50 protein-coding genes are annotated in these 56,378 nt (G+C 71.2%); 29 read left to right on the forward strand and 21 right to left on the reverse strand.

The genetic code is table 11. The features are described 5' to 3' along the window. Window positions 1-170 precede the first annotated feature (170 nt). A complete protein-coding gene (locus ACZ7L5_RS27105) occupies window positions 171-1,082 on the reverse strand; it encodes an endonuclease/exonuclease/phosphatase family protein (protein WP_471519509.1) in 912 nt (303 codons plus the stop codon). 205 nt (window positions 1,083-1,287) lie between these two features. On the opposite strand from ACZ7L5_RS27105, the gene ACZ7L5_RS27110 reads away from it, so the two are divergent. Continuing rightward, entirely contained in the window at window positions 1,288-2,583 is a 1,296-nt protein-coding gene (locus ACZ7L5_RS27110) for a DUF6986 family protein (RefSeq protein ID WP_471519510.1), read from the forward strand. A gap of 103 nt (window positions 2,584-2,686) precedes the next feature. After that, the gene (locus tag ACZ7L5_RS27115) at window positions 2,687-4,741 is read left to right on the forward strand and encodes a serine/threonine-protein kinase (RefSeq protein WP_471519512.1); all 2,055 of its coding nucleotides are present in this window, start codon (window positions 2,687-2,689) and stop codon (window positions 4,739-4,741) included. 2 nt (window positions 4,742-4,743) lie between these two features. Here ACZ7L5_RS27115 and ACZ7L5_RS27120 read toward each other — a convergent pair whose 3' ends face one another. Then, complete coding sequence (locus tag ACZ7L5_RS27120) at window positions 4,744-5,514, reverse strand: hypothetical protein (protein ID WP_471519514.1); 771 nt, start codon at window positions 5,512-5,514, stop codon at window positions 4,744-4,746. 19 nt (window positions 5,515-5,533) lie between these two features. Next, window positions 5,534-6,583 (reverse strand): LacI family DNA-binding transcriptional regulator, encoded by a 1,050-nt coding sequence (locus ACZ7L5_RS27125; RefSeq protein ID WP_328883412.1) that lies wholly within the window; start codon window positions 6,581-6,583, stop codon window positions 5,534-5,536. Window positions 6,584-6,853: 270 nt separating this feature from the next. Between ACZ7L5_RS27125 and ACZ7L5_RS27130 the strand changes: the two genes are divergently transcribed. Continuing rightward, window positions 6,854-7,804: an ROK family protein gene (locus ACZ7L5_RS27130; protein ID WP_362379279.1), complete on the forward strand. Its 951-nt coding sequence runs from the start codon at window positions 6,854-6,856 to the stop codon at window positions 7,802-7,804. A gap of 52 nt (window positions 7,805-7,856) precedes the next feature. Here ACZ7L5_RS27130 and ACZ7L5_RS27135 read toward each other — a convergent pair whose 3' ends face one another. Continuing rightward, the gene (locus tag ACZ7L5_RS27135; protein ID WP_471519516.1) at window positions 7,857-9,884 is read right to left on the reverse strand and encodes an NPCBM/NEW2 domain-containing protein; all 2,028 of its coding nucleotides are present in this window, start codon (window positions 9,882-9,884) and stop codon (window positions 7,857-7,859) included. Window positions 9,885-10,065: 181 nt separating this feature from the next. Between ACZ7L5_RS27135 and ACZ7L5_RS27140 the strand changes: the two genes are divergently transcribed. The 3 genes from ACZ7L5_RS27140 to ACZ7L5_RS27150 all read left to right on the forward strand — a co-directional run bounded on the left by ACZ7L5_RS27140 (window position 10,066) and on the right by ACZ7L5_RS27150 (window position 12,573). Next, window positions 10,066-11,052, forward strand: a complete 987-nt coding sequence (locus tag ACZ7L5_RS27140) for a TIGR01777 family oxidoreductase (protein ID WP_471519518.1) — start codon at window positions 10,066-10,068, stop codon at window positions 11,050-11,052. A 50-nt stretch (window positions 11,053-11,102) separates the two neighbouring features. Further along, window positions 11,103-11,384: a hypothetical protein gene (locus ACZ7L5_RS27145; protein WP_471519520.1), complete on the forward strand. Its 282-nt coding sequence runs from the start codon at window positions 11,103-11,105 to the stop codon at window positions 11,382-11,384. Window positions 11,385-11,529: 145 nt separating this feature from the next. Continuing rightward, window positions 11,530-12,573, forward strand: a complete 1,044-nt coding sequence (locus ACZ7L5_RS27150; protein ID WP_471519522.1) for an NUDIX hydrolase — start codon at window positions 11,530-11,532, stop codon at window positions 12,571-12,573. On the opposite strand, the gene ACZ7L5_RS27155 is transcribed toward ACZ7L5_RS27150, so the two are convergent. Both ACZ7L5_RS27155 and ACZ7L5_RS27160 read right to left on the reverse strand, forming a co-directional pair. Further along, window positions 12,540-13,598 (reverse strand): protein kinase family protein, encoded by a 1,059-nt coding sequence (locus tag ACZ7L5_RS27155; RefSeq protein ID WP_471519523.1) that lies wholly within the window; start codon window positions 13,596-13,598, stop codon window positions 12,540-12,542. The two genes, ACZ7L5_RS27150 and ACZ7L5_RS27155, sit on opposite strands and share 34 nt — an antisense overlap. Before the next feature lie 24 nt (window positions 13,599-13,622). Further along, window positions 13,623-14,978 (reverse strand): M20/M25/M40 family metallo-hydrolase, encoded by a 1,356-nt coding sequence (locus ACZ7L5_RS27160; protein WP_471519525.1) that lies wholly within the window; start codon window positions 14,976-14,978, stop codon window positions 13,623-13,625. Between the two features lie 133 nt (window positions 14,979-15,111). On the opposite strand from ACZ7L5_RS27160, the gene ACZ7L5_RS27165 reads away from it, so the two are divergent. Continuing rightward, window positions 15,112-16,380, forward strand: a complete 1,269-nt coding sequence (locus tag ACZ7L5_RS27165; RefSeq protein ID WP_471519527.1) for a geranylgeranyl reductase family protein — start codon at window positions 15,112-15,114, stop codon at window positions 16,378-16,380. A gap of 35 nt (window positions 16,381-16,415) precedes the next feature. Here ACZ7L5_RS27165 and ACZ7L5_RS27170 read toward each other — a convergent pair whose 3' ends face one another. Continuing rightward, complete coding sequence (locus tag ACZ7L5_RS27170; protein WP_406207384.1) at window positions 16,416-16,865, reverse strand: nitroreductase/quinone reductase family protein; 450 nt, start codon at window positions 16,863-16,865, stop codon at window positions 16,416-16,418. A gap of 164 nt (window positions 16,866-17,029) precedes the next feature. Between ACZ7L5_RS27170 and ACZ7L5_RS27175 the strand changes: the two genes are divergently transcribed. The 3 genes from ACZ7L5_RS27175 to ACZ7L5_RS27185 all read left to right on the forward strand — a co-directional run bounded on the left by ACZ7L5_RS27175 (window position 17,030) and on the right by ACZ7L5_RS27185 (window position 19,741). Beyond that, window positions 17,030-17,719: a TetR/AcrR family transcriptional regulator gene (locus ACZ7L5_RS27175; protein ID WP_471519529.1), complete on the forward strand. Its 690-nt coding sequence runs from the start codon at window positions 17,030-17,032 to the stop codon at window positions 17,717-17,719. Window positions 17,720-17,819: 100 nt separating this feature from the next. Beyond that, window positions 17,820-19,079 carry a sensor histidine kinase gene (locus ACZ7L5_RS27180; RefSeq protein ID WP_471519531.1) on the forward strand — a complete coding sequence of 420 codons (1,260 nt, stop codon included), beginning with the start codon at window positions 17,820-17,822 and terminating at the stop codon, window positions 19,077-19,079. After that, a complete protein-coding gene (locus tag ACZ7L5_RS27185) occupies window positions 19,076-19,741 on the forward strand; it encodes a response regulator transcription factor (protein WP_328883422.1) in 666 nt (221 codons plus the stop codon). Before ACZ7L5_RS27180 ends, ACZ7L5_RS27185 begins: the two co-directional genes overlap by 4 nt. Here the strand turns inward: ACZ7L5_RS27185 and ACZ7L5_RS27190 are convergent. Next, window positions 19,702-20,007 carry a DUF6332 family protein gene (locus tag ACZ7L5_RS27190; protein ID WP_471519533.1) on the reverse strand — a complete coding sequence of 102 codons (306 nt, stop codon included), beginning with the start codon at window positions 20,005-20,007 and terminating at the stop codon, window positions 19,702-19,704. The genes ACZ7L5_RS27185 and ACZ7L5_RS27190 overlap by 40 nt on opposite strands. A gap of 131 nt (window positions 20,008-20,138) precedes the next feature. Here ACZ7L5_RS27190 and ACZ7L5_RS27195 point away from each other — a divergent pair, with 131 nt between their 5' ends. Then, window positions 20,139-20,678: a GNAT family N-acetyltransferase gene (locus ACZ7L5_RS27195; RefSeq protein WP_471519535.1), complete on the forward strand. Its 540-nt coding sequence runs from the start codon at window positions 20,139-20,141 to the stop codon at window positions 20,676-20,678. A gap of 14 nt (window positions 20,679-20,692) precedes the next feature. On the opposite strand, the gene ACZ7L5_RS27200 is transcribed toward ACZ7L5_RS27195, so the two are convergent. Beyond that, complete coding sequence (locus ACZ7L5_RS27200) at window positions 20,693-22,171, reverse strand: MFS transporter (protein WP_471519537.1); 1,479 nt, start codon at window positions 22,169-22,171, stop codon at window positions 20,693-20,695. 85 nt (window positions 22,172-22,256) lie between these two features. On the opposite strand from ACZ7L5_RS27200, the gene ACZ7L5_RS27205 reads away from it, so the two are divergent. Then, window positions 22,257-22,634, forward strand: a complete 378-nt coding sequence (locus tag ACZ7L5_RS27205; protein WP_471519539.1) for a MarR family winged helix-turn-helix transcriptional regulator — start codon at window positions 22,257-22,259, stop codon at window positions 22,632-22,634. A 39-nt stretch (window positions 22,635-22,673) separates the two neighbouring features. Here ACZ7L5_RS27205 and ACZ7L5_RS27210 read toward each other — a convergent pair whose 3' ends face one another. Continuing rightward, entirely contained in the window at window positions 22,674-23,414 is a 741-nt protein-coding gene (locus ACZ7L5_RS27210; RefSeq protein ID WP_471519541.1) for a maleylpyruvate isomerase family mycothiol-dependent enzyme, read from the reverse strand. A 174-nt stretch (window positions 23,415-23,588) separates the two neighbouring features. On the opposite strand from ACZ7L5_RS27210, the gene ACZ7L5_RS27215 reads away from it, so the two are divergent. Beyond that, on the forward strand, window positions 23,589-24,146 hold the full coding sequence (locus tag ACZ7L5_RS27215) for a DM13 domain-containing protein (protein ID WP_471519542.1): 558 nt from the start codon (window positions 23,589-23,591) through the stop codon (window positions 24,144-24,146). 7 nt (window positions 24,147-24,153) lie between these two features. On the opposite strand, the gene ACZ7L5_RS27220 is transcribed toward ACZ7L5_RS27215, so the two are convergent. Continuing rightward, complete coding sequence (locus tag ACZ7L5_RS27220) at window positions 24,154-24,543, reverse strand: VOC family protein (protein WP_471519543.1); 390 nt, start codon at window positions 24,541-24,543, stop codon at window positions 24,154-24,156. A gap of 73 nt (window positions 24,544-24,616) precedes the next feature. Further along, window positions 24,617-25,786, reverse strand: coding sequence for an MFS transporter (locus ACZ7L5_RS27225; RefSeq protein ID WP_471519544.1), 1,170 nt, complete (start codon window positions 25,784-25,786; stop codon window positions 24,617-24,619). Between the two features lie 204 nt (window positions 25,787-25,990). Here ACZ7L5_RS27225 and ACZ7L5_RS27230 point away from each other — a divergent pair, with 204 nt between their 5' ends. Beyond that, on the forward strand, window positions 25,991-27,469 hold the full coding sequence (locus ACZ7L5_RS27230; RefSeq protein WP_471519545.1) for a glutamate-cysteine ligase family protein: 1,479 nt from the start codon (window positions 25,991-25,993) through the stop codon (window positions 27,467-27,469). A gap of 25 nt (window positions 27,470-27,494) precedes the next feature. Here the strand turns inward: ACZ7L5_RS27230 and ACZ7L5_RS27235 are convergent, their stop codons facing one another. From ACZ7L5_RS27235 to ACZ7L5_RS27245, 3 genes are all read right to left on the reverse strand, one after another. Continuing rightward, window positions 27,495-28,613: a Gfo/Idh/MocA family protein gene (locus tag ACZ7L5_RS27235; RefSeq protein WP_471519546.1), complete on the reverse strand. Its 1,119-nt coding sequence runs from the start codon at window positions 28,611-28,613 to the stop codon at window positions 27,495-27,497. Beyond that, window positions 28,583-29,272, reverse strand: coding sequence for a ThuA domain-containing protein (locus ACZ7L5_RS27240; protein ID WP_471519547.1), 690 nt, complete (start codon window positions 29,270-29,272; stop codon window positions 28,583-28,585). The genes ACZ7L5_RS27235 and ACZ7L5_RS27240 overlap by 31 nt, the downstream gene beginning before the upstream one ends. A gap of 114 nt (window positions 29,273-29,386) precedes the next feature. Continuing rightward, window positions 29,387-30,277: a class I SAM-dependent methyltransferase gene (locus tag ACZ7L5_RS27245; RefSeq protein ID WP_471519548.1), complete on the reverse strand. Its 891-nt coding sequence runs from the start codon at window positions 30,275-30,277 to the stop codon at window positions 29,387-29,389. 75 nt (window positions 30,278-30,352) lie between these two features. Here ACZ7L5_RS27245 and ACZ7L5_RS27250 point away from each other — a divergent pair, with 75 nt between their 5' ends. After that, a complete protein-coding gene (locus ACZ7L5_RS27250) occupies window positions 30,353-30,799 on the forward strand; it encodes a helix-turn-helix domain-containing protein (protein WP_471519549.1) in 447 nt (148 codons plus the stop codon). A 21-nt stretch (window positions 30,800-30,820) separates the two neighbouring features. On the opposite strand, the gene ACZ7L5_RS27255 is transcribed toward ACZ7L5_RS27250, so the two are convergent. Together ACZ7L5_RS27255 and ACZ7L5_RS27260 are read right to left on the reverse strand one after the other, a co-directional pair. Then, window positions 30,821-31,423 carry a response regulator transcription factor gene (locus ACZ7L5_RS27255; RefSeq protein ID WP_471519550.1) on the reverse strand — a complete coding sequence of 201 codons (603 nt, stop codon included), beginning with the start codon at window positions 31,421-31,423 and terminating at the stop codon, window positions 30,821-30,823. Beyond that, window positions 31,420-32,640, reverse strand: coding sequence for a sensor histidine kinase (locus tag ACZ7L5_RS27260; protein WP_471519551.1), 1,221 nt, complete (start codon window positions 32,638-32,640; stop codon window positions 31,420-31,422). The genes ACZ7L5_RS27255 and ACZ7L5_RS27260 overlap by 4 nt, the downstream gene beginning before the upstream one ends. Window positions 32,641-32,813: 173 nt before the next feature. Between ACZ7L5_RS27260 and ACZ7L5_RS27265 the strand changes: the two genes are divergently transcribed. The 4 genes from ACZ7L5_RS27265 (at window position 32,814) to lpdA (ending at window position 39,345) form a co-directional block, all read left to right on the forward strand. Then, window positions 32,814-33,404, forward strand: coding sequence for a hypothetical protein (locus tag ACZ7L5_RS27265; RefSeq protein ID WP_471519552.1), 591 nt, complete (start codon window positions 32,814-32,816; stop codon window positions 33,402-33,404). Window positions 33,405-33,538: 134 nt separating this feature from the next. Then, complete coding sequence (locus ACZ7L5_RS27270; protein WP_471519553.1) at window positions 33,539-36,718, forward strand: amidohydrolase family protein; 3,180 nt, start codon at window positions 33,539-33,541, stop codon at window positions 36,716-36,718. A 173-nt stretch (window positions 36,719-36,891) separates the two neighbouring features. Next, a complete protein-coding gene (locus tag ACZ7L5_RS27275) occupies window positions 36,892-37,758 on the forward strand; it encodes an SCO2400 family protein (RefSeq protein WP_471519554.1) in 867 nt (288 codons plus the stop codon). Between the two features lie 174 nt (window positions 37,759-37,932). Further along, on the forward strand, window positions 37,933-39,345 hold the full coding sequence (gene lpdA / locus ACZ7L5_RS27280; RefSeq protein ID WP_471519555.1) for a dihydrolipoyl dehydrogenase: 1,413 nt from the start codon (window positions 37,933-37,935) through the stop codon (window positions 39,343-39,345). A gap of 4 nt (window positions 39,346-39,349) precedes the next feature. On the opposite strand, the gene ACZ7L5_RS27285 is transcribed toward lpdA, so the two are convergent. Both ACZ7L5_RS27285 and ACZ7L5_RS27290 read right to left on the reverse strand, forming a co-directional pair. Next, entirely contained in the window at window positions 39,350-40,051 is a 702-nt protein-coding gene (locus tag ACZ7L5_RS27285) for a lysostaphin resistance A-like protein (RefSeq protein WP_471519556.1), read from the reverse strand. A gap of 30 nt (window positions 40,052-40,081) precedes the next feature. Beyond that, the gene (locus ACZ7L5_RS27290) at window positions 40,082-42,025 is read right to left on the reverse strand and encodes a glycoside hydrolase family 5 protein (RefSeq protein ID WP_471519557.1); all 1,944 of its coding nucleotides are present in this window, start codon (window positions 42,023-42,025) and stop codon (window positions 40,082-40,084) included. Window positions 42,026-42,206: 181 nt separating this feature from the next. Between ACZ7L5_RS27290 and ACZ7L5_RS27295 the strand changes: the two genes are divergently transcribed. The 3 genes from ACZ7L5_RS27295 to ACZ7L5_RS27305 all read left to right on the forward strand — a co-directional run bounded on the left by ACZ7L5_RS27295 (window position 42,207) and on the right by ACZ7L5_RS27305 (window position 45,797). Further along, on the forward strand, window positions 42,207-42,983 hold the full coding sequence (locus tag ACZ7L5_RS27295) for a class I SAM-dependent methyltransferase (RefSeq protein ID WP_471519558.1): 777 nt from the start codon (window positions 42,207-42,209) through the stop codon (window positions 42,981-42,983). 134 nt (window positions 42,984-43,117) lie between these two features. Continuing rightward, window positions 43,118-45,181 (forward strand): galactose-binding domain-containing protein, encoded by a 2,064-nt coding sequence (locus ACZ7L5_RS27300; protein WP_471519559.1) that lies wholly within the window; start codon window positions 43,118-43,120, stop codon window positions 45,179-45,181. Between the two features lie 19 nt (window positions 45,182-45,200). After that, window positions 45,201-45,797, forward strand: coding sequence for a TetR/AcrR family transcriptional regulator (locus tag ACZ7L5_RS27305; protein ID WP_471519560.1), 597 nt, complete (start codon window positions 45,201-45,203; stop codon window positions 45,795-45,797). 9 nt (window positions 45,798-45,806) lie between these two features. On the opposite strand, the gene ACZ7L5_RS27310 is transcribed toward ACZ7L5_RS27305, so the two are convergent. Then, a complete protein-coding gene (locus tag ACZ7L5_RS27310) occupies window positions 45,807-46,901 on the reverse strand; it encodes an acyltransferase family protein (protein WP_471519561.1) in 1,095 nt (364 codons plus the stop codon). A gap of 223 nt (window positions 46,902-47,124) precedes the next feature. Between ACZ7L5_RS27310 and ACZ7L5_RS27315 the strand changes: the two genes are divergently transcribed. The 4 genes from ACZ7L5_RS27315 to ACZ7L5_RS27330 all read left to right on the forward strand — a co-directional run bounded on the left by ACZ7L5_RS27315 (window position 47,125) and on the right by ACZ7L5_RS27330 (window position 51,437). After that, entirely contained in the window at window positions 47,125-48,021 is an 897-nt protein-coding gene (locus ACZ7L5_RS27315) for a hypothetical protein (protein WP_471519563.1), read from the forward strand. Between the two features lie 139 nt (window positions 48,022-48,160). Further along, entirely contained in the window at window positions 48,161-48,901 is a 741-nt protein-coding gene (locus ACZ7L5_RS27320; RefSeq protein ID WP_471519565.1) for a class F sortase, read from the forward strand. A gap of 99 nt (window positions 48,902-49,000) precedes the next feature. Continuing rightward, entirely contained in the window at window positions 49,001-50,926 is a 1,926-nt protein-coding gene (gene htpG / locus ACZ7L5_RS27325; protein ID WP_471519566.1) for a molecular chaperone HtpG, read from the forward strand. A gap of 100 nt (window positions 50,927-51,026) precedes the next feature. Further along, on the forward strand, window positions 51,027-51,437 hold the full coding sequence (locus ACZ7L5_RS27330) for a VOC family protein (protein WP_471519568.1): 411 nt from the start codon (window positions 51,027-51,029) through the stop codon (window positions 51,435-51,437). A 39-nt stretch (window positions 51,438-51,476) separates the two neighbouring features. Here the strand turns inward: ACZ7L5_RS27330 and ACZ7L5_RS27335 are convergent, their stop codons facing one another. After that, on the reverse strand, window positions 51,477-51,797 hold the full coding sequence (locus ACZ7L5_RS27335) for a hypothetical protein (RefSeq protein ID WP_328883450.1): 321 nt from the start codon (window positions 51,795-51,797) through the stop codon (window positions 51,477-51,479). Window positions 51,798-52,269: 472 nt separating this feature from the next. On the opposite strand from ACZ7L5_RS27335, the gene ACZ7L5_RS27340 reads away from it, so the two are divergent. From ACZ7L5_RS27340 to ACZ7L5_RS27350, 3 genes are read left to right on the forward strand one after another with little or no spacing between them, the layout of a single operon-like run. Continuing rightward, window positions 52,270-53,760 (forward strand): Y4yA family PLP-dependent enzyme, encoded by a 1,491-nt coding sequence (locus tag ACZ7L5_RS27340; protein WP_471519570.1) that lies wholly within the window; start codon window positions 52,270-52,272, stop codon window positions 53,758-53,760. Next, a complete protein-coding gene (locus ACZ7L5_RS27345) occupies window positions 53,757-55,109 on the forward strand; it encodes a pyridoxal-phosphate dependent enzyme (protein ID WP_471519571.1) in 1,353 nt (450 codons plus the stop codon). Before ACZ7L5_RS27340 ends, ACZ7L5_RS27345 begins: the two co-directional genes overlap by 4 nt. Beyond that, complete coding sequence (locus ACZ7L5_RS27350) at window positions 55,106-56,323, forward strand: aminotransferase class V-fold PLP-dependent enzyme (RefSeq protein WP_471519572.1); 1,218 nt, start codon at window positions 55,106-55,108, stop codon at window positions 56,321-56,323. Before ACZ7L5_RS27345 ends, ACZ7L5_RS27350 begins: the two co-directional genes overlap by 4 nt. Window positions 56,324-56,378 lie beyond the last annotated feature (55 nt).

Consider the following 56,378-nt stretch of genomic DNA (forward strand, 5'->3'; position numbering starts at 1 on the left):
CCCCGATCTTCGACCTGGTCGACTACGGCGTCGTCGGCGACCTCTTCGACGTCGTCCCGACCCTGACCGAGGAGATCAAGACCCGCAAGGGCTGATCCCGCACGGGCACACCGAGGCCCCCGTGACCGTCCGGCGGTCACGGGGGCCTCGGCTCGTTCGGCCCGGGGCCTTCAGGCCAGGGTCAGGGACGCCTGCACGGGCAGATGGTCGCTGGGGAACTGGCCGTCGCCGGAGAAGGTGTTGATCGTCGCCCGGTGCGCCATGACGCCGGGCGTGGTCAGGACCCAGTCGATCCGGTCGCCGTTCGGCGTCAGCGGCTTGTAGCCGTGGAAGGTCGCGTACAGCGCGCTGCGCTCGCTCGCGGTGTCCCAGGTGTCGACGAGACCGGCACCGAGCAGTGTGTCGTACACCGTGTTCTTGTGGGCGGCGACATTGAAGTCCCCGGTCACCACGACCGGCAGGGCGCGGTCGAAGCCGGCGATCCGCTCGGCGATGAGTGCGGCGCTGCGCTCGCGGGCGTACTGGCTCACGTGGTCGAAGTGGGTGTTGAGGACGTAGAACTCCCGTGCGCCGTCGGCCAGATCTCGGAAGCGGACCCAGGTGACCATGCGGGCGAAGGCCGCGCCCCAGGTGTTGGAGCCGATCATGTCGGGGGTGTCGGAGAGCCAGAAGTGGTCGTACTCGGTCGGGCGCAGCCGGTGGGAGTCGTAGAAGACCGCCATCGATTCGTCGCGGCTGCCGTGCAGTCGGCCGGTGCCGACCCAGTCGTAGCGCGGCCCGAGGTCGGAGTCGATGTCGAGCAGCTGGGAGAACATGCCCTCCTGGGTGCCGAGGACGTGCGGGGCCTCGCGGCGCAGCAACTCGCGCATCACCGGTCTGCGCACCGTCCAGCTGTTGGGCTCGGTGGTGCTCGCGAAGCGCAGGTTGAACGACATGACCTGGAGGTGCCGGCGGGCGGCCGGGCGCTCGCCCGCCGAGGCGGACGTCGTGGGCAGTGCTGTACTGGACAGGGGCGCGGTGACCGCCGCGGCCAATGCGGCCTTCAGACCCAGACGGCGCGTGACTCGGCTGTGGTTCGGCACTTCAGGCTCCTTCGGTGGGAACTGCCGGACGAGTCGTGCGAGGCGTGCGTATGGAAGTGTGATACCGCGCCCTGAGATGAGCGTGAACATGACGGGATGGGTGAGTGACTCCCCGTGGACATGGTGTTGACCAGCCGGAAGGTCGCCGGATAACTTCATTCTACGGATTGTTGATTCCGTATCGCGGAAGTCAGGAGGATGTGGGATGGGCCAGGGCCAGCAGGAGAAGGTGGCGACAAGCCTCGCGGGTGCCGTCAGCGAGGAGATCAGCGCCTCCCTCGCGCCGGTCGACGCCGAGCTGGAGCGCCGCTACCCCGGAGACCCCGGCACCCGCCAGCCCGTCCACACCGTCTACGTCCCCGGTGACGTCTTCGCCGCCGACACCATCCCCTCCTGGGGCGACCAGGCCCTCGCGCTCCTCGACGAACATGCCCCGGACGCCGCGTCCTTCGCCGCCGTGCTCGGACTGCCCGACGAACTCGCCGAGCCCGTGCACGCGCGCGTGCGCGCCAAGCTGGAACGGGAGCCCATCGAGGACCTGCGCGTCGACTTCGAGGACGGCTACCACGGCCGCGACGAGGACGAGGACGCCGCCCGCGCCGCACGGCTGATCGCAGAGGCGTACGAGAACGGCACGGCGGCACCGTACATGGGCATCCGCATGAAGTGCATGGAGGCGCCCGTACGGGACCGGGGCATCCGCACCCTCGACATCTTCCTCACCGGCCTGATGGAGGCCGGCGGCCTGCCCGACGGGCTGGTGCTCACCCTGCCCAAGGTGACGTACCCCGAGCAGGTCACCGCCATGGTGCGGCTCCTGGAGGAGTTCGAGAAGGCGCGCGGGCTCGAGCCCGGCCGGATCGGCTTCGAGATCCAGATCGAGACCAGCCAGTCCATCCTCGCCACCGACGGCACCGCCGCCGTCGCCCGGATGATCCAGGCCGCCGAGGGCCGCGCCACGGGCCTGCACTACGGCACGTTCGACTACAGCGCCTGCCTCGGTGTCTCCGCCGCCTACCAGGCCAGCGACCACCCGGCCGCCGACCACGCCAAGGCGATCATGCAGGTCGCCGCGGCGGGCACCGGCGTACGCGTCTGCGACGGCTCGACGAACGTCCTGCCGGTCGGCCCGACCGCGAAGGTCCACGACGCCTGGCGACTGCACTACGGCCTCACCCGCCGCGCCCTGGCCCGCGCCTACTACCAGGGCTGGGACATGCACCCCGGCCACATCCCGACCCGCTACGCGGCCGTCTTCGCCTTCTACCGCGAGGGCTTCGAGCAGGCGGCGGCCCGCCTCGCCCGGTACGCCAACCGGACCGGCGGCGACGTCATGGACGAGCCCGCCACCGCCAAGGCGCTCAGCGGCTACCTGCTGCGCGGCCTGGACTGCGGTGCCCTCGACATCGGCGAGGTCGCCCGGCTGACCGGCCTGACCCGCGCCGACCTGGAGGGCTTCTCGGTGCCCAGGAGGGGCGATTTGACGGCTTCCGCGAAGTAGCGGCCCTGTCACATTCGCAACCACCGGCTGGCGTTGTCACAGCTGCCCCGTAGTCTGTACGCCACGCAAGGCATGTCAGTGGTGTCACAGGAACGGGGCAGCGGTGTCATCGGGGGAGAACGGACAGGCGGACGAGACCGGTCGGCTGCTGGCCGGGCGCTATCGCGTGGTGGCGCAACTCGGGCGCGGGGGCATGGGCGTCGTCTGGCGGGCCGTCGACGAGGTGCTGGGCCGCGAGGTCGCCGTCAAGGAACTGCGTACCTACTCGGACGCCGACGGTCCCGAACTGGCCGATTTGCGGCTGCGGATGCAGCGCGAGGCCCGCGCGGCGGCCCGGGTCAAGCACTCGAGCGTCGTGGCCGTCCACGACGTCGCCGAGGTCGACGGGCGCCCGCTGATCGTCATGGAGCTGGTCGATGGCCCCTCCCTGGAGGCGGTGCTGCGCGAGCGCGGCACCCTCGACCCGCGTGAGGCGGCGGGGATCGGCGCCAAGGTCATGGACGCGCTGGCCGCCGCCCACCGCGCCGGTGTCCTGCACCGCGACGTCAAGCCGGGCAACATCCTGCTGGACCGCTCCGGCCGGGTCGTCCTGACCGACTTCGGCATCGCCGCCATGGACGACCCGGGCGACGGCGCGGCCACCCAGCTCACCCGCACCGGCCATCTCGTCGGCTCCCTGGACTACTTGGCCCCCGAGCGCGCCCAGGGCGCCGATCCCGGCCCGTCCTCGGACGTCTGGGCCCTGGGCGCCACGCTGTACGCCGCGGTGGAGGGCTCCGCGCCCTTCCGCCGTACGTCGACGTTCTCCACGCTCACCGCGATCGTCTCCGAACCCCTGCCGGAACCCGACAACGCCGGGCCGCTCGGCCCCGTGCTGGCGCGTCTGATGGACAAGCGGTCCGAGTCCCGCCCGGAGGCCGACGAGGCACGCGAACTCCTCCAGGCGGTGGCCGAGTCGGGCGGCACGGACGCGCCGACGACGGCCCTGCGGAGCTCGGCGGACTCCGGGCCCGGGCGAGCCGAGACGGAGCGCAACGTCCCCTCGGTGCCTCCCGGGTTCGGGCCCACACCTGAGATCGCTCCTGACGGACAGGCATACGGCGGCCAGGGCCAGGGCGCGCAGGGACCTCAGGGCGGCGACACGCCCCAGCAGGGCGTACCCGCCTCGGACCTGCCCGGGGCGCCACGCTTCGGAACCGCGGGGCAGGACGCGAACAGCCCGGCGACTCCCGGCCAAGGCACGCCGCCGGTACAGGGCTTCGGCGCCGGAGGCCAATCCGGCTCGCCCGTACCCGGACACGGCCCCGGCGCCCAGGGACAGCCCGCCGCATCGCCGTACGGCAGTGCGCCGGGGCACTCCGGCCAACCCGCGCACGGCTACGGCGGCCCCAACCCCTCGCCGTACGACTCCGCCGCGACCGGCCCCATGGTGACGTCCTCCTCCGGCACCCCCTCCCGGCGCAAGAGCCGCGCACTGCTCGCCGCCGTGGCCGTCACCGTGGTCCTCGCGGCCAGTGGAGTCACGGCCGCGCTGCTGAACAGTGCGGGCGACACCAAGGCCGAGGAGCCGGACACCTCGGCGGTGGCCGCCACGGACAAGTCCGCCGAGGCGAGCGGCAGCCCAGACGCCGACCGCTCGGGCGACGGCGGCCTGACCGAGAAGGACGACGACAAGAAGTCCTCCGGCGCGTCCAAGTCCCCCAGCCGCGAGCCCTCCGATCGCCCCAGCACCGCGTCCCCGACCAAGACCTCGGGATCGGGCGGCACCGACGGCGGCACCACGGGCGGCGGTTCCGGCGACGGCGGCACCACGGGCGGTGGAGGAACCACCGGCGGCGGCGGAACCACGGGTGGAGGCGGCGGCACCACGCCGGACCCGTCCTGCTTCGCCATCGGCGGCGGCAAGTACAACTGCACGGTCTGGAAGACCGCCAAGTCCTACACCGCCTCCGGCACCGAGGTCGGCATCCTCAACGCGGGCACCAACTACTTCTACTGCCAGCAGAACCTGGGCCGCCGGGAGACGTCCGGCCAGTGGACCAACGTCTGGTGGGCCAAGACGGACGACGACAGCGGCAACACGAACGTCTTCGTCAGCGACGTCTACCTCGAGGGTGGCAACAACGACGAGCCGGTGCCGGGACTCCCGGTCTGCTGAGCTCAGTTCCGGTCAACCCGGAGGTACTTCTCCAGGCCGGAGGCCGTCACCAGTCGCTCCTCCACGAGCAGCCGTGTCCCCCGGTCGCACAACCCCGCGTCGGCGCGCGCACGCTCGCAGAACTCCTCGGGAGCGGCCCCGAACAGCTCCCGCAACCGGGCCGAGCCCAGCAGGAGTTCCGAGATCATGGGCCGTTGGCCGGGGTGGGTGCGCGGCGCGCCGGAGCCGTCGTGCAGGACGCCATGGCGGTTGACGTACACGTAGGCGCCCGGGAGCGTGCTGCCGTCCGCCGTCTCGATCCGTACGTCGGGCGCCGGCAGCCAGGCGCGGCCGAAGTTGCCGTCCGGCTTCGGCACGCCCTCGCTGGTGTCGATCACCGCTAGCTGCTGCGAATCGAGCCAGGTGATGAACAACTCCCTTACATGGCCCGGTGCTTCGAAGGGCGACGCGGACACGTACCCCATGCGGCTCACATGTGCGGAGACACCCACCTCGACGCCCGTCACCCGCACCTTCACCATCGGCAGGGGAGTGACGATTCCGAAGGCGGCCATCTTGCGCCGCAGTTGGCCGGGACAGGCGTTGGAGCCGACCGCGAGGACGGGCACGCGGTCGTCGTACACCAGACGGTCCAGCGGCAACAGGCGGTCCCCGTCGAGGAGTCCGGAGTCCGACGGCCACGCGCCCGGATACAGCAGTGGATGGTCGCGCGGCGCCTCCGCCAGGCCGAGAGCCTCCAGGGTTCGGTCCCGCACCGGCCGCGAGCTGCTCATGCTGTGGTCCATGGGCCGCTCAGTCCGCCGGTGGCAGCTCGCCCGAGCCGCGGGTGATCAGTCGCGTCGGCAGCTCGATGCGTTCCGGGGTGACCAGGGTGCCGTCCAACTGCCGGAACAGCCGCTCGGCGGCGGTACGGCCCAGAGCCGCGGCGTCCTGGGCGACGACCGTGACGCCGGGCTGCAGCAGATCGGCGAGTTCGATGTCGTCGAAGCCGACGAGCGCGACGCGACGGGCCTGCTCGGCGAGGACACGGATCACGGTGACCGTCACCCGGTTGTTGCCCGCGAAGATCGCGGTGACGGGGGAGGGGCCGGAGAGCATCTCCTCGGCCGCCCGGCGCACCCGCACCGGGTCGGTGACGCCCAGGGACATCCAGGCGTCCTCCACCGGTATGCCCGCGTCCTCCATGGCGGCCCGGTAGCCGCGCAGCCGCTCGGCGGCCGTGTGGATGCGGGGCATGTCGCCGATGAAGCCGATCCTGCGGTGCCCGTGGGCGATGAGGTGCGCGACCCCGTCGCGGGCGCCGCCGTGGTTGTCGGACAGGACGCAGTCGACGTCGATCTGCCCGGCCGGGCGGTCGACGAACACGGTGGCGACGCCCGCCTTGAGCTCGGGTTCCATGTACCGGTGGTCGTCACCGGCCGGAATGATCACCAGCCCGTCCACCCGCCGTGCGCACAGTGCCAGCGCCAGTTCCTGCTCGCGGTCCGGGTCCTCGGCGCTGGAGCCGTTGATGAGCAGGGCACCGTGCGCTCGGGCGACCTCCTCGACCGCCCGGCTGAGCGGGCCGTAGAAGGGGTCCGCGAGATCCTCCAGGACCAGGCCGATGCTCGCCGTACGGCCCTTGCGCAGCACCCGCGCGCTGTCGTTGCGGCGGAAGCCAAGGGCGTCGATGGCCTCCTGGACGCGACGCTCCGTCTCCGGGGTGACGCCCGGCTCTCCGTTGACCACGCGCGACACGGTCTTGAGACCGACTCCGGCACGCGCCGCGACGTCCTTCATGGTCGGACGGTTGCCGTAGCGGTTCTCCGGATGGCGATCGGAGCGGCGGATGGTCTCGGCCACGATGCGGTGTCCTGTCCTGTCGTCGTCCACGGGACGAGTCGATCCATGAGGCTCACGCGGTCCGCGCGGATGCGTCGGTCCATGGGGATGCGTCGGTCCATGGGTTTGTATGAGGATGTGGCGTCGAGCATAGAGCCTGGACAACGTTGTCAGATCCAGGGGACACTGTCCACCGCAATCTCCGGCCTGCGCCCCCACCGCGAGACCGGCTCGCCCAATTCCCGTGGTTGACGGGGAGATCCGAATGGTTGACGGGGAGAACTGACACTGATGCACACCGACCTCGTGGCTGCGCTCGACATCGGCGGCACCAAGATCGCCGGAGCGCTGGTGGACGGCCACGGCAAGATCGCGGTCCGGGCTCAGCGCGCGACGCCCGCCCGGGAGGACGGCGACACCGTGATGCGGGCCGTCGAGGAGGTCGTCGGCGAACTCACCGCGTCGCCCCTGTGGGGACGCGCCACGGCCCTCGGCATCGGCAGCGCGGGACCGGTGGATGCCTCCGCGGGCACCGTGAGTCCGGTGAACGTGCCCGGCTGGCGCGACTATCCGCTGGTCCGGCGCGTCCGCGAGGCGGCCGGTGGACTGCCCGTCGAACTGATCGGCGACGGCGTGGCCATCACGGCGGCCGAGCACTGGCAGGGAGCGGCCCGGGGGCACGACAACGCGCTCTGCATGGTCGTCTCGACCGGCGTCGGCGGCGGCCTGGTCCTGAACGGCCGACTGCACCCCGGCCCCACAGGCAACGCCGGCCACATCGGTCACATCAGCGTCGACCTGGACGGCGATCTGTGCCCGTGCGGTTCGCGCGGCTGCGTGGAGCGCATCGCGAGCGGTCCCAACATCGCCCGGCGGGCGCTGGAGAACGGCTGGCAGCCGGGCCCGGACGGCGACACGTCCGCCGCCGCGGTGGCCGCCGCCGCGCGGGACGGGGACCCGGTCGCCGTGGCCTCCTTCGAACGCGCCGCGCAGGCCCTCGCCGCCGGTATCGCGGCCACCGCGACCCTCGTCGAGATCGACATCGCCGTGATCGGCGGCGGAGTGGGCAAGGCGGGCGACGTCCTGTTCACCCCGCTCCGCAAGGCCCTGCACGACTACGCCACGCTGTCCTTCGTCCAGCGCCTGACGATCACCCCGGCCCAGATGGGCACGGACGCCGGGCTGGTGGGGGCCGCGGCGGCCGCGCTAGCCGGGAAGGCGGGCGCGGCGGCGGGCGTCTGAGCACTCCGGCGGGCAGGAACGTTCAGTCACTGGGTGGGGGCGGGCGGACCGCTCAGCAGGTCAGTCGCGCCTCCGCCCAGTCCCCGTGGTCCGAGGTGACGCCGTCGCCGCCGTCGGTGACGAGGAGCCGGATCACCTGGGAGCCGGTCACATCGGCCGTGAGCGCCTGGGCCGGCATCGCGTTGGTGAGGACGCCGGTCGAGGCGGCCCGGGTGCCGTCCGCCCAGATCTCGAAGGCGACGGTGCCGTCGGTGCCCTCCTCGTCGTCGACCCCGACCTGCGCGGTAACGGCCTCGCAGGCGCCCCCGGCGTAGTACTCGACGGTGCTGTCGGCGTGGGCGCCGATCCCCGTGCCGTACACCACCCCGCCGATGGTGATCGGATTCCCGTCGCCCGCGTCGCTCTCGCCGTTGCTGGTGTTGCGCTCGACGGGGCCCCATCCGTTGGCGGCCGAGAGCCACGGAAGGTCACCGAGGCCGGACGTCCCCGAGGGCGGCGCCGCCACCACCGTCGCGGTCAGCGGCAGCGCGCTGTCGACGCGGACACCGGAGGGGGAGCGGTAACTCGCCCTGAGAGCGAGGCCGTACGACCCCGGCGGCGTCCCCTGCGGTGCGGTGACCGCCCACTTGGTGCGCAGGGAGCGGCCTGTGGAGAGGGCGGGCGAGGTGGTCGGTGACGTCGCCTTGACGGACCACCCCGAGGGGCCGGTCAGCGAGACGGACACGCGCTTGGCCGTCGTACGTCCGAGGTCGGTGACCGTCGACGTGAGGGATGCCTTCTTGCCCGCCTCGACCAGCGGGCTGCCGTTAAGGCCGAGTTCGACGGCGGGCGGGTGCTGCACCGACTTGGGATCGGCGGCGACGCGCAGCAGGACGGTGCCGTGCGCGGGGACGGTCGCGGAGATCGTGCCCGCGGTGTTGTAGCTCCGGTGCTGCCACAGGTCGCGCAGCGCGTAGGCGTCGGCGGCGGGCAGGCCGACCGCGTCGGCGCTCGTGGTGATGCGCTGCGCGGTCCCTGACTCGTTGAAGAGTGCCACCGCGCGGCTGCCGTCCCGCATCTCCTTGGCGACGACCCAGCGCCCGCTCTGCGAGGAGACCACCGTGCCCTGCTTGCCCAGCGGGTCCTGGTCGACCGCGATGACCTCGCGGTTGCCGAGGATCTCGAAGGTCTCCTCGCCGGCCGAGCGCAGGTCGGAGCCGATCAGGAGCGGCGCGGCCATGATCGCCCACATCGAGAAGTGCGAGCGGTACTCGGTGTCCGTCATGCCGCCGTTGCCGACCTCCAGCATGTCGGGGTCGTTCCAGCGGCCGGGACCGGCGTGCGGCGCGAGCGGCAGGTTCTGTTTGAGGATCGACAGCATCGAGCCCCAGTTGTCGCTGATGTCGCCGGTCGTGCGCCACAGCTGACCGACGTCGGCGGCCCACTCCCAGGGCTTGTTCTCGCCCCACTCGCAGATGCTGTAGACGATGGGGCGGCCCGTGGCGCGGAGCGCGTCGCGCATGGTCGTGTAGCGCAGCTTGGCGTCCACGCCCTGGTTGTTGCAGTTGTCGTACTTGAGGTAGTCCACGCCCCAGTCCGCGAACTGCTGGGCGTCGCTGTACTCATGGCCGAGGGCGCCCGGGAAGCCGGCGGTGTTGCAGGTCTTCGTGCCCGCGCTGGTGTAGATGCCCATTCTCAGGCCCTTGGAGTGGACGTAGTCCGCGACCGCCTTGATCCCGTTCGGGAAGCGGACAGGGTCGGGTACGAGCTTGCCGTTCGCGTCCCTGGAGGGCAGGGCCCAGCAGTCGTCCAGGTTGACGTACTCGTATCCGGCGTCCTTGAGGCCCTTCTCGACGAAGATGTCCGCGATTCCCTTGACCATGGCCTCGTTGAACTCGGCACGGCAGTGCGTGGAGTTCCAGTTGTTGAAGCCCATGGGCGGGGTGAGGGCGAGGCCCTCCGCCGGGGCGGGAGCCACGGGAGAGGTGGCGGCCGCGGGGGCTGCGGCAGCGGGGGCGGCCAGTCCCGCAGCGCAGAGCAGGCCTGCGGCGAGTGCTCCGACCACTCTGGTGCGGGTTGTGCGGGTGTGAAGGTTACGCACCGTTACGTTCCTCCGTACCTGCGAAGACGGATGACGGCATGTACGCGTCATAGTGCGTTCACGGTAGAACCTGTCGGACTGTGTTGGAAGTCGTCGGAGGACGGAATGGTGACCCGAAGAGAGTTTTTGAACATGTTCAACGTTCTGGGGTAAGGTCGGCCCCACACGAGAGGGGGAGCCGATGAAGATCGTGATTCCCGGGGGAACCGGGCAGGTGGGTGCGGTCCTGAACCGTGCGCTGAGCAGTGCGGGCCACGAGGTCGTCGTCCTGACGAGGCGGCCCACGCGCGACGGCGAGGTGCACTGGGACGGCGAGACCCTGGGGCCGTGGGCCGCGGCGGTCGACGGCAGCGACGTCGTGATCAACCTGGCGGGGCGCAGTGTCAGCTGCCGCTACACCGGGCCCAATTTGCAGGCCATGATGGATTCGCGGGTGCACTCCACCCAGGTGGTCGGCGAGGCGATCGCGAGCGCGGTCCGGCCGCCGCGGGTCTGGCTGCAGATGAGCACGGCCACCATCTACGCCCACCGCTTCGACGCGTCCAACGACGAGGCGACGGGCATCGTCGGCGGCAGCGAGCCCGATGTGCCGGACTACTGGGCCTACAGCATCGACATCGCCAGGTCCTGGGAGCGGGCGCAGGAAGAGGCCGACACGCCGCACACCCGGAAGGTCGCCCTGCGCTCCGCCATGGTGATGAGCCCCGATCGCGGCGGGGTCCTGGACATCCTGTTGCGGCTCGCGCGGCTGGGCCTCGGCGGCCCTGTCGCGGGCGGCGGCCAGTACATCTCCTGGATCCACGATCGCGACTTCGTCCGCGCGGTCGAGTTCCTGATCGAGCGGGAGGACGTCGTCGGGCCGGTGAACATCGCCGCCCCCGAACCGCTCCCGCAACGCGCGTTCATGCGGGGCCTTCGCGCCGCGTCGCGCGTCCCCGTGGGCCTGCCCGCGACGAGGTGGATGGCGGAGATCGGTGCGTTCGCACTGCGCTCGGACACCGAGCTGCTGCTCAAGAGCCGCCGCGTCGTCCCCGGCCGGCTGCTCGACGCGGGGTTCGCCTTCGAGTACGCCCGCTGGCCGGAAGCGGCCGACGATCTCGTACGGCGCGTGCGGCAGCGCCGGCACGACCGGGGCCGGACCGGAGCCGGAGTTCCGTCGCTGACCTGATCGCGCGAAGGCGAGCGTGACTCCCGGCCCGTTCCACAGTTGAACCGGCCATGAAGAAGCGCAGCATGCTCGCCATCGCCTCCCTGGCCACCGGATTCGTCGTCGCGGCGGTCACCCCGTCACACGCCGCCGAGACCCCCGCCACCGGTGGTGGTTCGCCCGCCACCGGGTTGCCCGCCGCCGGGATCCCGGTCAGCGGCGCTCAGACGAAGGTCGCCGGCGTGAACGTGGACGACGCCCTGGACACCGTCGGCCGGGCCATCAACCGGGAGACGGACCGGGCCGTGAACGACGCCCCGCACGGGAAGACCAAGAACGGCAAGAAGGGCTGACGAGCCCACCAGCACGACCGCACGGCACCGGAGCCCCCGAATCCGCGGGGCTCCGGCGCCGTTGTCATGCGCTCTCTACGGGAGCTGGTTTCCGTGGCAGGGTGGAGCGGGCAAGCCACAGGGGGCCAACAGAAGAGGGGGAAACGTGATCGTTTGGATCAACGGTGCGTTCGGTGCGGGGAAGACCACCACCGCACGGGAACTGATCGAGCTGATCCCGAACAGCACGCTCTTCGACCCCGAGGTCATCGGCGGAGCACTCACTCACCTGCTCCCGCCCAAACACCTCACCGAGGTCGGTGACTTCCAGGACCTGCCGATCTGGCGACGTCTCGTGATCGACACGGCGGCCGCGCTGCTCGCCGAGCTCGGCGGGACCCTCGTGATACCCATGACGCTGCTGCGCCAGGAGTACCGCGACGAGATCTTCGGTGGCCTCGCCGCCCGCCGTATCACCGTTCAGCATGTGCTCCTCGCCCCGGCGGAAACGATCCTGCGGGAGCGAATAGCGGGGCGGGAGGTCCCGTCCGACCTGCCCGACGGCGAGATACGGGTCCGGCAGTGGTCGTACGACCGCATGGAGCCGTATCGCGCCGCACTCGCTTCCTGGCTCACCACCGACGCGTATCCCGTCGACAACGGCGGCCTGACCCCGTACGAGACCGCCGTCCGTATCGCCGAGGCCGTCGGCAGCGGTTCGGTCCCCGCCTGCGACATCGTGCAGACGCCCGAGCCCACCGCCGAGACCCTCGCTTCGGGTGTCCTGCTCTTCGACGAGGAGGACCGCGTGCTGCTGGTCGACCCCACCTACAAGGCCGGCTGGGAGTTCCCAGGTGGCGTCGTGGAACCCGGCGAGGCGCCCGCGCGCGCGGGCATACGCGAGGTCGCCGAGGAGACGGGGATACGGCTGGAGGACGTGCCGCGCCTCCTCGTCGTCGACTGGGAGCGGCCCTCGCCCCCCGGATACGGAGGGCTGCGCCTCCTCTTCGACGGCGGGCGCCTGGACTCGGCGGAGGCCGAACAGCTCCTGCTGCCCGGGCCCGAACTGCGCGACTGGCGCTTCGTGACCGAGGCGGAGGCGGCCGATCTGCTGCCGCCGGTGCGGTACGAGCGGCTGCGCTGGGCGCTTCGGGCGCGCGAACGCGGGGCCGCGCTCTATCTGGAGGCGGGCATGCCGGCGCCTTCCTGAGCGAGCTCCAGCGCTTCGTGCGGGTACGGCGTCCGCCGGCTCTCGTTCTGGAGCCGCCGGGCGAAGTCACCCATGACGACGGCGAGCGGCGCAAACCGCTCGATGATGCCGGCGGCGACCCGCGGGATCCCCTGGGGCCTGAGGCCCTCGGCGCAGGCACGAACGAAGGTCTCGCGGTCGTCCCGGCCATGGCGGTACAGGGCGGTCGCGAGCCAGTTCACCAGGTGGAAGGCGGTGTGGACGCGGTCGTAGTGCCGGTGCCGCGCGAAGAAGTCGCGCTCCTGCGGGGTGAGGCGGAAGCGGGCGGAGAGAGCGAGGCCGTAGTCGGCGAGGTAGAGCCGGCGCCCGTCGGTGAGGATGTTCTGGAAGTGGGCGTCGAAGTGCAGCAGCCGGGCCTCGTGGAGAAAGTCCGTGAGGGCTGTGAGTTCCTTTTCCACGAAGGCGCACGCGGTATCGGCCTCGTCCGTGCGCAGCCGGGCATCCAGCCAGTCGTGCAGGGTGTGCGGAACGTACTCCAGGAAGAGCGCCAAGCACGTGGTCGCCGTCCGTAGTCCCTCGATGCGCTCGCGCACCTGCGGGCCGCCGCCCCAGTAGGCGACGGCCCGCTCCACGTCGGCCAGTTCGGCGGGGAGGGGCTGCGGCGGCTGTGGCAGGATCCGCCAGTGGTGGGTCAGCGGGAAGCACGTGAACCGGTCGGCCAGCACCCAGTTCGTGGTCATCGTGTGCACGGCGAGTTCGCGCCAGGCGCCGAAGCCCGGACTGCCGATGCCGTAGTGGAAGTAGGCCGGCAGGTCCAGGACGTTCGCCGTGGAGCGAGCGTTCTCCGGCCGCAGCTCGACGTCGGTGAGCGGGACTCGCTTCACGAACACGCGTCTGCCGTCGACCTCGATCAGCGTCTGCCGTCCGCCGATTCCTGTGCCGAGCGGCGTCCCCTCCGCCACGAGGTCCGCGAGCTCGTGGTCGGAGAGCAGCCCCAGGGACGTGGCGACGTCGGTGTGGGCGGTGAGGCGCTCGGTGCGGGTCATGGACCCATCCTCAGCGCAAGTGCCTCAGCTTGCCGCGTAGTTGCGCAGGAACAGGGCCTCGGCGACCGACAGGCGCTCCAGTTCCTCCGGGGACACGCTCTCGTTCACGGCGTGGATCTGGGCCTCCGGCTCGCTCAGGCCGATGAGGAGGATCTCCGCGTGCGGGTAGAGGGAGGCGAGGGTGTTGCACAGCGGGATCGAGCCGCCCTGGCCGGCGTACTGCATCTCCTGGCCCGGGTACGCCACCGCCATCGCGTCCGCCATGGCCTGGTACGCCGGGCTGCTCGTGTCGGCGCGGAACGCCTGGCCCTGGCCTATCTGCTCGGTGCGCACCCGGGCACCCCACGGCGTGTGCGTCTCCAGGTGGGCCTGGAGCAGCTTGGTCGCCCCGGCGGCGTCCACGCCCGGCGGCACCCGCAGGCTGATCAGCGCCCGGGCGCTCGCCTGCACGGACGGGGTGGCGCCGACGACAGGCGGGCAGTCGATGCCGAGGACGGTGACGGCGGGGCGTGACCAGATCCGGTCGGCGACCGTGCCGGAGCCGATCAGCTCGACGCCGTCGAGGACCTTGGCGTCCTTGCGGAACTGCGCCTCCTCGTACTGCAGCCCCTGCCACGCCGACTCGTCGGTCAGCCCGTCCACCGTCGTCGAACCGTCCTCGGCGCGCAGCGAGTCCAGGACGCGGATCAGCGCGCCGAGCGCGTCCGGAGCGGCGCCGCCGAACTGGCCGGAGTGCAGGTTGCCTTCGAGCGTGTCGATCTGCACGCGCATGAGGGTCATGCCGCGCAGCGTCGAGGTGACCGTCGGCAGTCCGACGCGGAAGTTGCCGGCGTCGCCGATCACGATGGTGTCGGCCGCCAGCAGGTCGGGGTGCGCCTCGGCGTACCGCTCCAGACCGCCCGTGCCCATCTCCTCCGAGCCCTCGGCGATCACCTTCACGTGCACCGGCACGCCGCCGTCCGCCTTGAGCGCGCGCAGCGCCAGCAGGTGCATGATCAGGCCGCCCTTGCAGTCGGCGGCGCCGCGCCCGTACCAGCGGCCGTCGCGCTCGGTCAGCTCGAACGGCGGGGTGTGCCAGGCGGCCTCGTCCAGCGGGGGCTGCACGTCGTAGTGGGCGTACAGCAGGACCGTCTTCGCGCCCGCGGGGCCGGGCAGGTGGCCGTACACCGACTGCGTGCCGTCGGGGGTGTCCAGCAGGGCCACCTCCTCGAAGCCCTCCGCGCGCAGGGCGTCGGCGACCCAGCGGGCGGCGCCCTCGCTCTCGCTCTTCGGGAACTGGTCGAAGTCCGCCACCGACTTGAATGCCACCAGTTCGGTGAGCTCCGCCTTCGCCCTTGGCATCAGCGAGGCGACGGTCTCGGCGACCGGATTCGACGACATGGGCACGCTCCTTGTGGGTGCGACGTTGTACCAGTGAGTGCTGTGATCCTCCCACAGCGGCCTGCGACGACGCCCGCCGTAGGATGCGGGGGACAGCAGGCGTAGGCGGCTTGATCGGGAGCAGTAGACCATCGTGAGCAGCGAGAACTCTTCGGCGGACGACGTGCAGCAGGTGTGGGACGTCGTCGTGGTGGGCGCGGGACCCGCGGGGGCCTCGGCCGCGTATGCGGCGGCCGTCGCCGGGCGGAGCGTGCTGGTGCTGGAGAAAGCGGATCTGCCGCGCTACAAGACATGCGGCGGCGGCATCATCGGCCCCTCGCGCGACTCACTCCCACCCGGCTTCGAGCTGCCCTTCCGCGACCGGGTGCACGCGGTCACGTTCTCCAACAACGGCCGCTTCACCCGCACCCGTCGCTCCAAGCACATGCTGTTCGGGCTGATCAACCGGCCCGAGTTCGACCAGCAACTGGTCGAGCACGCGCAGAAGGCGGGCGCCGAGGTGCGTACGGGTGTGACCGTGCAGCGCGTCGAGCAGCACGGCTCGGCCGTGCCGGACCGGCGCAGCGTCGCCGTGGTCCTGCAGGGCGGCGAGACGCTGCTCGCGCGGGCCGTCGTCGGCGCGGACGGCAGCGCCAGCCGGATAGGAGCCCACGTCGGGGTGAAGCTGGACCAGGTGGACCTCGGCCTGGAGGCGGAGATCCCGGTGCCGGAGACGGTCGCCGAGGACTGGCAGGGGAGGGTGCTCATCGACTGGGGGCCGATTCCCGGCAGTTACGGCTGGGTGTTCCCCAAGGGCGACACGCTCACGGTCGGGGTGATCTCGGCGCGCGGTGAAGGCGCCGCGACCAAGCGGTATTTGGAGGAGTTCATCGGACGGCTCGGGCTCGCCGGGTTCGAACCGAGCATCTCCTCGGGCCACTTGACGCGTTGCCGCGCCGACGACTCGCCGCTGTCACGCGGGCGGGTGCTGGTGTGTGGTGACGCGGCGGGCCTGCTGGAGCCGTGGACGCGCGAGGGAATCTCGTTCGCGCTGCGGTCGGGGCGGCTCGCGGGGGAGTGGGCGGTGCGGATCTCCGAGGCGCACGACGCGGTGGACACCCGGCGCCAGGCCCTGAACTACGCCTTCGCGATCAAGGCGGGACTCGGCGTCGAGATGAGCGTCGGCAAGCGGCTGCTGACGGCGTTCGAGCGCCGTCCCGGGCTCTTCCACATGGCGCTGACCGGTTTCCGGCCGGCCTGGAAGGCGTTCATGGACATCACCCGCGGTGCCACGTCACTGGGTGAGATGGTCCGTAGCCACCCCATGGCCCAGCGCGCGCTGACCGTGCTGGACAACCGTCAGGCGCCGGACGCGACTGAGTCTGCGGCGCCGGCTACGGCGGCCGACGAGGCCACTTCCTGACGACGATCCGGGTGACTCGCGGGTCACTCGGCGGGTCACTTCTCGACGGCGATCCGGAAGACGGGATGGTCCGGGGCGGCTGCGATGATCTCCGCGTCGGAGGACTTCGCGGTGACCCCGTCGAAGTACTGGTTGACCTCCCAGCCCCACTTCTCCAGGTAGGTCCGCAGGATCGGGAGCTTCATCTCGTCGGGAATCTCCACCGCGGAGAACTGGCGCAGCTTGCGCCCCACGCGCAGTTCCCCGCCGCCGGCGGCGCGCATGTTGCGTACCCACTGGGAGTGGCCGCGGGCCGAGACGAGGTACTGCGTGCCCTCGTACGTGTGCGGGTTGACCGGGATGCGCTGCATCGTGCCGCTCTTGCGCCCGCGCACGGACATCTCCGCCGTGCCCGCGATGCTGAACCCGTGCCGGGCCAGCCAGCCGACGACGCTGTTGAAGCGGACGTTCAGCGGGCTGCCCTTGACGTAGTACGGCGACGACATGGTGACTCCCGGAGTGTGATCTGCAGGGTGGCCTGGAGAGTGATCTGGATTAGCGAGAGCAGCGCTCTCGCTTGAGAGCAGTGTGCACGAGATTGCCGATCCAGAGCAAGAGCAGTGCTCTCGAATATGTGCACTGCTCCGTGTTCCATGGGAGACTGGCTCACATGAGCAGCACCACACAGGGCGCACGTGCCCGGGCCAGGCTGGAAGTCACGGCGGCCATCAAGGACGAGGCGCGCAGACAGCTCGCGGCCGAGGGCGCCGCGAAGCTTTCGTTGCGCGCCGTCGCCCGCGAACTCGGCATGGTCTCCTCCGCGCTCTACCGGTACTTCCCCAGCCGGGACGACCTGCTGACCGCTCTCATCATCGACGCCTACGACTCCCTCGGCGAGTGCGCGGAGGGGGCGCACGGCAAGGCCGCCGACGCCGGGCCCGTCGGGCGTTGGACGGCGGTCGCGGAGGCGGTACGCGACTGGGCGCTGCGGCATCCGCACGAGTACGCGCTGATCTACGGCTCGCCCGTGCCCGGCTACACGGCGCCCGACACCACGGTCCCGCCCGCCTCCCGCGTCGGCCTCCTCTTCATCGGCATCGTCCGCGACGCCCACCAGGACTCCGGCCTCACTGAACCGCCCCTGTCCGCCGAGCTGCGCCCCGAGGCCGAGCGCATGGCTGCCGACCTGGCCCCTGACCTCCCCCCGGCGACGGTCGCGGCCCTGATCGCAGCCTGGGCCCAGCTGTTCGGGCTCGTCGGGTTCGAGCTGTTCGGGCAGTTCCACCGGGTCGTGGAGGACCGCGAGACGTTCTTCCGGCACGCGGTGGGCCGGCTCGCCCAAAACGTCGGCCTGGCGTGAGCCGCCGAGGGGGAGGAGAGGGCGTACTCCGCGGGGAGTATCCGTGATCACCACGCCGGGGTGACGCCGCCCGGCGGCCATCGCGTCTAGCGTGGCGGACATGGATGAGCAGCAGGTACGCCGGGGCGGCGGTCCGCCGATGTGGTGGCGGCAGGGGCCGCCGTGGTGGAACCGCTGGGAGGACGAGGAGCACGCCCATCGCTGGCCCTGGCGATCCACGCTGCTGATCACGGTCTTCGTGATGGCCGGCTCGAACTTCGCGGCCGAGGGGCAGCTGGACGACCGGGCCCCGCTCGACCCCTTTGCGCGCATCCTGCTGTTCGTGGCGTCCGCCCTGCTGCTGTGGCGCAAGCGGTACCCGGTGGCCGTGGTCTTCGGGACGGCGGTCGCCGCCACGCTCTATCTCGGCGCCGGATACCCGTACGGCCCGGTCTTCCTGGCCGTCGCCGTGGCCTGCTTCAACGCCATCGTCACCGGACACCGCAAGGCCGCGTGGGCGGCGGTCGGGGTGTTGTGGATCGGGCACGCCCTGGTCGCCCACTGGCTGTACCAGTGGCTGCCGCCCTCCGGTGACACGGCCGCCCCCTGGGGGCAGGAGGGCGTGATCGCCGCCTGGGTGGCGGCGATCGTGGCGGTGTCGGAGCTGGCCAGAACGCGACGCGAGCAGTGGGTGCGGGAACGCGCCGAACGGGCGCAGGCGGCGCGGCGGCGTGCCGACGAGGAGCGGCTGCGGATCGCCCGCGAACTGCACGACGTCCTCGCGCACAGCATCTCCGTGATCAATGTGCAGGCGGGCGTGGGGCTCGCCCTCCTCGACACCGACCCCGAGCAGGCGCGTTCGGCCCTCACCACCATCAAGGACAAGAGCAAGGAGGCGCTCGGCGAGGTCCGCCAGGTCCTCGACACCCTGCGCACCCCCGGCGACGCGCCCCGTGCCCCGGCCCCCGGCCTCGACCGGCTGCCGGAACTCGTGGAGCAGGCAGCGAGCGCGGGCCTCACCGTCGAGGTCGAGGGCGAGCCGCCCCGCCTGGCACCCGGCACGGACCTCGCCGCCTTCCGGATCATCCAGGAAGCCCTCACCAACGTCGTACGCCACTCGGAATCACGGCACGCACGCGTGCGTCTCGACCCCTCCGACAGGACGACGCTACGGCTGCGCATCGACGACGACGGTCCCGCGACCGGCACCGACGCGGGCGGCAGCGGCAACGGACTCGCCGGAATGCGGGAGCGGGCGGCCGCCCTCGGTGGCACGATCGAGGCGGGCCCGCGTGCCGACGGCGGGTTCCGGGTGCTGGCCGTACTGCCGTTGAACGCTCCCGCCGGCGAACCGAGCAACCACGTCAAGGAGGACCGGTGATCCGCGTACTGCTCGCCGACGACCAGTCACTGGTGCGGGCCGGCTTCCGCGCGCTGCTCGACGCACAGCCCGACATCGAGGTGGCGGGAGAGGCCTCCGACGGCGAGGAGGCGGTGCGCAAGGTGCGCGAACTGCGGCCCGACGTCGTCCTGATGGACATCCGCATGCCGCTCCTCGACGGCCTCGCCGCGACCCGCCGGGTCACCGACGACGGCGACCTCACGGGCGTCAAGGTGGTCATGCTCACCACCTTCGAACTCGACGAGTACGTCTTCGAGGCCATCCGCTCGGGCGCCTCAGGCTTCCTGGTCAAGGACACCGAGCCCGACGAACTCCTGCGCGCCGTAAGGGCGGTGGTCGAGGGCGACGCGCTGCTGTCGCCGGGAGTGACCCGCCGCCTCATCGCCGAGTTCGCCGCCCGCTCCAAGGAGCCCGCTGCCGCCGACGCCCTCGCCGAACTCACCGAGCGCGAGCGGGAGGTGATGGCGCTGGTCGGCATCGGACTGTCCAACGAGGAGATCGCCCGGCGCCTGGTGGTCAGCCCGCTCACCGCGAAGACCCACGTCAGCCGCACGATGGTGAAGCTCGGCGCCCGCGACCGGGCCCAACTCGTGGTGCTGGCCTACGAGTCCGGGTTGGTACGGCCTGGCTGGCTGGGCTGACCGGCTCCGCCTCCGGCGGCCTTCCGCTGCCCGAAGCGGACCAGCACGCTGACGACACGGGCGACGAACAGCACCGCGGCCGAAGTCGCCCCCGCCGCGACGAGTGTGCCGCGCGTCCCGGCCGACACGTCGAAGGCGAACGCCGGTCCGGCCACGGCCCCGAACAGCAGGGCCGCCGCGAACGCCGCACTGCACAGGGCGTATCCGATCTCGACGGTGATCGCGTCCCGCTCGGCCTGACTGCGCTGTCCCCCGTACATGGCCATACAGGAAGTTTCGCAGGCGTGCGCCCGGCGGAGCAAGCGGGTGCCGCCGGGGGCACGACGAGGAGGCCAGGTGGCTTTGCTCGACCGTCTCTCCCGGAGCACCCTCACGGGCGTGCGATACGTTGCCCGCCATGACTGAGCTAGGACCGGTGGCCTGGCCACCTGCCCCGATCAGGACCGAGCGGCTCGTGCTCCGCGCGTCCGAGGCCCGGGACCGCGCGGCGTTCATCGAGCTGTTCGCCTCGCCGGAGGTGGGCACCTACGTCGGTGGCCCTCGACCGCGTGACGAGCTCGAACGCGCGGTGCCCGAGGTGCCCGGGCGGCGCCCCGGCCTGTTCGTGATCGATCTCGACGGAGCCATGATCGGCATGATCACGCTCGATCGGCGCGACGCAGAGCGGCCGGGGCATGTCCTTCCGGAGGCCGAAGAGGCCGAACTCGGCTACCTGTTCCTGCCGGAGGCGTGGGGCTTCGGGTACGCCGCGGAGGCGTGCTCGGCGGCACTCGCCTGGTTCGCCGGAGCGCTTCCCGGCGAGCCGGTCGTGCTCTGCACCCGGACCGCCAACGACCGCGCAATGCGCCTCGCGGCCAAGCTGGGGTTCACCGAGGCGGAGCGGTTCGAGGAGTACGGCGCCGAGGTGTGGTTCGGTGTGTGGTCCTCCGGCACGTGATCCTCACGGGATCCCTAGTCGCGTACGGTGACACGTTCCGCCTCCGGGGACGTGGACCTGGCGACCACGACGGTCCGCTGCCCACGGCGCGTGCGCAGTCCGGTGAGGGCGATCAGCAGACCCGCGACCGCGATGCCCGTGATCACGACCAGCGCCGGCATGTAGCTGTCGAGGTGGGCCTGCGGGGAGGCGGACTCCTCGGGCGTGTTCGCGGTCAGCACCGCCGTCACGACGGCCAGGAAGAGCGCGCCGCCCACCTGGACCGAGGTGTTGAGCAGGCCCGAGACCATGCCCTGCTCGTGTTCGTCGACGCCGTTCGTGGCCTGGACGTTCAGCGAGGGGAAGGTCAGCGCGAAGGCCGAGCCGACCAGCAGCATGGTGGGCAGGATCACCGCCGCGTAGACCGGGTCGAGGTCGATGCGCAGGAACAGGACATAGCCGGCGACCATCAGGGCGAAGCCGATCGCGATCAGCCGTGCCGTGCCGAACCGGTCGATGATCGCACCGACCTTCGTCGCCGACAGCGCCACGAGCGCGCCCGCCGGCAGGAACGCCAGTGCCGTGTGCAGCGCCGACCAGCCGAGCAGCTCCTGCATGTAGAGCGTGACCAGGAACTGGAAGCCGATGTAGCTGCCGACGAACGTCAACGCGCCCAGCTGAGCGCGTACTTGGGCCCCGGAGCGCAGGACGCCGAGCCGGATCAGCGGGCTCGGGCTGCGCCGCTCGACGCGGACGAAGGCCGTCAGCAGGACGACGACGGCGACGAAGGACAGGACCGTGCGCGCCGAGCCCCAGCCCGCTTCCGGCGCTTCGACGACGGTGAAGACGAGCAGCAGCATCGAGGCGGTACCGAGGACGGCACCCGGGATGTCGTAGCCGCCGGTGGTCTTCTCGCGCTCGGTGCGCGGCAGCAGCTTCAGGCCGACGGCCAGGGCGATCAGTGCGACGGGCGCCGGGAGCAGCATGGTCAGGCGCCAACTGGCCTCGGTGAGCAGGCCGGAGAAGACCAGCCCCATCGAGTAGCCGGTGGCACCGCAGGTGGTGTAGATCGCCAGTGCCCGGTTGCGCACGGGGCCCTCGGCGAACGTCGTGGTGATGATGGACAGGCCGGCAGGTGCGGTGAAGGCGGCGGCCAGGCCCTTGATGAAGCGGCTTGCGATCAGCAGCGGGCCGGAGTCGACGAGCCCGCCGAGCAGTGAGGCGAGTGCGAAGACGGCGAGGGCCACCAGGAAGACCTGGCGTCGGCCCAGCAGGTCGGCGGCCCGTCCGCCGAGGAGGAGCAGACCGCCGTAGCCGAGGATGTAGCCGCTGACTATCCATTGCAGGGTCGAGGTGGACAGGCCCAGGTCGGCGCCGATGGACGGCAGGGCGACGCCGACCATCGACACGTCGAGTGCGTCCAGGAACATCGCGGCGCACAGCACCAGCAAGGTGCCCCACAGCCGCGGGGTCCAACGTCCGTCGGACGCGGGGGAGATGAGCGGAGAGGTCATGGCCGGAACACTACATGCGCATGCAACGAATGCAAGCGCATTTAATTCCAGTGCAACAAAACGCGATTTCTGCTACGGTGCGGCCATGGCGGCGACGAAGGCCGAGCGGGCGCTCGTGGACCAGTGGCGGGACATCCTGGCGCTGCATGCGCGTACCCAGTGCGAACTCGACCGTGCGCTGCACCAACACGGCCTGTGCGCCAGTGACTTCGAGGTCCTGGACGTGCTGGCGGACGGCGCCTGTTCGTACCGCGTCCAGGAGATCTCCGAGCGCGTCCATCTGAGCCAGAGTGCCCTGTCGCGGCTGATCGCCCGGCTGGAGAAGGACGGACTCGTCGAGCGCGGCATGTGCGCGGAGGACCGGCGGGGTGTGCGGGTGGCGCTCACGGCGAAGGGGCGCACGCTGCACGGCAACGTGCTGCCGGTACAGCGAGCGGTGCTGACGAGGATGCTGGCGAACTGACGGGCGTGCGGCCCGGGTCGAGGCGCGCGGTGACGCCGTTCAGCTCCAGGTGACGGCCGAGTTCTCCCGCCACAGCGTGGCGACGGCGGCGTCGCCGGTCACGTGCGGGAAGGGCAGCCGGTTCCACAGCGCCACATACAGCTGTGCGACCCGACCGGAGATCTCGCAGTCGGCCCCTGCGGCATCGCCGCGCACGGCCACCGGCGGTTCCTGCGACAGCCGTACGGTCCACACCGCGCCGTCCGCGTCCGTCGCCCGCACCCGCAGCACCCGGGGTTCGGCGCTGCGGACCCGGCTCCTGCGCCGGGCGTGGAAGGCCAGCAGCAACTCGTCGATGCCGTCCGCCGCGAAGTCGGGGTCGATCCCGCTCGGGGTGCCGCCGCGTGCCGTCTGCGCGTCGAAGCGGTGCACGGTCGTCTCGTGCGCCTGTCTGCGGGCCCAGAACGCGAGGGGCGACGGAGCGGGCAGGAACTGCCAGCACTGCACGTCGGCCGGGGCGCCGGCCAGTGTGCCGACCAGATGGCGGTGCCCCTCCCGGAACCAGGCGAGCAGCGCGGCTCCGTCGAGGTCGGGCAGGCCGCCGTCGGGGCGCGCGGAGGTGTGGCCCTCGGCCACGAACGCCGCCGCCCAGCGGTGCACCATGCCGGTGTGCCGCAGCAGATCCCGCACCTGCCAGTCCGGACAGGTCGGCACCTCGGCCTCGGACCCGGCCTCCTCGGCTGCCGCTGCCAGCAGCTGACCTTCGCGGTCCAGGGTTCGGACGAAGTCGGCGGTCTCCATGGGGTGAGTGTGCCGGACGGGGCGCCGGCCGTCCTGGCGGCCGTGCATCAGGACGGCGGGACGGCGGGACGTAAGGCTTTCGTCATCACCCTCGGTATGCACGGCGGGCCTCGAATTCCGTTGAATGGACGTCGACGGACGGTCGACGGACGACTCTCGGGAAGCGGGGCGGTTATGGGACGGGTGCGGAGAAAGCTGTTCGGGCCGTGGGGCATCGGGGTCCTGGTGCTGACCGTGGCCGTGGGCGGCTTCGGTCTGTACTGGTTCCAGCCGTGGAAGCTGTGGCAGGACCGGACCGTGGAGGAGGCCCTGCCCGCGGCGGCGCAGACCCCGGCGGGGGCTACCTCCCCGGCGGGGGCGGCCTCTTCGGCGCCCGGCCCCGAGACGCTGGCCGGCGGTGAGCTGATCAGCCATGAGCACGCGACGTCGGGCACGGTGAAGCTCGTACGGCTGGCCGACGGCTCCCATGTCGTGCGCCTGGAGAAGCTGGAGACCAGCAACGGGCCGGACCTGCGCGTGCTGCTGACGGACGCGCCCGTGAAGGAGGGCACGGCCGGCTGGCGCGTCTTCGACGACGGCGCGCACATCAGCCTCGGCAAGCTCAAGGGCAACAAGGGCAGCCAGAACTACGTGGTGCCGCAGGACGTCGATCTGTCCCGCTACAGCAGCGTCAGCATCTGGTGCGACCGCTTCGACGTGTCGTTCGGAGCGGCGGAGCTTGCGCGGGTCTGAGGGGCGTTCAGGACGGGCTGGGAAACAGGCAGAACTCGTTGCCCTCGGGGTCGGCCAGCACCCAGTGGTCCTCGTGGCGGTCCTTGACCGTCGCGCCGAGGGAGGTGAGCCGGTCGAGCTCGGCCTCCGGGTCGGTGGAGACCAGGTCCAGGTGGAGGCGGTTCTTCACGCGCTTGGGCTCCGGGACGAGCTGACACCACAGCCGAGGGCCGCCGCCACGGGGTGCGACGAGCACGGTCGGATCGTCCTCCGGGCCCGAGATGCCTTGCGCGCGCAGCCGCGCCGGCTCGGCGTCGTCGTACGGGGCGACGTCGCAACCGTCGAGGGCGGCGGCCCAGAAGCGGGCCGTCGCGGCCGGGTGGGCACAGTCGAAAACGAGGTCGTGAAGGCGTGCCATCCGGTCATCATGGGGCCGGGGCGTGGGCCGGACAACGGCCGGGTCCGGGTCCGGGGCGGGCGTACGAGCTCGGTCAGTTGGGCGTCGTACGCAGGGTCGCGACGCCGATGAGCGTGGCGATCGCCGCCAGTACGGCGACGCTGGTGAGGGCGACGGGCAGGGAGAACCAGTCCGCCATGAAGCCGATGGCGGGCGGTCCGAGGAGCATGCCGCCGTAGCCCAGGGTGGAGGCGGTCGCGACTCCGCTCGGTCCTGCGAGGGCGCCCGCGCGCTCGACGGCGACGGGGAAGAGGTTGGCGAGACCGAGCCCGGTCACCGCGAATCCGAGCAGCGCCGCCCACAGGGAGGGCGCGAGCGAGCCGAGGAGCATCCCGGCCACCGCGGTGGCGCCGCCCGCGACGACGGTACGGCCGTGGCCGAGCCGTTCGAGGAGGGCCGTACCGGAGAGCCGGCCGATGGTCATGGCCAGGGCGAAGCAGGAGTAGCCGATGGCGGCGACGCCGGGTGTGGCGTCCAGGTCCTGTTCGAGGTGCAGGGCGCCCCAGTCGGCCATGGCGCCCTCGCCGTAGGCCGTGCACAGGGCGATCAGGCCGAAGACGATCACCAGTCCGCGCGTCCTGGAATCCAGGCGGCGCGGGGTGTCCTTCGCGGGGCGTCCGGGGCTCGCGGCCGTCGGCGGCTCGTGGCGCAGCAGCGTACGTCCCGCCACGGCCGTCACCAGCAGCCCGATGACGGCGAGGGACAGCAGATGCCGGGCCGGCGAGAGGCTCCCGGCGACCAGCCCGCCGAGGCCCGCGCCGACCATGCCGCCGAGGCTGAAGGCCGCGTGGAAGCTGGGCATGACGGGTCGGCGCAGGGCGGCGACCAGGTCCACGGCGGCGCTGTTGAAGGCGACGTTGATTCCGCCGTAGGCGGCCCCGAAGATCAACAGGACGGCGCCGAGCGCGAGCGTCGAGTGCGTGAGCGGCGGCAGCGCCACGCTGAGCGAGAGCAGGACGGCGCAGACCACGGTGACCGCGTGGGTGCCGAAACGGCGGCAGAGCCGACCGGTGAGCGTCATGGTGAGCACGGCACCGGCGGAGACGCCGAGGAGGGCCAGGCCGAGGTCGCCGGCCGACGCGCCGGTCTGCTCCTTGATGGCGGGGATGCGAACGACCCAGCCGGCGAACAGGAAGCCGTCCAGGGCAAAGAACGTGGTCAGGGCTATGCGGAGGCGGGAGAGGTCGTTCGGAATGCCCGGCACGGCGTTGTACGATCGGGCTTTGTTTATTTGCGGCACAAACTCAGGCTAAGCGGGGCCGGGGGTGACGACAAGAGGGAATCGAGCGTGCCGACAAGGGGGGAAAGGGGAGGGGGCCGGACCAGGTCGGTGCCCTGACTGTCCCGCCGCCGCCCGAAGTGCGACGCTATGACCAGAGCTATCCGCCGAGGGAACTCGGGAGGGCACATGGGACGGGACGTGCCGGCCCTGGTGTTCACGCGGGAGGATCGCCGTCGGTACCGGGAGAAGATGCACACCTGCCTCGATGTGCTGGCGCAGATGCTGCGCGAGTCGACCTTCGAGAGCGAGCGGCCCCAGGTCGGGCTGGAGATCGAGCTCAACCTGGTGGACGACGACGGGCTGCCGGCGATGCGCAACACCGACGTGCTCCAGGCGATCGCCGACCCCGCCTGGTCGAGCGAGCTGGGCCGCTTCAACCTGGAGATCAACATTCCGCCCAGGGAGCTGACCACCGGTGGCCCCGGTGCCTGGGAGCAGGCGATCCGTGACGCGCTCAACCACGCGGAGGACCGCGCCTCGGCCGTGGGCGCCCACCTGATCATGATCGGCATTCTGCCGACGCTGGGGGAGACGGACGTGGGCGAGCGGGCCCTGTCCGGCGATCCGCGGTACCAGCTGCTCAACGAGCAGATCTTCGCGGCTCGCGGCGAGGACCTGCGGATCACGGTGGACGGCGTGGAGCGCCTGGCGACCTACGCCGACACCATCACCCCCGAGGCGGCCTGCACCAGCACCCAGTTCCACCTTCAGGTCGCACCTAAGGAGTTCGCGGCCTACTGGAACGCGGCCCAGGCCGTCGCGGGCGTGCAGATCGCGCTGGCGGCGAACTCGCCGTACCTCTTCGGCCGGGAGCTGTGGCGCGAGACCCGTATCCCCCTGTTCGAGCAGGCCACCGACACCCGCCCGCAGGAGATCAAGGCCCAGGGCGTGCGGCCCCGGGTGTGGTTCGGGGAGCGCTGGATCACCAGCGTCTTCGACCTGTTCGAGGAGAACGTGCGCTACTTCCCGGCCCTCCTGCCGCTGTGCGACGACGAGGACCCGCAGCACGCCCTCAACCACGGCGGTGCGCCGGAACTGGGCGAACTCACGCTGCACAACGGCACGATCTACCGCTGGAACCGTCCGATCTACGCGGTCACCGACAGCGGTCCGCATCTGCGCATCGAGAACCGGGTCCTGCCGGCCGGGCCCACGGTGGCCGACATCATCGCCAACGGCGCCTTCTACTACGGCCTGACCCGCGCCCTCGTCGACGAGGACCGGCCGATCTGGACGCGGATGTCGTTCGCGGTCGCCGAGGAGAACCTCCACACCGCGGCCCGCGACGGCATCGACGCCCGCCTGTACTGGCCCGGCATCGGCGAAGTGCCGGTCGTGGAACTGGTGTTGCGGCGCCTGTTGCCCCTGGCCCATCGTGGCCTCGAACTGGCCGGCCTGGACGCGGCGTGGCGCGAACCCCTGCTGGGCATCGTCGAGCAGCGCTGCATCACCGCACGCAACGGCGCCCTGTGGCAGGCGGAGACGGTCCACCAGCTGGAGAAGGCCGGTGTCTCCGACCGGAGGGAGGCCCTGCGGCTGATGACCACGGCGTACATGGACTACATGCATCTCAACGCCGCCGCGCACACCTGGCCCGTGGACTGACCCTCCCCGTGCACCGCGACGCGGTTCAGCCGGCGTCCCTCTCCGCCGCTCTCCACTCCTCCGCTGCCGTCAGGGGGACGGGAACCGGGGGCTCCGCCGAGGTGGTCAGCTCGATGCGGCGCCCCTCGGCCGACGAACGGAGCAGGGCGCTCATCGTCTCCAGCACGTGCAGTGCGATGTCGCCGTTGGCGCGGGGAGCCCGCTGCGCGTCCCCGGCGATGAAGTCGAGCAGACCGACGCCCCGGGCGCCGTCGGCGTAACCGGCCGAGGGCGGGAGGTCGCGCCACTGGTCGTCGCCGAGTTCGAAGAGCCGCACATCGCCGTCGAAGCGGTTCGGGTCCGGAACCGCGAGGGTCCCCGTCTCGCCGTGGACCTCGATCGGCGTGGCGGTGGTGGCCACGCCGTCGAAGCTCGTCGTGATCGTCGTGAGGGTCCCGCCGACGTGCTCCAGTACGCCGGAGACGTGACTGTCCACCTCCACCGGGATCCGCTCGCCCGCGCGTGGGCCCGAGCCGATGACGCGCTCGGCACGCAGCCGTCCGGCCGCCCCGATCACCGCACGCACGGGACCCAGCAGATGGATCAGGGACGAGAGGTAGTACGGCCCCATGTCCAGCAGAGGGCCGCCCCCCGCCGTGTAGTAGAAGTCGGGGTGAGGATGCCAGCGTTCGTGCCCCGGTGTGATCATGACGGCCGTGGCGAACTGGGGGCGTCCGACGCGGCCCGCCGCCACGGCCGCGCGCGCCGTCTGGATGCCGGTGCCGAGGACCGTGTCCGGCGCGCATCCCACACCGACCCCCGCCTTCGCGGCGGCCGCCATAACGGTGTGCGCCTCGGCGAGGCCGGCGGCCAGTGGTTTCTCCCCGTAGACGTTCTTCCCGTGGCCGATGGCGCCGAGGGCGATCTCGGCGTGCGCCGCGGGGACGGTGAGATTCAGCACCGTGTCCACGTCCGGGCTGCTCAGCAACTCCTCGACGGTCAGCGCCTCGACGCCGGGTACCGCGGCGGCGACCGCAGCCGACCGGGAGGCGTCGAGGTCGGCGACCGCGGTGACGCGCACGGCCGGATGGCCGACGAGTGTGTCCAGGTAAGCGCGGGAGATGACGCCGAGTCCTACGACGCCGACGCGGTGCGCGTCGCCCACAGCATGCCCCTCTCGATGACGGTGCGGACGTTCGGGTCCTCCAGCACGTCGAGGCTGTGCCCCGGAGTCGTCACCAGGACGCGCCCGGCACCCCACTGCCGGGTCCAGATCGCCGGCGAGGTGACGGGGCGTTGCCACGGCTGCCAAGGGCGGGCGGGATGGGTGGTGGTGGCCAGGACGTCGATCAGGTCGTCGTGGAGCACCCAGTACTGCTCGGTGTGCAGTTCGAAGTCCTCGATGCCGGCCGTGACGGGGTGCCCGCGGCCCAGCTCCGTGATGGTGACGACATGCGGCAGGTAGTTGTCCTCCTGAACTCCCCGGCGCTCACACGGCTCCTTGCCCGGATGGGTCGCGAACTGCCCGCCCACCAGATGGAGATAGTCGGAGGAGGCGCGGAACGAGTCGGCGATGCCGCCGTGCCAGCCGGTGAAGCCCGTACCGGCCACGACCGCCGCGCTCAGTCCGGCCAGCTGCTCGGCGCTGATCTGCGACATCGTGACGCACTGCACGACGAGATCGGTGCCGGCCATCTCGGCGTCGTCGGCGTAGACGTCGGGCGACTCCTCGATCCGGACGGCGTATCCGTTGCTCCGCAGGAACGGCAGGAACAACTCCGTGGCCCGGACAGGGTCGTGCCCCTCCCAGCCGCCCCGGACCACCAGGGCCTTTCTTCCGCGTCATCTCGTCCCTTCGTGAGGCCGGAGCACAGCGACATCACTATGCGCCGGGCTCCGGCCCCTCGGAAAGAGTCGCCGGATTCTGCGAAAGTTTCGTTACGGCGAGGCAGGCGAGGCAGGCGAGCCAGGCGACGGCGACGGGGATGTCGCCGTGGCGCTGACCATCCAACAGGCCGACGTGAAACGGACCTCCGTGCCCTGCACAAAGCTGTCGAAGGCGGCGCGAACGGTCTCGACGACCCTTGCGCGGGTCTGTTCGTCCGCCTCGTGCAGCACCTGGCCGACCGGACCGAGGCGGGTGAAGTACCGGACCAGCTCCCGTTCGGGCAGCGTGCAGGGCACTTCGACCGGCCGGATGTCGATCCCGGCCCACCCGCTCTCCGTCAGGATGCGCCGGAGCCGGTCCGAGTCGGCGAAGGCGAACTGCCCCGGCTCGTCAGGCCGGCGCGCGGGGAGGTTCGGCAGGAGCGGCGCCGCGGCGCGCTCGGCCGTCGTCATGAACGGATTCTCGGCGGGGCCGCGCCAGACCACGAACCGGAGCGCGGCCCCGTCCTTGGCGGCGCCCCGCAGGTTCGCGAAGGCCCGGACGGGGTCGTTGAAGAACATGACGCCGAAGCGGGAGATGACGGCGTCGAAGGTGGCGGGTTCGAAGGCATACTCCTGCGCGTCGGCCTGGATGAAGGACACCGGCGGGCCCTCCCGCTCGGCGCGCGCCCGTGCGGCGGTGATCATCGGTTCGGAAATGTCGATGCCGACGCAGCGACCCGCCGGACCCAGCAGCCGCGCCACGGCCACCGTCGTGCCACCGGTACCGCAGCCGACGTCGAGCACCTGCCCGGCCTGTCCGGCGGGCATCGCCCCGATGAGCAGCTCTTCGAACGGCCGGAGCATGTCGTCCAGCAACGCCTGCGTGTCGACCCAGGCGTTGCCACTGGCCCCGCTCCAACGGGCCGCCTGTTCGTCATCGGTCCTGCGCCTGACGTTCATGGTCGCCTCCCAGCGCTTGCGTTCATCGGGTCGGGGTGACAGCGTGCTACTTCAAGTCGACTTGAGGTCAAGCGGATGACGGACCTGGACATCGCCGAGGTGGCGCAGCGCGCCGGGGTTCCCGCCTCCACGCTGCGGTTCTACGAGGAAAAGGGGCTGATCGCCTCGATCGGCAGGCGCGGCCTGCGCCGACAGTACGATTCTGGCGTACTGGAACGCCTGGCGCTGATCGCGCTGGGGCGCACCGCCGGGTTCTCGCTCGACGAGATCGCACGCATGTTCACGCCGGACGGCCAACCGCGCATCGACCGGCAGACGCTCTCGGCCAAGGCGGAGGAGCTGGACACAAGGATCCGTGAACTGGGCGTCCTGCGGGACTCCCTGCGGCACGCCGCGGCGTGCCCCGCTCCGACTCACATGGAATGCCCCACCTTCCGCCGCCTCCTCGCCGCCGCCGCATCCGGCACTGTCGCATCAGGCACTGTCGCGGTACCGAAGAAGCGGGCGCCAGGAGCGCCGTGAAGCCCCGCCAGGGTTGCAGGGTCAGATCCAGCCCTGTTCCCAGGCGCGGTGCGCGGCCGCATGCCGGGTCGGGGTGCCCAGCTTGGCCATGGCCGCGGAGAGGTAGTTGCGGACCGTGCCGGGGGCCAGGTGGACGGCGTCGGCGATCTCGGCGATCGAGGCGCCGGTGCGGGCGACGCGCAGGACCTCCAGTTCGCGGGCGGTGAGGGGGCAGTCGTCCTCGGTCAGCGCGGAGGCGGCGATGTCCGGGTCCACATAGCGGCGTCCGGCGGCGATGTCCCGGATGATCTCGGCCAGCCTGCCCGCCGGGGTCGTCTTGGGCACGAAGCCGCGGACACCTGCGGCCAGGGCCCGGCGCAGCACGGCCGGCCGCGCGTGCCGTGTCACCAGGACGATCTGCGTGGGCAGTTCGGCCCGGATCTCCTCGGCGGCGCGCAGCCCGTCGGCCGGCGGCATCTCCAGGTCGAGTACGGCGATGTCGGGCCGCTGCTCGCGGGCCAGCCGCACCGCCTCGGTGGACGTGGACGCCTCAGCGACCACGGTGAGGTCGTGTTCCAGCGCGAGCAGGGCGGCCAGGGCGCTTCTGAGGAGGTCCTCGTCGTCGGCGATCAGCAGGCGGATCATGGGGCGGCTCCGTCCACGGGGTCCGGCGAGCACGTCGGCAGCGCGGCCTCGACCACGAAGCGATCGCCGTCGTGCTGCCAGGTCAGCTCGCCACCGGCCGCCTCCAGCCGCTCGGCGAGGCCGCGCAGCCCCGTACCGTCCAGCGCCGTCGGATGCTCGTCGGCACCGTCGTTGCGTACGCGCAGACGGGCGTGGCCGTCGGCGATGCGGTAGTCGACCTCGGCGTGCCTGGCCCGGCTGTGCCGGAGCGCGTTGGTGGTGGCCTCCCGCATCACCAGCCCGAGGAGGTGCCGGGCGGATTCGGCGAGGTCGGTGGCGACGGCATCGGGGGCGAGCGTCATCCTCGCGTCGATGCCGGCGGCGGCCAGCACCCGGGTCGCGTTGGCGATCTCGTCGTCCAGGGTCGTACGGCGGTAACCCCGCACCACCGCCCGGGTGTCGCTGAGGGCGTCCGCCGCCAGCTGCCGTATCTCCTTCATCTCCGTGGTGGCCCGCGCCGGATCCCGCTCGACGAGCCGCTCCGCCAACTCGCTCTTCAGGGCGATCACTTGGAGATGGTGACCCTGGATGTCGTGCAGGTCGGCGGCGAACCGCAGCCGTTCCTCCTTGACCGCCAGCTCCGCCTCCAGCCGTCGTGCCGCGTCGAGCCGCCGTGCCGTGTCCCAGGCCCACAGCGGGCCGAGCGTCACCCATGCGGTGAAGGCGACCAGCCCCGCCGGGAACAGGGCCGCGTACGCCGACTCCCCGTCGCCCCCGGCAAGGCTGACGAGGCTGCCGGGGAGCAGGGCGAGGACCACGGCGCCCCCGACGAGCAGCCGCCTGTGGCGCGGCGGGAGGTACGTCGCCACGATCGCGACCACCAGCGCGGGCGCCACCGGCCACAGCCCGTAGTTGCGCACGGACAAGGGCAGCGCCGCGAGCACGACTCCCGCCCCGACCGCGGCGGTCAGCAGGCCCGGGGGCGGTCCGCCGGGCTGCGCGGCCGTGACCGGCAGGAGCGCAAGCCGTCGGCTCAGCAGGGCGACGCTCGCCCACACCTCGACCACGAGGGCGGCAGCGGCCGGCGCGCGGGCCCACAGGGGGACATCGCCGTCGAGGACCCACTCGCCGACGAAGAGGGCCAGGACGCACGCGGTCATACCCGGCACGGCCCACCAGGTGTAGCGACGGAAGCCCGTAAGCCCCGCCGCCTCGCGATCGAACTCCCCGTCCCCCACCCGGTCATTGTGGCCCAGGCGGTCCCCATGACAAATGTCATCCGAGGACGTGACAACGCCACGTGAGCGCACCGGGATACGGCACTACTGGCGGGCTTCGTCGCGGCGGAGGCTGAGGGCGTCGGCAGCGGATGAAGCCGATACCCCGCCCTGGTACCGAAAGAGAGCCCGTCATGCAGGCACGCACCCCTCACGCGACCGCTGCACGGCCGCACCCGACCGCGGCGCTCAGGCGGCGCTGGCCGACCGCACTGGCCGCCGCGGTCGTCGCCCTCAACGTGATCGCATCCGGCTCGCAGGACGTGGCCGACGCCGTCGGAGGGTTCGCCGAGACCCTGCCGTTGCTGCCGCTGATCTATCTGGTCGTCCACCAGATCGGCAGGCCGCAGGCCACCTGGCCGGTGCTGGGGGCCGGGCTGGTGGCGGTATTCGCCCTCGCTTCCCAGGACGTGGTCGCGCCGTCCACGACCCTGGTCGCCCTCGCGCTGGCCGTCCTCGTCCGGGGCGCCCTTTGCGGAACTCCCCACGGGCGGGCCACGTTCGGGGTGCAGGCCATGGGTGCCGTCCTGTTCTGCGGGCTGGCGCTGGCGGGGCTGGCGGTGGATCCGGACCTGGGGCGGTACCTGGTGGCGGCCGGCTGGCTCTGCCACGGTGTCTGGGACTTCGTGCACCTGCGGCTCGACAAGGTCGTCTCGCGTACGTTCGCCGAATGGTGCGGAGTCGTCGACGTACTCGTCGCCGTGCAACTGCTCTTCCCGGTCTAGCCGAAACGGGTGCCTCGGGTGGCCGAAAACGGCCGAGAAACGCCGGGTCAGGCCCGTAACCGGGATTCGCCCCGTACGTTGCCACCAGTGGTCTCTCCTGTCCGGTACCCCAACTCCGCGCTCTGGGAGCTCCCTTGGACCCCGAAGACACCGCAGCCGCACTCCGCCTCGGCCCGCTCTCCCGCCGCAGATTCCTCCAGGCCACCGCAACCGCCACCGCAGCCGTCACCGGTTCTGCGCTCCCCCCTGTGAGTACACCCGCCTTGGCTGCATCCTCCGCCGCGACCACCCTCTCCTTCACCGCCGCCACGGGTGGCTCCGCGACCCTCGCCCCGTCCGGTGACCGCCTGGTCGCCGAGGTGCAGAACGTGCTCTGGTCCATCCCGCGCAAGGGCGGCACCGCCGTCCCGCTCACGCCGCCCGGCCTCGAACCCACCCGCCCGCAGTTCTCGCCCGACGGCAGCCGACTCGCCGTCTGCGCCTACCGCGGCGGAGGCTTCCACCTCTGGACGCTGCGGCCCGACGGCACCGGGCTGCGGCAGCTCACCGACGGGCCGTGGGACGACCGGGGCCCGGCCTGGTCGCCGGACGGCACCCGGATCGCGTTCGCCTCCGAGCGCGGCGGCGACACCGTGACCGGCTCTCCGTACCGCATCTGGACCGTGGACGTGCGCACCGGCAGGCTGACCCGGCTCACCGGGCGGCCCGACCAGCAGGGCCCCGGGCAGGACGCCCGCTGGGAGGACTTCGACCCCACATGGTCGCCCGACGGGCAACGAATGCTGTTCGTGCGGGCCGTCGTCACCGAGACCGGCACCCTGCGCGCGACCACGATCGCCGCGGTGGCCGCCGACGGCACGGGCCCGGTCACCACCGAGCACACCGACGACTCCGGCGCCCAGCTCATGACCCCCGCCGTGTCGCCCACCGGGCGCCTGGCCCACCTGCGCACCACGGCCTCGCCCGCCGCGTCCTGCACCCTCGTCGTGGACGGAGCACCGGTCGCCGTGCGGGGCGACATCCTTCCCGCCCCGCCCCGCTGGACGGACGCTGACCGACTGCTCCTCAACGTCGACGGACACTTCCGCCTGGTCGACCCGGACGCGCCGGGCGACGGCGAGGAGATCCCGTTCACCGCCACGCTGCCCGTGGACCGGCCCCGCTACCGGGGCAAGGCGTACGACTTCGAGGGCGCCGGCGCCCGTCCCGTCCGCGCGCTCCACCTGCCCGCCCTGTCGCCGGACGGCCGTAGCGTCGCCTTCGCGGCGCTCAACGCGCTGTGGACCGCCCGGACGACCGGCGGCCGGGCACCCCGCAAGGTCCTGCAAGTCCCCGCCACCCGCTATGTGCTGGCGCCGACCTGGACGCCCGACGGCACGGCGCTGGTGTACGCCGACGACCGTGACGGACTGTTCGCGGTACGGCGCCGGGACCTCGGCTCCGGCGAGGAGGCCGTCCTCGCGGAGGGCGGTCGCGTCTTTCCCGCGCTCTCGCCCGACGGGACGCGGCTGGCCTGCCTGGACATGTCCGGCAACCTCGTCGTGCGCGACCTGCCCGAAGGAGCCGAATGCGTCCTCGCCGCCCCGCTGGGAGCGGGTGGGCTGCCCGGCCGCCCCAGCTGGTCGCCGGACGGCCGGTATGTGGCGCTGTGCGACCGCAACCGCCTCAACCAGCGGTTCCGTGAGGGCTACAACCTCATCCGCGTCGTCGACACGACCACCGGCACGGCAGAACTGCACGCCTTCGCCCCGCACACCTCGCTCTCCGACCGCTACGACTCGGGCCCCGTCTGGTCGCCGGACGGCCGCTGGATGGCCGTGGTGGCGGAGTCGGCGCTGTGGCTGCTGCCGGTCCGCGCCGACGGCACCCCGGACGGCGAGCCGCGCCGGCTCACCACCGAACCGGCCGACCACCCGTCCTGGTCCGCCGACGCCCGCACCCTGCTCTATCTCTCCGCGGGCACCCTGCGCCTGACCGACATCCGCAGCAGCAGAACCCGTACCGTCCGCGTCCCGCTCGACTACCGCAGACCGCGCCCGGCGGACACCGTGGTGCACGCGGGCCGCCTCTGGGACGGCACCGGAACGGACGTCCGCGAGAACGTCGACGTCGTGATCCGTGACGGCCGTGTCGCGGACGTGTCCCCGCACCGCGCGGGCCGCCCAGCCGAACGCCGCGTCGACGCGAGCGACCGCACCGTGCTCCCCGGCCTGTGGGACGCGCACACCCACCCCTGGCAGACCACGTACGGTGGCCGCCAGACCGCCCTGCAACTCGCGTACGGCATCACGACGGCCGTCTCGCTGGGCGGCTTCGCCTACGAGCAGGCCCGCATCCGGGAGGCGGTCGCCGCCGGTGTCCTCGCGGGGCCCCGGCTGCTGACCACCGGTGAGCTGCTCGACGGGGCACGCGTCGCCTACAGCATGGGCCGCGCCCACCGCACCCGCGAGGGCCTGCACCGGTCGCTGGCGCGGGGTGCCGCGCTGGACTGGGACTTCGTGAAGACGTACGTACGGGCTCCCGGGTGGGTGATGAAGGAGGCTGCGGACTTCGGCCACGAGCGGCTGGGGGTGCGCAGCGGAAGTCATCTGTGCAGCCCCGGCGTACAGCTGGGCCAGGACCTGACGACGCATTTGCAGGCGACCCAGCGGCTGGAGTTCGGCCACGCGACGACCGCCGGGGGCCGGGCCTGCGAGGACGTCGAGGAGATCTACACCGCGACCGACTTCCACCTCGTCGCCACGCCGTTCACGGCACTCGCCCTGCTGGGCGCGGACTCCGCGCTCGCGGACGACCCGCGCGTCACCGCCCTCATGCCGCCCTGGGACACCGCGCTGGTCCGACAACAGGCCGGGCAGCCGCCCAGCGAAGCCCAACTGGCCACGCTGGGGCGGGAGATGGACATCTACCGGCGCGTCCTCGCCAAGGGCGGCCTGATCGCGCTCGGCACCGACCAGCCCATCGTCCCGGTCGGGCTGCATCTGCACCTGGCCCTGCGCGCCCTGCACCGCGCCGGCATGTCACCGGCCGAGGCGCTGCGTACCGCGACCCTGCTGCCCGCGCGGGTCTTCGGCGCCGACGCCGACCTGGGCACGGTGGAGGAGGGCAAGCTCGCCGATCTCACCGTCGTGGACGGCGACCCGTTCACCGACTTCGCCACGCTGATCCGCACGGTGGCGGTCCTGCGCGGCGGCGTCCTCTACGAGCAGGCGGACCTGGTGGACGCCTTCGACGTCGCCATTGAGCGACGGGCGGCGGACGACTGGCTGGAGGTGAGCCGCCAGATGCGTCGCGAGGGGTGCTGTGACCTGTGAGCAGGTCACGGTACACACACACTTCGTGAAAGATCTGCGCAGGAGTATCACTCGGGATGCACACAGCCTTTTGAAAGGATCGTTAGCGTTCTGGCCGTTCGACCTCACGGGCGAACGTGACCAGGCCGCGGCCGAGCAGGGCCGATGGCGCAGTCAAGCCAGGAAGACCCCAGATGGACTACTGCTCCTCGTGCCGCCGGCATCTCAACGGGGCCCTCGTGTGCCCCGGATGCGGCGCCTACGCCCCGGACATCGCTCCCTCGACGACAGGGGGGCGCACCGTGTCGGCGGCGCCGGGCGCGGTGACGCGGGAGAACCCTGCGGTCGACACCTGGTACGACGGCTACTTCCGTGACGAGGCGGCGCCGGCCGCCGACCCGGACGTGAGGGCGCCCATGGCCCCGTCCGGTGACGTGGACGGTGTACCGGTCGTCCCCGAGGGCCGGGCGGCACGGCGTCGGCAGCGGGCCCGCTGGAAGAAGAACCAGCGCCGGGCCGTGGTCGCGACCGCAGTCGCCCTGGTCGGCGGTGGCCTGACCGTCTCGGCGCTGGACCGTGGGGCCGGCGACAAGGCGCAGGCGGCCACCGCGCCGGAACGCCCGAACGTCGCCCTCCCGGAGCAGCAGCACACCGAGCTCACCCGCCCGGCGTCCACTCCGCCGGACACCCCCGACGCCCCGCGCACCGACACGGCCACGTCGAAGCCGTCCCCGACCAACGCCGCCCGGGAGTCCGTCACCGCCCCGCGCACCACTCGGGACTTCACCCGACCGGACGCTGCCGCCACTCCGAGTGCCGCGGCGACGTCGGCCCCGCAGTCGCAGAACGCCTCCGCGAATCCCGGCAGCGGGAACTCCGGCGGCAGTGGCGGCAGTGGCGGCAGTGGCGGCAGTGGCGGCACCGAGGCCGAGCAGCAGGCGCCGACCCCGACACCCACCGACGGCTCCGACTCCGGCAACTCCACGTCACCGACGAGCCCCGCACCGGAAGCGACCTCGCCGGCGCAGCTGTGCGTGCTCAACCTCCTGTGCGTCGGCTGACCATGCGGGGGCAGTGACCCGACCGCCCGAGCGCACCCCACCTGAGATCGTCGTCACCCTCCCGCATCACCACACAACCCCGTGGATGCGGTCATGCTGGAAGAAGCCGTACGCCCTCGCCCGGCGAGGGCCGGCCCAGCAGAGCAGGACGTCGTACTCAGGAAGGAACTCTCCATGGTCGAGCAGGACGAGCGCTTCGATGTCGTGGTCCTCGGAGCGGGCCCCGGCGGCTACGTCGCCGCGATCCGCGCCGCCCAGCTGGGCAAGCGGGTGGCGGTCGTGGAGGAGAAGTACTGGGGCGGCGTCTGCCTGAACGTGGGCTGTATTCCCAGCAAGGCCCTGCTGCGCAACGCCGAACTGGCGCACATCTTCACGCGCGAGGCGAAGACCTTCGGCATCAAGGTGGACGGGACGGTCTCCTTCGACTTCGGCGAGGCGTTCCGCCGCAGCCGCAAGGTCGCCGACGGCCGGGTCAAGGGCGTCCACTACCTGATGAAGAAGAACAAGATCACCGAGATCGACGGCCGCGGCACTTTCCTCGACCCGCACACCCTCCAGGTGGCCGGTTACGACGGCGAGACCCGCACCATCGGTTTCGAGCAGTGCATCATCGCCACCGGCGCCACGCCCAAGCTGCTGCCCGGCACCCGGCGCAGTGCGCGTGTGGTGACCTTCGAGGAGCAGATCCTGGCCGAGGAGTTGCCGCAGTCGATCATCATCGCGGGCGCCGGCGCGATCGGCGTCGAGTTCGCCTATGTGCTGCACAACTACGGCGTGAAGGTCACGATCGTCGAGTTCCTGGACCGGATGGCCCCGCTGGAGGACGCCGAGGTGTCCGCCGAACTCGCCAAGCAGTACCGCAAGTTGGGCATCGACGTCCTGACCTCCACCCGCGTCGACGCCGTCGACGAGTCCGGCGAGCAGGTACGCGTCACGGTCACCGGCAAGGACGGCAGCCAGCAGGTCCTGGAGGCCGACAAGGTGCTGCAGGCGATCGGCTTCCAGCCGAACGTCGAGGGCTACGGCCTGGACAAGACCGGCGTGACCGTCACCGAGCGCGGCGCGATCGACGTCGACGGGCGCTGCCGTACGTCCGTCCCGCACATCTTCGCCATCGGCGACGTCACGGCGAAGCTGATGCTCGCGCACGCCGCCGAGGCCATGGGCATCATCGCCGCCGAGACCATCGCGGACGCCGAGACGATGGAGCTGGACTATGTGATGATCCCGCGGGCCACCTACTGCCAGCCGCAGATCGCCAGCTTCGGCTACACCGAGGCACAGGCGCGCGAGCTCGGCCACGACGTCAAGGTGGCGAAATTCCCCTTCACCGCGAACGGCAAGTCGCACGGCCTCGGCGACGCGACCGGCTTCGTCAAGCTGATCAGCGACGCCAAGTACGGCGAGCTGCTCGGCGGCCACCTCATCGGCCCGGACGTCACCGAACTGCTGCCCGAACTGACCCTGGCCCAGCAATGGGACCTCACCGTCCACGAGGTCGCCCGCAACGTCCACGCGCACCCGACGCTCGGCGAGGCGGTCAAGGAGGCTGTGCACGGCCTTGCCGGTCACATGATCAACTTCTGACCGTTCAGCCGTCGAGCCACCAGCGGGCCGCTCCCCAGGCGAACGCGTAACCGAAGCCGTTGACCGCCCAGTGCAGGGTCATCGGCGCCAGCAGACTGCCCGAGCGGCGGCGCAGCTCGCACAGGACGACCCCGGCGAGGGCCGTGGCGACGATCGCCGCGGCCACCGTCGGTGCCACGCCGGCCTGACCTTCTCCGAAGACGGACCCGACGGCGGCGTTGGAGCGGTTGATGCCACGGGACGGCATCAGGTGCCACACCCCGAACAGCAGCGACGACACGCTCGTGGCCCACGCCGTGCCGTGCCGACGCCGGATCATGGCCCACAGCACGCCCCGGAAGGCGGTCTCCTCCAGCAGCACGGTCCCGAAGGGCACCCGCACCAGCGCTCCCCACAGCATCCGCTCCAGGGACAGATCCGCCGCCCTGCCGTCCCGGAAGGCCTCGCGCCCGGCCGGAACGGCGAGCAGGACCAGCAGCACCAGCAGGACGATCGCCACCAGTACGGGAGCCCAGCGCAGCCCCCGGCGCACCCCCGCCGCGTCCAGCCCCAGGTCGGCCGCGGTGAGGCCGTCCCAGCGGGCGATCATCAGTAGCACGGCCGTCGCGACCACGCAGATGACCACGTACATGGCTGGGCTCCGCGCGAGCCAGTTGTTCAGCAGGTTCGCGGCGGTGAGCACGGCAAGAGCACAGGTGATCCGCATCCGGGTTCCAGCATCCCCCGGCTGCGGCGATCAGCCCAGTTTGCGGCAGTACAGCGCGTCGGGTGTCCGGGCCGACCCCACCCGGCCGGTGTAGGCGATGCCGGCCGCGTACTCGTCGTCCGCGCACTGGCCCTTGTAGTGCCCCTGCGCGAAGTCGCCGCCCTTGGCGCCCGGCCCCCGGTTGTCGCCCCGGTCGAACCAGACCGTACGGCCACTCGCGCCGAGCCTCCCGGCCGGGGCGGTGGCACACAGGGCGGCGGAGACGGCCGCGCCGCGGACGCTGTAGCCGATCAGGAACTGCCCCTCGGCGCACTGGAGTTTGGTGTAACCGGACGCCCAGTCCCGTCCCGCGGCGACGTACCGCTCGTCCACGACCACCTCGTGCCCGCCGGCCGGGTCCCACAGGGCGCCGGCCGTCACGTCCGAGCACAGTCCCCGGTTGCCCGTGTGGCCGAGGCCGAGCAGGCGCTGTCCGTCGGGGCAGGCGGCCTTGCGGGCGCCGGAGTCCCAGTCGGGCAGGGCCCGCATCCGCCGCGACTGGACGAAGTCGCCGTGGTCGGGGCTCAGCATCGACCACTCGGCGACCGGCGCCACCGGCCCGGTGCGGCCGTCGGCCTCGACGAGCCTCGTCCAGGCGGCGGCCCGCCAGTCGTCGCCGTCGTACACGCCCATACGGCGGCCTTCGGCATCCCAGTGCAGCAGCGCCCAGCCGTTGCCCTTGCGGTCCTGGTGCCAGCCGACGAGCGGCCAGTAGGCGAAGTCGGCGTCGGTGCGGATCAGTTGGTCCACGAAGTTCTCGAACCAGGCCCGCGGTTTCTGCCCGGTCTCGTCGCGGCCCCCGACGCCGAACTCGCTGATCCAGACGGGGGCCGTGAAGTGCTGGTCCTGCTCGGCGGCCACGAAGAAGGCCTGGCGATTGAGCACCGCGATCAGTTCGGCGGGACTCAGGTCGCGGTAGCGGGGGTCGCTGGTCTCGCCCGTTCCGGTGGCGCCGCTGTGGTTCGGGCCGGTGTAGTCGTAGAAGTGGGCGGAGTACACGAGCTTGCCGGAGTCGACGAGGGTGTGGGACAGGCGGCGGGCGGGCTCCATGGTGGGGCGCTCGTGCGGCAGGCCGTCGACGGGGATGCCGGTCCAGTTGATGCCCTCGACGACGATGAGCAGGTTCGGATTGGCCTCCGCGAGAATGCGGTCACCGACGCGCTGGGAGGCGGCGAACCAGTCGTGGTCGTCCCCGAGGCCCCAATTGGGGTCGTCCCAGACGTTGCGGCGCACCTCGTTGTAGAGGTCGGCGCCGACGACGCGCGGGTTGTCCCGGTAGCGGCGGGCCATGAACAGCCAGTCGCTCTCCCAGGCCCCGGTGGACCGGCTCGCGTTCCAGCGTTCGTTGCCGTCGACTCCGCAGCACCAACGCGTGGTGTTGGTGTGGTTGTTGAGGATCACCGCGAGGCCGGCGGCCGTGAGGTCGCGCACAACCGCGTCGTACACCTCCAGCGGCGTCCTGCCGCGCAGCGAGGGGTTGGCGGCGACGGATTCGTCCGTGACGGGACGGCTGTCGTGGACCATCTCGTTGGAGAAGGGGAGCCGGACGCTGTTGATCCCGATCTCGCGGAACCCGGCGATGATCTCGGCCACGGAGGCGCGGTCCAGGCCGAGCGGTATCCGGCCGGAGTTCTCGCCGGCGTGGTGACTCGCGTCGTCGGCCTGGTCGCCCGAGCCGTTCCAAGTACCGCTGGCACCGTGCCAGTTGCCGGACCGCAGCTTGAAACGGTCCCCGTCCGCGTCGACGATCCAGCGCCCCCGCGTGCTCAGCGGCGGCGTCCAGTCCTCCGCGTCGGCCGTGGCGGCGGGCGGGACGACGGCCTCGGCGGCAGCCGGCTGCTGCTCGGCCGCGGTCTCGGGCAGGGAGGAGAGCGGGACGAGGAGGAGTACGGCGGCGAGAGTAGCCCTCACCAAGGATCCGCGCACGGTCACCATCCCGACGGCAGTGTTGTCATGGCGGCGTCATCATGGTGGATGCGGTGACATTGGTCCAGTCTTTCGCGGCAGCCTCACGCGTGAGCCCGATGGGCCCTCCTCCATCCACTGCCCGCACCTGTGGCGCCGTGCGGCCCCGTTGAGCATCCTCGGTGGTACCGCGTACCAGGGAGGCACACCCATGCCGGCCAAGAACCTCACCGCCGACCGCTCCGCCCTCGGCCACCGTCTCACCTACGCCCTGCGCCACCCCGACCGCGTGCCCCGCCATCTCGTCCGCACCGCCCGGGACATGTGGCTGCGCCGCCGCCACCCGGACCACGTGTCCTACTACCGGGCCGTGATGCGGTCCGACACCCGGGCCGACCCGGACGCGGCGGTCGGCAGCCACAACCGGGAGCGCTGGCTGGCGCTCGGGGCGATGCAGTTCGACTACCTCCTCGGCCACGGCCTGCGCCCCGAGCACCGGATGCTGGAGATCGGCTGCGGCAACCTGCGAGGAGGCTGGCGGTTCATCCGCCATCTGGAGCCCGGCCACTACTACGGCATCGACATCTCGCCCGACATCCTCTTCGCCGCGCAGGACACCCTCGTGGCGATGGGTCTGCAGCAGCGGCTGCCCACGCTGACCCCGGTGCGCGACCTTAAGCTGAACTTCCTGCCCGAAGCCCACTTCGACGTGGTGCACGCCCACAGCGTCTTCTCGCACTCACCGCTCCCGGTCATCGATGAGTGCCTGGCGAGCGTGGGCCGGGTGCTCGCGCCCGGCGGCTGGTTCGACTTCACCTTCGACCGCACCGAAGGACAGGAGCACCACGTCCTTCGGGAGGACTTCTACTACCGCACCGAGACCCTCCTGACGCTGGCCGAGAAGCACGGCTTGCGGGCCCGCTTCATGGCGGACTGGGAGGAACTCCCGCACGGCCAGTCCAAGATCCGGGTCACGCATCCGGAGTGAGCCGACGCCCCTTCATCAGGTCAACTGTCCCGGACTCTTGACTCGTTGAGCAGGAGTGGCGATCCTCGTCGCACATTGTGCGAGGTCATGACAACCAGTCGACCGCGCGATCCCGCCGACCGAGGGACGTGGCTGTGACCAGTTCCGGACGCCCGTACCGCCGACGCAAGAACGTGACCGTGGTGTCGCTCCTCCTCTTCGTGCTGTCCATCGCGCTGGGCCCCACGCCGAGTTCGGCGGCCGGAACCGACTGGTGGAACCCGACCGCACGGCCGGCGCCGGACTCCCAGGTCAACGTCACGGGAGAGCCGTTCAAGGGGACCAACGCCCAGGGCGAAGTGCGCGGTTTCGTCGACGCGCACGACCACATCTTCTCCAACGAGGCCTTCGGCGGACGCCTGATCTGCGGCAAGCCGTTCTCCGACGCCGGCGTCGCGGACGCACTCAAGGACTGCCCCGAGCACTACCCCGACGGCTCGCTCGCGATCTTCGACTTCATCACCAACGGCGGTGACGGCAAGCACGACCCGAACGGCTGGCCCACCTTCAAGGACTGGCCCGCGCACGACTCTCTGACCCACCAGCAGAACTACTACGCCTGGGTCGAGCGGGCCTGGCGAGGCGGCCAGCGCGTGCTGGTCAACGACCTCGTCACCAACGGCGTGATCTGTTCCGTGTACTTCTTCAAGGACCGCAGCTGCGACGAGATGACGTCCATCCGGCTGCAGGCCAAGCTGACGTACGACATGCAGGCCTTCGTCGACAAGATGTACGGCGGCACCGGCAAGGGCTGGTTCCGCGTCGTCACCGACAGCGCGCAGGCCCGTGAGGTCATCGAACAGGGCAAGCTGGCGGTCATCCTCGGCGTCGAGACCTCCGAGCCCTTCGGCTGCAAGCAGATCCTCGACATCGCGCAGTGCAGCAAGGCGGACATCGACAAGGGCCTGGACGAGCTTCATGCTCTGGGCGTGCGCAGCATGTTCCTGTGCCACAAGTTCGACAACGCCCTGTGCGGGGTCCGCTTCGACTCGGGCTCGCTCGGAACGGCCATCAACGTCGGCCAGTTGCTGTCGACCGGCACCTACTGGAAGACCGAGACCTGCAAGGGTCCGCAGCACGACAACCCCATCGGCAACGCGGCGGCCGCCGCAGCCGAGGCGAAGCTCCCGGCGGGCGAGGAGGTCCCCTCGTACAGCGCCGACGCACAGTGCAACGTCAGAGGGCTCACAAATCTCGGCGAGTACGCCGTTCGGGGCATGATGAACCGCGGCATGATGCTGGAGATCGACCACATGAGCGTCAAGGCCGCAGGCCGGGTGCTCGACATCTTCGAGTCCGCGTCCTACCCCGGCGTCCTGTCCTCCCACAGCTGGATGGACATGGACTGGACCGAGCGGGTCTATGGCCTCGGCGGCTTCATCGCCCAGTACATGCACGGCTCCGACGGCTTCATCTCGGAGGCCAAGCGCACCGAGTCCCTGCGCGACAAGTACGGCGTCGGCTACGGCTACGGCACCGACATGAACGGCGTCGGCGGCTGGCCGGGCCCGCGCGGCGCGGACGCCCCGAACAAGGTGACGTACCCCTTCAAGAGCGCCGACGGCGGCTCGGTCATCGACCGGCAGACCACCGGTCAGCGCACCTGGGACCTGAACACCGACGGCGCCGCCCACTACGGCCTTGTCCCCGACTGGATCGAGGACATCCGCCGCGTCGGCGGCCAGGACGTGGTCGACGACCTCTTCCGGGGCGCCGAGTCCTACCTCGACACCTGGGCGGCCTCCGAGAACCACGAGGCCGGCGTCAATCTCGCGCGCGGCGCGAGCGCGTCCGCCAGCTCCTCGGAGTGGGGCCTGTTCACGAGCTACCAGCCGGGGCGGGCCGTCGACGGCGACGGCGGCACCCGCTGGGCGAGCGACTGGAACGACGACCAGTGGTACAAGGTCGACCTCGGCTCCACCCGCGTGGTCAAGCGGGTCACCCTGGACTGGGAACGCGCCTACGCGAAGTCGTACCGCATCGAGCTGTCCACCGACGGAGTGAACTGGCAGACCGCCTGGTCCACGACAACCGGTGACGGCGGCCTGGACACGGCCCGGTTCAGCGGCACACCGGCCAGGTACGTTCGTGTCCAGGGGCTGGACCGAGGCACCGACTGGGGCTACTCCCTCCACGAAGTCGGCGTCCACAGCGGCTGACACCCACGAGAGGGGCTCCATGGCACGGTTGCCGTCCGCCGAGCGGCGGCGACAGCTCACCGAAGCGGCGATCAGGGCGATGGCCCGGGACGGCGTCCCCAGGACGACCACCCGGTCCATCGCCGCCGAGGCGGGCGTCTCGCTGAGCGTCTTCCACTACTGCTTCGACTCCAAGCAGGAGCTGATCGAGTCCGTCATCACCACCATCACCGGGCACTACGTGACGGTGGTGAAACAGGCCCTGCAGCCCCGGGCCACCCTCGAGGAGACCGTCCGAGCCGGCTTCGAGGCGTACTGGGACCACGTCCGCGCCCACCCGGACGAGCACATGCTCACCTACGAGCTGGCGCAGTACGCCCTGCGCCAGCCCGGCTTCGAGCACCTGGCACGCCGCCAGTACGAGCTGTACGCCGAGACCTACGCCGAGCTCATCGAGCAGCTGCGGCAGACCATGGGCGTCCGGCTGCGCGTACCCGTCCCGGTACTGGCCCGCTATCTGGCCGCCATGACCGACGGCCTCACGCTCAACTACCTCGTCCTCGGCGACGACGCGGCCTGGACCGGCATCCTCGACACGGTCACCGCCCACATCGCCGGGCTGGTGTGCGAGACCTGACGGGGGCGCTCACCCCGGTACGGCTGCCCGGTCGCGGGCCTCCTCCTTGGCGTCCCGCCGGAAGAGCCACCGCATGTCCGGCTCCACCGCGAACCGCAGTGCCCGCCGCACCGGGGGAGTGCACAGCACGGTCACGACCACCGCTGCGACGACGCCGACGACGACCGGGCCGAGGGGCTGCTGCAGCCAGGCGGGGTCGTACCAGCCGAAGTACTTGGAGGCCTGGGCGACGAACCCGTGCAGCAGATAGCCGTACAGGGTGCCCACGCCCAGCACCGTGCACCACATCCGACGCCCGGGCACCCAGGCGAGGAAGCAGGCCACCAGGACCAGCGAGCAGGCGAACAGGACCGGCGTCATCACGGCCCCGTACCACTGGGGCGCGCCCAGCTCCTCGGCACTGTCGCGGTGGTAGAACCAGGCCCCGGCCATCCGCGGCACCGCCCAGTACGCCACCACGAACGCGCCCGCGAACACCGGCACGGCCGCGATCCGCACCGCGCGGCGGCGCACCATCCGGAAGTGCTCCGGACGCAGCAGCAGACCCAGCACGAAGTACGGCAGGAACTGCAGGGTGCGCTGGAGGTCGAGGTCGTTGCCGATGGACGGCGAAAGAGTGGCCAGCATCGCCACGGCGAGCGCCAGCGGCAGCGGCATGCGCACCCGCCACCACAGCGGTGCGCTCAGCCGCCACAGGAACAGGGACGCGAGGAACCACGTCAGGTACAGCGGGTCCAGCAGGCTGATCGGGCGGTCCGGCTCCTGGTCCGTCCACCTGGTGAACAAGGTGTACGCCGTCTCGAAGACGACGTACGGGACGACGAGACCGGTCACCAGGCGTCTGAGCTGCTGCGGGCGGCCGTCGAAGCTGCGGGAGAAGTACCCGGAGATCACGATGAACGCCGGCATGTGGAAGGCGTACACCAGCATGTACAGCGCGCTGACCGTCCGACTGCCGTCCCGCAGCGGTTCCCACGCATGGCCGACCGCCACCAGGACGATCGCCGCGTACTTGGCGTTGTCGAAGAAGGCGTCCCGCTGTTTCGAAGGCGCAGGTGGCAGGGCCGTGGCAGGCGCGGGAGCCGAGACGGTGTGATTCGGCATCCCACGCGTCTCACCACTTATGGCCCAGGCAAACCTCCGCAGGCGGCCACGGCCCCCCGGGTGCCGGGGGGACGGCGTCATAGGGCCGTAGGGGTGTGGACGTAACCCGTGTGATCGCTCCGAATGGTGCGACCCGGGGGATTGGCTGACGGTGGATCACGTCAGGCCTGGCTCCAGTGGTGATGAAGCGTCAGCCGCCCAGGCCGTGACGGAAGGACTCACTATGCGCTCTGTCCGCATGCTGCTCGCCACCGCGACGGCCACGGCCGCTCTGGCGATCGCGCCCGCCGCCTACGCCATCACGACGGGCGACTGGGACCAGGAAGACACCACCCACAGCAAGGATCACGACAGCGACTCCCACAGCAAGGACCACGAGGAGGAGTCCTCCGGAAAGAAGCACGAGGACAACTCCTACAGCAAGGAGCACGACAAGGAGAGCAAGCACGACGAGCCGCGTGGCGGAGTCCACACGGGCGGCGGAGCGCTTGCGGCCCTGTTCAAGGGCGACGACTGGGGCGGGGACAAGGAGAAGGACGGCTCGGACGGCTACAAGGACAAGGACGAGGAGGGCAAGCACGACAAGGAGGGGAAGCACGACGAGGAGGGCAAGCACGACGAGGGGAGCAAGCACGACGAGGAGGGCAAGTACGACGAGGAGGGCAAGTACGACGAGGAGGGCAAGTACGACGAGGAGGGCAAGCACGACGAGGAGAGCAAGCACGAGAAGCCGCACGGTGGGGTGCACACCGGTGGCGGAGCGCTTGCGGCCGTGACCAACGGTGACGACTGGGGCGGCGACAAGGACCCGAAGCACGACCCGGACAGCTACCGCAGCAAGGACGAGGGACACGGCGACCACGACAAGGGCTCGTGGAAGGAAGAGGACCACGGCGACGACTCGTGGAAGGGCGACCACGAGAAGGACTCGTACGGCGGCGACCACGACAAGGAGTCGTGGGGTGGTGGCGACCACGACGGGCCGCGCGGCGGTATGCACACGGGCGGTGGCGGTCTCGCCTCGCCGGGTGTCACCGCGGGTGGTCTGGCCGTGCTCGGTGCCGCCGGTGCCGGCATGTACGTGCTCCGTCGCAAGAAGGCCGCCGGATCCGTGGCGTGATCGATGCCCGATGACATAACCGCTGTGGCCGCCGCACGTGCGCCGTGCGTCGCGGCGGTCCCGCGGGTCGTCCCCTTGTCCTCCTCGTAAGTCTCCGTCCTGCTGTGTCCGCTGCTGCGCCCGAGTGAGGTGGTGCCCCATGGCCGCCGGCTGTCCCTCGTCCCCCGAGAACGACCCGGCCCGTTCCGACACCGGTTCCGCGACCTCGCGGCGGATAAGACGTGCGGCCGCGGTGATCTTCTGGAGCGTGGTCGTCGTCCTGGTTCTGGTGGTGACCCTGCCCGGAGCCCAGGACGGGGCATCCAACGGCGGCCGTGCGCAGCAGCCCCTGCCGGCGGTCGGACCGCAGGGTCCGGGGGAGACCGAATCCCATGCCCCACCGGGTGCCAGGTCGGACTCGCCGGCCCGGCGCCCCGTGGGCAAGCATCTGGCGCGGTCCCGGCCGGTGCGGCTTCTCATCCCCAAGATCTCGGTCGACGCGCCCTTCACCGACCTCGCCATCGGCAGTGCCGGCCGGCTCAACCCCCCGCCGGCCCACGACACCAATCTCGTCGGCTGGTACGCCAAGGGCGCGTCCCCCGGTGAGACGGGTACGTCGATCATCGCCGGCCACGTGGACACGGCCACGTCCGCTGCGGTCTTCGCCAGCCTGAGCGAGCTGCGGAAGGGGGACCGCTTCCAGGTGCTGCGGGCCGACGGGCGCAAGGCGTCCTTCGTGGTCGACAGCGCGGAGACCTTCGACAAGGACACCTTCCCCAGCGAGCGCGTGTACCGCGACACCGCCCGGGCCCAGGTCCGGCTCATCACCTGTGCGGGGGACTACGACCGTCAGGTGCGGGACTACACCGCCAACCTGGTCGTCTTTGCCCACCTCGTCTGAACCACTACGTTCCGTATCACGCCACTCCGCGCTGACCTCGTGTCTTACAGTGACTGCGACCCAGTTCCGGTGACAGATCCTGTGAGGTAGTCGCACACCATGCCGACCGAGACGTTTGAGTTCCAGGTAGAGGCCCGTCAGTTGCTCCAGCTGATGATCCACTCGGTCTACTCGAACAAGGATGTCTTCCTGCGGGAGCTCGTCTCCAACGCATCCGACGCGCTCGACAAGCTGCGCCTGGAGAAGCTGCGGGACGACGCCCTCGACGCCGATGTGTCAGATCTGCACATCGAGATCGACGTCGACAAGGAGGCCCGCACCCTCACGGTGCGGGACAACGGCATCGGGATGTCGTACGACGAGGTGGGCAAGCTCATCGGCACCATCGCCAACTCGGGAACCGCCACCTTCCTCCAGGACCTGAAGGAGGCCAAGGACGCGGCCGGGGCGGAGGGGCTGATCGGCCAGTTCGGCGTCGGCTTCTACTCCGGCTTCATGGCGGCGGACGAGGTGACGCTGGTGACCCGGCGGGCCGGTGAGAGCCAGGGCACCCGCTGGACCTCGCGCGGCGAGGCCACGTACACACTGGAGACGGTCACCGACGCACCGCAGGGCACGTCGGTCACGCTCCACCTCAAGCCGGCCGACCCCGAGAACCAGCTCCACGACTACACCTCGCCCTGGAAGATCAGGGAGATCGTCAAGCGGTACTCGGACTTCATCACCTGGCCGATCCGGATGGTCCCGGAGGCTGCCTCCCCGAGTGACGGTGACGCCGAGGGCGACGGGGACACCGCGCCCGAGCCCGAGACGCTGAACTCGATGAAGGCCCTGTGGGCGCGTTCGCGCGACGAGGTCTCCGACGACGAGTACCACGAGCTCTACAAGCACATCAGCCACGACTGGCGCGAGCCGCTGGAGACGATCCGGCTGCAGGCGGAGGGCACCTTCGAGTACCAGGCCCTGCTGTTCGTCCCCTCCCACGCCCCGCACGACCTGTTCACGCGTGACTTCAAGCGCGGCGTGCAGCTCTATGTGAAGCGCGTCTTCATCATGGACGACTGCGAGGCGCTGCTGCCGCCGTACCTCCGCTTCGTCAAGGGCGTCGTCGACGCGGCCGACCTGTCGCTGAACGTCTCCCGCGAGATCCTCCAGCAGGACCGGCACATCCGGATGATGCAGCGCCGGCTCACGAAGAAGGTCCTGTCCACGGTCAAGGAGTTCATGACCAAGGACACCGACCGCTACGCCACGTTCTGGCGGGAGTTCGGCACCGTCGTGAAGGAGGGCCTGCTCACCGACACCGAGAACCGCGACGCCATCCTCGCCGTGTCGTCCTTCGCCACCACTCACGCCGAGGACGAGCCGACCACGCTGGCCCAGTACGTCGAGCGGATGAAGGACGGCCAGGAGGACATCTACTACATCACCGGCGAGTCCCGGCAGAGCATCGAGAACTCCCCGCACATGGAGGCGTTCCGCGACAAGGGCATCGAGGTTTTGCTGCTCACCGACCCCGTCGACGAGGTGTGGGTCGACGCCGTGGGCGAGTACCAGGGCAAGGGGCTGCGCTCCGTCACCAAGGGCGAGATCGACCTGGCGGCCGACGGCGACGAGAAGGCCGGCGAGGAGCGCGAGAAGCAGGCCGAGGACTACGCCGGTCTGCTCGGCTGGATGCGGGAGCAACTGGACGAGGACATCAAGGAGGTGCGCCTGTCGGCGCGGCTCACCGTCTCCGCGGCCTGTGTCGTCTCGGACTCGCACGACCTGACGCCGGCCCTGGAGAACATGTACCGGGCGATGGGCCAGGAGGTGCCGCGGACCAAGCGGATCCTGGAGCTCAACCCCGGACACCCGCTGGTGAAGGGCCTGAACCAGGCGTTCAAGGAGCGCGAGGACCGCGCCGAGCTCGCCGAGTCCGCCGACCTGCTCCACACCCTTGCGGTGCTCGCCGAGGGCGGTCAGCCGAAGGACCCCGCGCGGTTCGTGAAGCTGGTCGCGGACCGGCTGGAGCGCACCCTGTAGGCGGTGCGCCGTAGGCCATGTGGTCGTGTGCGCGGGCCGTTGTCAGTGGCCCGCGCTACCGTCCTTGCAGTCGGCATCCGGCCCCATTCCTGGAGGATTCATGGCCTCGCGTCTCAACCCCTACATCACCTTCGCCGGCGACGCCCGGCAGGCGATGGAGTTCTACAAGGACGTCTTCGGCGGCACGCTTGTGCTCAACACCTACGGCGAGTTCGGTCAGCAGGACACGCCGATGGCCGACAAGATCATGCACGGCATGCTGGAGGCCCCCAACGGCTTCACCCTGATGGGCGCCGACACCCCGACGGACGACCACCGGCCCGGCAACAACATCTCCGTGAGCCTCAGCGGCGACGACGACGCCGAACTGCGCGGCTACTGGGAGAAGCTGTCCGACGGCGCCACGGTGACCGTGCCGCTGGACAAGCAGATGTGGGGCGACGTCTTCGGCATGTGCACGGACCGCTTCGGCATCACGTGGATGGTCAACATCGCCGGTCAGGCCGACTGAGCGCGAGCTGTCGGGCCATCTCTTGCGCGGCCGCCGGGGTCATCGCTCCGGCAGCCATTCGCTCAGCGCGTCGACGAGCCGGTCGAGAGCCGGTTCGTCGACGGAGCGGTCCGTCATGACGGTGCGGCCGTCGAAACGGAGCGTGTACTGGAACATGTCCGCGCCCTCCGTGTCCTTGGTGAAGTCGGAGACTTCGTCCAGCGCCGGATCGCCGAGCAGCGTCCGCAGCTCGGTGAATTCCGCCGCGCCGGTGCGGCGCACCGCGCGTTCCCCCTTGTCGTCTGTGTGCACGCTGCCGTCGCCCCGCAGGGTCACCTCCTTGTGCACGCCCGCGTAGCCGCCGGTGACCACCATGGTCACCAGCACCTGATCCGGTCCGGTGACCGGGACCGGCGAGGGACTCCGGGACGTCGAGGGACTCCGGGAGGCAGAAGGCGAGGGCGAGGACGAGGGCGGGGGAGCGAGGGAGGTCGTCGCCTGCGACGGCGAGGATGAAGCCGAAGCCCGCGGTGCGGGCGAGTCGACGCACCCGACCAGCCCCAGTGCACCCGCCACGACCAGGACGACTGCCGCACGTCCACCGAACACAGCGCCCCCACCCGTCTGTCGCGTCAACTGAAGTGTCCCTATCACGGAATGGGCGGCTCCGGGACCAGCCCCTGGTCAGTCAGGGGCACGGTGATTTTCAGCCCACCTGCTGACGTACCACCCAGCAGGGCAGGTACGGGGCGTAGACCACGCGCGGCCAGGGAAAGGAGCTATACGGCAAACCGCGGGGAGTGTCCGTCAGCGCCCGGAGTGTCGGGCCCGCAGCGCTGAGGAGGGGCCAGGCATGGGCGGGCAGCCCTTGTTTCTCGAACCGCGGCTGGAGTCGCGGCTGCGCTCGTTGCTGAATGTCCCGGGCCTGTTGCACACGCTCACGGAAGCCCTCGGGTCGCCGCTGAACGTCGTCCTACCCGACCAACTCGCCGACAACCTCCAGCAGTTCCGCTCGGTGTACGGCAGCCACCACCTGTCCGGCCAGGTGTACTTCGCGCACAAGGCCAACCGGTCCAGCGCCCTGCTGCGCCGGCTCGCCGCCACGGACGCCGGCGTCGACGTCGCCTCGCTCGGGGAGCTGCAGCACGCCCTCGGCGCCGGCTTCACCCCCGACCGGATCACGGCGACGGGGCCGAAGAACCCTGAATTCCTGTGGCTGGCGGCCCGTACGTCGGTCACCGTCAGCCTCGACACCCGAGGCGAACTGGAGCAACTCGCCACGCTGGTACGCAAACACGCACTGCCCAGGACCCGCATCCTGCTGCGGCTGTCGGGCTTCGAGGCGTCCGGCGTACGGGTGCTGAGCCGCCGCAGCCGATTCGGTACGGACGTGGGCGAGTTGGAGCCGCTGCTGGAGGCCGTCGAACGGCACGGCGACGTGGCCGACCTGGTCGGCGTGGCGTATCACCTGGACACGACGAGCCTCACCGAGAAGGCCACGGCGCTGGAGGGCTGTCTGCGGGTGCTGGAGGAGTGCCGGAGCCGGGGGCTCAGGCCCGGGGCCGTGGACATCGGCGGCGGATTCGGCATCAACTACCTTGCCGAGGGCGGCCAATGGGACCGGTACACCACCCAACTCACCGAAGCCGTCCTGGGCACCCGCCCACCGCTGACGTACGGCGGTCATGGCTACGGCCTCCGCAACGAAGCAGGCATCCTGCGCGGCACGCTCGGCCTGTACCCCGCTCACCGCCCGGTCGCCGGCGCCCGCTACCTCGACGAACTGCTCGCGCACCCGGCCGCGTCCCTCGGCGGCCGCGCCTTGGCCGCCCAACTCCTCGAGCACCTCTACGACCTGCACACCGAACCCGGCCGGGCGCTGCTCGACCAGTGCGGACTGACGTTGACCAGGGTGCTGGAGGTCCGCGACCAGGAGACCGGCGGCCCCCTTGCCGTCCGGCTGGCGGCGAAGGCCGGTGACGTGGCCCTGGAGGAGCACGGGGTGCTCATGGACCCCGTCGTCCTGCCACGGGACCCGACGGGCCGCACCGCGGCTGCCGGGGCCGACGCCGGCACCGAACCGGTCGCCGTTCACCTCTTCGGCAACCTGTGTCTGGAGTCCGACCTGATCACCCGTCGCACGGTCTTCCTGCCCCGCCGCCCCGAACCGGGCGACCTGCTGGCCTTCGCCAACACGGCCGGCTACTGCATGGACTTCCACGCCACCCGTGCCCAGCACCAGCCCGTCGCGCGCAAGGTCGCCGCCTGGCAGGAGGGCGACGTCTGGCGCTGGTGCCTGGACGACCAGTACTGGCCGACCACACCCGTGGGGGGAGCGCAGTGAGGTACGACAGCATCACCGAGGCCATCGGCAACACACCGCTGGTGCGCATCGACCAGGCCGTGCACGGCCTGAGGCACATCGACCTGTACGCCAAGCTGGAGTTGCTCAACCCCTTCGGATCGGTGAAGGACCGGGCCGCCTGGAACATGGCGCGTCCCCACCTGGCCGCCGCGGCCGGGGAAGGCGGTCAGGTCGTCGAGCTGTCGAGCGGCAACACCGCCAAGGCCCTGGCCGTCCTCGCCGGCATGCACGGCCTGACCTTCAAGAGCGTCACCAACCGGATGCGCATCCCCGAGATCAAGGACCTGCTCCTGCTGCTGGGCGCGGAGATCGAGGAACTGCCCGGTCAGAGCGAGTGCCTGGACCCGACCGCCACCGACGATCCGCTCACACAGTTCCACCGGGCCCTCTCCGAGCCCGGCAGCACCTTCCTGCACACCGACCAGTACTTCAACCCGCGCAACACCGAAGCCCACTTCACCGGCACCGGCCCGGAGATCGTGAAGGACCTGGACGGCCGCGCCCCGGACTGGTTCATCGCCTGCGTGGGCACCGCCGGCTCCTCCACGGGCGTCGCCCGCGCCCTGCGCGAGCACGACCCAGCCGTACGGGTCGCCGGCCTGGTCGCGGCCAAGTCCGACTTCATCCCCGGTATCCGCACCATCGACGAGGCGCACGAGGTGGGCCTGTTCGACCCCGGCACCTACGACACGATCGAGGCGGTCGGCGCGGACGAGGCGATCGAGGGCATGCTGACCCTCAACCGCCGCTGCGGCATCCTCGCCGGCCCCACCGGAGGCGCCGCCTACTTCGGGGCCGTACGCCAACTGCGCGCCATCGACGAGGAGTTGGGAGAGCGCGACGACGAGGAAGGTGCGGAGCGGCAGTCGGCGGTCTTCATCGTCTGTGACCGAGTCGAGAGCTACCTGAGCTACGTCCGGCAGCGGCGCCCCGACCTCTTCGGCCGCCAGCGCCGCAGGAACTCCCCGGCCGATCTCTCGGACGCCGAGGTGCGCACGGCACCGGCCATCGGCGTCGCCGACGCCCAGAAGTGGATCGCCACCGGCGAACCGCTCGTCGTCGACCTGCGCAGCCCCTATGCCTACGCCGCCCTGCACATCGACGGATCGGTCAACATCGTCGACGAGCTCTTCGAGGAACTCCTCCACGGCGGACTGCCGTTCAGCCGCAGCCGCCCCGTCCTGCTGGCCTGCCCGGTCGGCGAGAAGTCCGCCCGCCACGCCGCCCTGCTGACCCGGATGGGGCACCCGGACGTCCGCAGCCTGACCGGCGGCGTCATCGCCTGGCGCGACGCCGGCGCACCCCTCGTACGGGACCGACGCCCATGACCCTGCCCTGGACCGACACTCAAAGCCGTACCGTCATAGAGGAGTTGGGAGCCTGGCAGCGTGCGCTGCGCTCCAGGTTCCCGATCATCACCGCGCACCCGGAACTGGCCTACCTGGACAGTGCGGCGACCGCCCAGAAGCCACAGGACGTACTCGACACCGTCCATACCTACCTCACCACGACCAACGCCAACGCCGGACGTGGCACCTACCCCTGGGCGAACCGGACCACGGCCCTGGTCGAGCAGGCCCGCGACCGGGTGAAGCGATTCCTCGACGACCCCGCCCCGGAACGCTCGGCCGTGCACTTCACGAGCGGCACCACCGAGGGCCTGCGCACCGTCGCCCGTGACTGGCTGCCCGGGCTCCTCGCCGACGGGGACGAGATCGTGGTCCCCGTCGCCGACCACGAGGCCAACATCGCGCCCTGGCTCGAGGCCCGGCGGGAACTGGCCAGGCAGGGCGTCCACATCCACGTGCGGCCGATGCCGTACCAGCGGGCGTCCGGCGACTACGACCACACCGCGCTCGCCCGACTCGCGGGCCCTCGGACCCGGTTCGTCGCCGCGAGCCACGTCCATCACGTGTACGGCGGCAACATGAACATCCACCGCATCCGGCAGGCGGTCGGCCCGGACGCCGTCATCTGTCTGGACGCCGCCCAGAGCGTCGGCCATCTGCCGGTGTCCGTGGCCGACCTGGACGTCGACTTCGTCGTCTTCTCCGGGCACAAGGCCATGGCCCTGCCCGGCACGGGTGCCGTCTGGGCCCGCCAGGCCCGCGGGCCGCAGTTCACGCCGGGCGGCTGGTCGGGCACCCCCAACACCGTCGGCATCGCCTCCCTCGCCGGCGCCCTGGACTGGCTGGACGCGGCCGGCACCGAACGGATCGAGCAGTGGACGGTCGCCCTGGCGGCCCGGCTCACCGACGGTCTGCGCCACCTCGACGCCTACGAGGTTCTCGGCTGCCAGATCAGCCTGGCCGCCGACTCGTCCGTGCAGCGGCGCCAGGGCATCGTCACCTTCCGGCACCACGCCATCGACTCCGGGGACCTCGGCTTCATCCTCTACAGCCACGGCTTCATGATCCGCTCCGACCAGCACTGCCAGGGCAGCGCGGGGGAGCGCACCGGGTCGGTGCGCGTGAGTCTGCATGTCTACAACACCGCGGAGGAGGTGGACCGGTTGTTGGCCGTCCTTGCCACGCTCGGGTGACGGACCGCCATCAGAGGGAATGGGAACCGTTTCCACCTGTAGGGTCTGCGCAGAA

The organism is Streptomyces sp. NPDC107528, from assembly GCF_055639295.1.

Coding starts and splice junctions, on each gene's coding strand:
- ACZ7L5_RS27245 (WP_471519548.1), bottom strand. CDS start 30,277: ATGAACGTCAGGCGCAGGACCGATGACGAACAGGCGGCCCGTTGGAGC.
- ACZ7L5_RS27295 (WP_471519558.1), top strand. CDS start 42,207: ATGCCGGCCAAGAACCTCACCGCCGACCGCTCCGCCCTCGGCCACCGT.
- ACZ7L5_RS27250 (WP_471519549.1), top strand. CDS start 30,353: ATGACGGACCTGGACATCGCCGAGGTGGCGCAGCGCGCCGGGGTTCCC.
- ACZ7L5_RS27130 (WP_362379279.1), top strand. CDS start 6,854: ATGCACACCGACCTCGTGGCTGCGCTCGACATCGGCGGCACCAAGATC.
- ACZ7L5_RS27230 (WP_471519545.1), top strand. CDS start 25,991: ATGGGACGGGACGTGCCGGCCCTGGTGTTCACGCGGGAGGATCGCCGT.
- ACZ7L5_RS27190 (WP_471519533.1), bottom strand. CDS start 20,007: ATGGCCATGTACGGGGGACAGCGCAGTCAGGCCGAGCGGGACGCGATC.
- ACZ7L5_RS27290 (WP_471519557.1), bottom strand. CDS start 42,025: ATGGTGACCGTGCGCGGATCCTTGGTGAGGGCTACTCTCGCCGCCGTA.
- ACZ7L5_RS27180 (WP_471519531.1), top strand. CDS start 17,820: ATGGATGAGCAGCAGGTACGCCGGGGCGGCGGTCCGCCGATGTGGTGG.
- ACZ7L5_RS27255 (WP_471519550.1), bottom strand. CDS start 31,423: ATGATCCGCCTGCTGATCGCCGACGACGAGGACCTCCTCAGAAGCGCC.
- ACZ7L5_RS27195 (WP_471519535.1), top strand. CDS start 20,139: ATGACTGAGCTAGGACCGGTGGCCTGGCCACCTGCCCCGATCAGGACC.
- ACZ7L5_RS27330 (WP_471519568.1), top strand. CDS start 51,027: ATGGCCTCGCGTCTCAACCCCTACATCACCTTCGCCGGCGACGCCCGG.
- ACZ7L5_RS27315 (WP_471519563.1), top strand. CDS start 47,125: ATGCGCTCTGTCCGCATGCTGCTCGCCACCGCGACGGCCACGGCCGCT.
- ACZ7L5_RS27220 (WP_471519543.1), bottom strand. CDS start 24,543: ATGGCACGCCTTCACGACCTCGTTTTCGACTGTGCCCACCCGGCCGCG.
- ACZ7L5_RS27120 (WP_471519514.1), bottom strand. CDS start 5,514: ATGAGCAGCTCGCGGCCGGTGCGGGACCGAACCCTGGAGGCTCTCGGC.
- ACZ7L5_RS27340 (WP_471519570.1), top strand. CDS start 52,270: ATGGGCGGGCAGCCCTTGTTTCTCGAACCGCGGCTGGAGTCGCGGCTG.
- ACZ7L5_RS27170 (WP_406207384.1), bottom strand. CDS start 16,865: ATGTCGTCGCCGTACTACGTCAAGGGCAGCCCGCTGAACGTCCGCTTC.
- ACZ7L5_RS27200 (WP_471519537.1), bottom strand. CDS start 22,171: ATGACCTCTCCGCTCATCTCCCCCGCGTCCGACGGACGTTGGACCCCG.
- ACZ7L5_RS27155 (WP_471519523.1), bottom strand. CDS start 13,598: ATGACCCGCACCGAGCGCCTCACCGCCCACACCGACGTCGCCACGTCC.
- ACZ7L5_RS27350 (WP_471519572.1), top strand. CDS start 55,106: ATGACCCTGCCCTGGACCGACACTCAAAGCCGTACCGTCATAGAGGAG.
- ACZ7L5_RS27215 (WP_471519542.1), top strand. CDS start 23,589: ATGGGACGGGTGCGGAGAAAGCTGTTCGGGCCGTGGGGCATCGGGGTC.
- ACZ7L5_RS27265 (WP_471519552.1), top strand. CDS start 32,814: ATGCAGGCACGCACCCCTCACGCGACCGCTGCACGGCCGCACCCGACC.
- ACZ7L5_RS27285 (WP_471519556.1), bottom strand. CDS start 40,051: ATGCGGATCACCTGTGCTCTTGCCGTGCTCACCGCCGCGAACCTGCTG.
- ACZ7L5_RS27305 (WP_471519560.1), top strand. CDS start 45,201: ATGGCACGGTTGCCGTCCGCCGAGCGGCGGCGACAGCTCACCGAAGCG.
- ACZ7L5_RS27275 (WP_471519554.1), top strand. CDS start 36,892: ATGGACTACTGCTCCTCGTGCCGCCGGCATCTCAACGGGGCCCTCGTG.
- ACZ7L5_RS27175 (WP_471519529.1), top strand. CDS start 17,030: ATGAGCAGCACCACACAGGGCGCACGTGCCCGGGCCAGGCTGGAAGTC.
- ACZ7L5_RS27205 (WP_471519539.1), top strand. CDS start 22,257: ATGGCGGCGACGAAGGCCGAGCGGGCGCTCGTGGACCAGTGGCGGGAC.
- lpdA (WP_471519555.1), top strand. CDS start 37,933: ATGGTCGAGCAGGACGAGCGCTTCGATGTCGTGGTCCTCGGAGCGGGC.
- ACZ7L5_RS27145 (WP_471519520.1), top strand. CDS start 11,103: ATGAAGAAGCGCAGCATGCTCGCCATCGCCTCCCTGGCCACCGGATTC.
- ACZ7L5_RS27210 (WP_471519541.1), bottom strand. CDS start 23,414: ATGGAGACCGCCGACTTCGTCCGAACCCTGGACCGCGAAGGTCAGCTG.
- ACZ7L5_RS27140 (WP_471519518.1), top strand. CDS start 10,066: ATGAAGATCGTGATTCCCGGGGGAACCGGGCAGGTGGGTGCGGTCCTG.
- ACZ7L5_RS27160 (WP_471519525.1), bottom strand. CDS start 14,978: ATGTCGTCGAATCCGGTCGCCGAGACCGTCGCCTCGCTGATGCCAAGG.
- ACZ7L5_RS27110 (WP_471519510.1), top strand. CDS start 1,288: ATGGGCCAGGGCCAGCAGGAGAAGGTGGCGACAAGCCTCGCGGGTGCC.
- ACZ7L5_RS27310 (WP_471519561.1), bottom strand. CDS start 46,901: ATGCCGAATCACACCGTCTCGGCTCCCGCGCCTGCCACGGCCCTGCCA.
- ACZ7L5_RS27320 (WP_471519565.1), top strand. CDS start 48,161: ATGGCCGCCGGCTGTCCCTCGTCCCCCGAGAACGACCCGGCCCGTTCC.
- htpG (WP_471519566.1), top strand. CDS start 49,001: ATGCCGACCGAGACGTTTGAGTTCCAGGTAGAGGCCCGTCAGTTGCTC.